The following is a 57,069-nucleotide window of genomic DNA, read 5'->3' as shown; positions in this document are numbered from 1 at the left end:
CCATCCGGCTGAACGCGCGCTTCACCCCGGCCCTCCAGTCGGTCCCCGCGCTCGGCCAGGTCGCGATGCTGGCGCTCGGCGGCTGGCTGGCCGTGCACGGGCACATCACGCTCGGCACCTTCGTCGCCTTCTCCACCTACCTCGCCCAGCTCGTCGGCCCGGTCCGGATGCTCGCCGTGGTCCTCACCGTCGGCCAGCAGGCCCGCGCCGGCACCGAACGCGTCCTGGAGCTGATCGACACCGAGCCCACGCTCACCGAGGGCACCCGGGAACTGCCCGCGGACGCGCCCGCGACCGTCGAGTTCGACGACGTGTCCTTCTCCTACACCGACGGCCGTCCCGTCCTGAAGGGCCTGTCCTTCGCGATCCGGCCCGGCGAGACCCTCGCCGTCGTCGGCTCCTCCGGCTCCGGCAAGTCCACCCTCTCCCTGCTGCTGCCGCGCTTCTACGACGTCACCCACGGCGCCGTCCTGATCGGCGGCCACGACGTGCGCGAGCTGACGCTCAGGTCGCTGCGGTCCGCCATCGGCCTGGTCCCCGAGGACTCCTTCCTCTTCTCCGACACCATCCGCGCCAACATCGCCTACGGCCGCCCCGACGCCACCGACGAGGAGATCAGCGCCGCCGCCCGCGCCGCCCAGGCCGACCGGTTCATCACCGAGCTGCCCGAGGGCTACGCCACCGAGGTCGGCGAGCAGGGCCTGACCCTCTCCGGCGGCCAGCGCCAGCGCGTCGCCCTGGCCCGCGCCATCCTGGCCGACCCGCGGCTGCTCGTCCTGGACGACGCCACCTCCGCCGTCGACGCCCGCGTCGAGCACGAGATCCACGAGGCGCTCGCCCGGGTCATGGCGGGCCGCACCACGCTGCTGATCGCGCACCGCCGCTCCACCCTGGCCCTGGCCGACCGCATCGCCGTCCTGGACGGCGGCCGGCTCGCCGACCTCGGCACCCACGACGAGCTCCAGGAGCGCTCCGCGCTCTACCGGCGGCTGCTCACCGACCCCGACGGACTCGGCGACGTCTCCCCGGGCCACACCCCGCCCGCCGCGCCCCCGGAGGACGCCTCCGTCCGCGCGGAACTGGACGCCGAGTTCGACGCCGAGCGGGGCATCACCCCGAAGCTGTGGACGGGCGAGCGCGAACCGCGCGACGCCGCCACCGCCGGCATGCCCGCCACCCCCGAACTGCTCGCCCAGGTCGAGGCCCTGCCACCGGCCACCGACACCCCCGACGTCGACGAGGCCCGCGCCGTACGCCCCGAGGACTCCTACGGCCTGCGCCATCTGCTGCGCGGCTTCGGACTGCCCCTGCTGGCCAGCCTCGGCCTGGTCGCCCTGGACGCCGGGATGGGCCTGCTGCTGCCGGTCCTGATCCGGCACGGCATCGACCAGGGCGTCACCAAGGCGGCCATCGGCGCCGTCTGGGCCGCCGCCCTGCTCGGGCTGCTCGCCGTGCTCGTGCAGTGGGCGGCGCAGACCGGCGAGACCCGGATGACCGGCCGCACCGGCGAACGCGTCCTGTACACGCTGCGCCTGAAGATCTTCGCCCAGCTCCAGCGGCTCGGCCTCGCCTACTACGAGCGCGAGCTGACCGGCCGGATCATGACCCGGATGACGACGGACGTGGACGCCCTGTCGACGTTCCTCCAGACCGGCCTGGTCACGGCGTTCGTCTCGGTGGTCACCTTCTTCGGCATCATGGTCGCCCTGCTGGTGATCGACGTACAGCTCGCGCTGGTCGTCTTCGCCACCCTGCCCCCGCTCGTCATCGCCACGTTCTTCTTCCGCCGGGCCAGTGTGAAGGCGTACGAACTGGCCCGTGAGCGGGTGTCGGCGGTCAACGCCGACCTCCAGGAGTCGGTGGCCGGGCTGCGGATCGTGCAGGCGTTCGGGCGCGAGCGCGACGGCGGGCGGCGGTTCGCCGAGCGCAGCGACAGCTACCGCCGGGCCCGGATACGCGGCCAGTGGCTGATCTCCGTGTACTTCCCGTTCGTGCAGTTCCTCTCCTCGGTCGCGGCGGCCTCCGTGCTGATCGCGGGCGCGGGCCGGGTCGAGGCGGCCACGCTGACCACCGGCGCCCTGGTGGCGTACCTGCTCTACATCGACCTGTTCTTCGCCCCCGTCCAGCAGCTCTCCCAGGTCTTCGACGGCTACCAGCAGGCCACCGTCTCGCTGGGCCGCATCCAGGAGCTGCTGCGCGAGCCCGCGTCCACGAAGCCCGCCGAGCGGCCCCGCGAGGTGTCCGCGCTGCGCGGCGACATCGCCTTCGAGGACGTGCGCTTCGCCTACGGCGCCGAGGGCGCCGAGGAACAGGCCCTCACCGGCATCGACCTGCGCATTCCCGCCGGGCAGACGGTGGCCTTCGTCGGCGAGACCGGCGCGGGCAAGTCGACCCTGGTCAAGCTGGTCGCCCGGTTCTACGACCCGACCGGCGGCCGGGTCACCGCGGACGGCACGGACCTGCGCGAGCTGGACCTGACGGCGTACCGCCACCGGCTCGGGGTGGTCCCGCAGGAGGCGTACCTCTTCCCGGGCACCGTCCGCGACGCCATCGCCTACGGCCGTCCCGGCGCCACCGACGCCGAGGTGGAGGCGGCGGCCCGCGCGGTCGGCGCGCACGAGATGATCGCCACCCTGGAGGGCGGCTATCTGCACGAGGTCGCCGAGCGCGGCCGCAATCTCTCCGCGGGCCAGCGCCAGCTGATCGCGCTGGCCCGCGCCGAACTGGTCGACCCGGACGTCCTGCTGCTCGACGAGGCGACCGCCGCCCTCGACCTGGCCACCGAGGCCCAGGTCAACCAGGCCACCGACCGGCTCGCGGGCCGCCGCACCACGCTGGTGGTCGCCCACCGGCTGACCACGGCGGCCCGCGCGGACCGGGTGGTGGTCCTGGACCACGGCCGGGTCGCCGAGGACGGCACGCACGAGGAGCTGCTGGCCCGCGACGGCCACTACGCCGCGCTGTGGCGCACCTTCACCGGCGCGGCCGAGCCGGAGGAGCCGGTCGGCGTCCCCCGGTGACCGGCCGGGGCAACCGTCCGAGGTGTGTACGGCGTCCGTACACGCGTACGCCGATGTGCCTGCCGTGAGGGGACGTGAGGGGAGAGGTGACCGTGGACAGGGCTGTGCTGCGCCGGCGGCTGGCGCTGGGCCTGGCCGTGCTGACCGGATCGGGGCTGCTCTCGCTCGCCCTGCCCGGCGCCGCCCAGGCGGCCTCCGCCGCCTGCTCGGGGCGCCAGGTCAAGACGCTGTCGTTCGCCGCCGGGTCGGTGCGCGTCTACAGGAGCAACGGCTATGTGTGCGCGGTCACGGTCCCCGCCCGCCCCGGCCGGCCGCAGGCGATGTCGGTGAGCGTGCAGGCGCGCGGCAACCGCCCGGTCACCGACCGGGGCCGCTACTCCCAGCACGCGGGGCCGGTCACCGTGCACGCCGGCCACCGCTGCGTACGGGTCACCGGCGCGGTCGGGAAACGGTCGGTCAGCAGCGGCTGGATCCTGTGCTGAGGCGCTGAGCGGGACGGCGGCCCGCCCGCCGCGAGATGATCGATTCTCCGACTCCCCTGGTGCGCACCCGAGTTGCTCCGATAGCTTCCGGCGCACATCTGTCTCACAGGGGAGTGTGCATGCGCAAGGCGCTCAGATGGCTGCTGGCACTGGTGGTGCTCGTCGGCACCGTCAGCACGGCCGGGGCGGCCACCGCCGCCCAGCAGGGAGCCACCGGCACCGACATCAAGGACCGGCTGCTGTCCATACCGGGCATGAGCCTGATCGAGGAGAAGCCCTACACCGGCTATCGCTACTTCGTCCTGAACTACACCCAGCCGGTCGACCACCGGCACCCGTCCAAGGGCACCTTCCAGCAGCGGTTCACCCTGCTGCACAAGGGAGTCGACCGCCCGACGGTGTTCTACACCAGCGGCTACAACGTCTCCACCAACCCCAGCCGCAGTGAGCCCACCCGGATCACCGACGGCAACCAGGTCTCCCTGGAGTACCGTTTCTTCACCCCGTCCCGCCCGGCCCCGGCCGACTGGTCCAAGCTCGACATCTGGCAGGCCGCCAGCGACCAGCACCGCCTCTTCACGGCGCTGAAGAAGGTCTACTCGCGCAACTGGATCGCCACCGGCGGCTCCAAGGGCGGGATGACGGCGACCTACTACGAGCGCTTCTACCCGCGCGACATGGACGGCGTCGTCGCCTACGTGGCACCCAACGACGTCGTCAACGACGAGGACTCCGCCTACGACCGCTTCTTCGAGAAGGTCGGCACCAAGGAGTGCCGCGACCGCCTCGGCGCCGTCCAGCGCGAGGCCCTGGTGCGCCGTGAGCCGCTGGAGAAGAAGTACGCCCAGTACGCCGCCGACCACCACAACACCTTCACCACCATCGGCGGCCTGGACCGCGCCTACGAGGCCGTCGTCCTCGACTACGTGTGGGGCTTCTGGCAGTACAGCCTGCTGTCGGACTGCGACACCGTCCCGGCCGACGCCCGCCACGCCACCGACCAGCAGATCTGGGACTCGATCGACACCATCTCCGGCTTCTCCGCCTACACCGACCAGGGCCTGGAGACCTACACGCCGTACTACTACCAGGCGGGCACCCAGATGGGCGCGCCCACCATCCACTTCCCGCACATCGAGAAGAAGCTCATCCGCTACGGCTACCAGCCGCCGCGCAACTTCGTGCCGCGCTCCATCCCGATGCGCTTCCAGCCCTGGGTGATGCGCGACGTGGACAGCTGGGTGCGGCACAACGCCCGGCACATGCTGTTCGTCTACGGGCAGAACGACCCGTGGGGCTCGGAGCGGTTCCGCCTCGGGCACGGCGCGCGTGACTCCTACGTGTTCACCGCGCCCGGCATGAACCACGGCGCCAACGTCGCGGGCCTGGTCCCCGACCAGCAGGCGCTGGCCACGGCCAGGATCCTGGACTGGGCGGGCGTGGCTCCCGCCGCGGTGAAGGACAACCCGTCGGCGGCGCGCCCGCTGGCCCGCCCGGACGCGAAGCTGGACGCCCGGGAGACGGAGCGCGAGCCCGCGCTCCGGCCGTGACCGGCATCCTGCCGCACAGCGCCCGCTGAGCGGCAGGCCGCGCCCGGAGCACCGGCTCCGGGCGCGGCCCACCGCCGCGCGGCCCGCGGATCAGTACGTCAGGCCGTACCCGACGGGGTACAGCACCCGCGCCGGGTCGTCCGCCCGCTGCACCGGCACCGGCAGCTTCCCGCGCGGCCGCACCCGCCCGGCGATCACCCGGGCCGCGGCGCGCACCTCCACGTCCGTCCAGGAGTACGCGGCCAGGAACGCCGGTACGGACGGGAACTGGGCGACGTCGTAGGGGTTGCGCACGGCCAGCGCGACCACCGGCCGGCCCGTCGCCATCAGCCGCTCCACCAGCGTGCGCTGGGAGCTGCCCGCCGTGACGTTGTACGTCGCCACCACCACCGCGTCCGCCTGCGCCGCCGCCGCGACCGCCTGGTCGATGACGGCCTGGGCCGGGGCGGTGCCGGTGGACAGGGCGGTGGCCGTGAAGCCCAGTTCGGTGAGGGCGGCGGCGAGCACCCCGGTCGGCGGGCCCGTGGTGCCCGACGGCGAGGCCGGATCGGCGCCCACCACGAGGATCCTGCGGTGGCCGCGGCGCGAGAGCGGCAGCAGCCGGCCCTCGTTGACCAGCAGCGTCGTCGTCCGCTCGGCGATGCGGTCGGCCGCCGCCAGATGCTCGCGGGTGCCGACCCGGTGCGGCACCTGGCGCTCGGAGACGTACGGGCCGTCGAAGAGGCCGAGGCGGTTCTTCATCCGCAGAATGCGCAGGATCGATGCGTCGAGCCGGGCCTCGGTCAGCTCGCCGCCGCGCACCGCGTCCAGCACCGCGTGCCAGGCGACGTCCAGGTCCGGCGGGTTGAGCAACTGGTCCACGCCCGCCTTCAGCGCGAGCACCGGCACCCGGTCGTCGCCGTACTTGGTGCGCACCCCCTCCATGCCGAGCGAGTCGGTGATCACCACCCCGTCGTAGCCCAGTTCGCCGCGCAGGATGCCGGTGAGGATCGGCTGCGACAGCGTGGCCGGGTCGCCGGAGTCGTCGAGCGCCGGGAACTGGATGTGCGCCGTCATCACCGAGTCGATCCCGGCCCTGATCGCGGCCCGGAACGGCACCGCGTCCAGCTTCTCCCACACCTCCCGGCTGTGCGTGATGACCGGGAAGCCGTAGTGGCTGTCCACGGCGGTGTCGCCGTGCCCGGGGAAGTGCTTGGCGGTCGCCGCGACCCGCGCGCCCTGATAGCCCTTCACCTCGGCGGACACCAGCCGCGCCACGGCGTCCGGGTCGGCGCCGAAGGACCGTACGCCGATGACCGGGTTGGCCGGGTTGACGTTCACGTCGGCGTCGGGGGAGTAGTCCTGGTTGATGCCCATGGCGCGCAGCTCGGTGCCGGAGAGCCGGCCCAGTGTGCGGGCGTCGGCGGTGGAGCCGGAGGCGCCGACGGCCATGGCGCCGGGGAAGAGCGTGGCGGGCCTGCCGACCCGGCAGACGATGCCGTGCTCCTGGTCGGTGGCGACCAGGACGGGCAGCCCGCGCGGCTGCCGGAGCGAGGCCCGCTGGATGCCGTTGGACAGGGCGGCGATCTGCCGCGGGTCGCGGGTGTTGTGGGCCCAGGTGAAGTAGATGATGCCGCCGACGCGGTACTTCGCGATCAGCTCGGCTGCGGTGCGGACGCCGATCTCGCCGAGGTTGGCGTCGATGTCGGCCTGGTCGGGGTCGGTGGCGGAGTGGCCGTAGACCCGCATCACGAAGAGCTGGCCGACCTTCTCCTCCAGGCTCATCCGCGCGACGAGGGCGCGCAGCCGGCGGTCGTCGTGCGGGGCGGCGGCCTGAGCGGTGCCGGTGCCGCCCACGGCGAGGCCGGCGGTGAGCGTGGCGGTGGCGGCGAGGACGGCGCGTCTGGAGGGGGAGGGACCGGAGGTGCCGGAGAGATCGGAGGTGCCGGAGCGATCGGAGGGGGAGGAGGGGCGTGTGGTGTCGTGCACGTGCGCTCCTTCCGGAGGGGTTCCACTGAAGGAAACTTCCGAGAGATCACCAATATCCGGGAAGTTTCTGCCAGTCAAGGGAACGCACGGACCCGGGCGGTGGTGCGGCCGGGCCCGGAGGACGGGCGGACGCGGGCCCGGACGGCGGGGCGCGCGGGTCCGGGGAGGACGGGGGACGCGAGCCCGGAGGGCGGGGCGCACGGCCCCGGACGGCGGGGCGCACGGGGCCGGAGGGCTCAGACGGCCCGTGGCGTGTGCGCCGACACCGCCGGCCAGTGCTCCCGCAGGGTGCGTACGGTCTCCGCGATGGCCGGACGCCGGGCCGCCCCCGCGCGCCACAGCGCGTACAGATGCCGTACGGGCACGGGGTCGAGCGCCACCTCGACGACCCCCTCCGGCAGCGGCCCCCGGCCCAGCCGCGGGATCAGCGCCACCCCGAGGCCCGCGGCGACCAACGCGACCAGCGTCGGGTTCTCGTCGGCCTGGTGGACGACGTCCGGCTCGTGCCCGGCGGCGCGCAGCGTGCGCAGCAGCCAGTCGTGGCAGACCCGGCCCGGCGGCTGGCAGATCCACCGCTCCCCGCCCAGCTCCGCGCGCCGCACCGCGCTCCGCCCCGCGAACGGATGCCCGGCCGGCACCAGCAGATCGCACACGTCGTCCCCGACGGCCGCCTGCTCCACCCCGGCAGGCGCGGGCAGCGGCGCGATGTCCCAGTCGTGCGCCACGGCCAGGTCCACGGCGCCCTTGGCGACCAGATCCACCGACAGATGCGGGTCGACCTCGCTGAGCCGGGCGTCCAGCGCGGGGTGCCGCCTCGCCAGGTCGGCGAGCACGCCCGGCAGCAGCCCGCGCGCCGCCGAGGCGAACGCCGCGATGGCCAGCCGCCCGGACGGCACCCCGCGCCGCTCCTCCAGCTCGGTCTCCGCCCGCTCCACGATCGCCAGCAACTCCCGCGCGGCCGCAACCAGTTGGTGCGCCTCGTCGGTGAGCCGCACCCCGCGCCCCTCGCGCTCCAGGAGGACGGTCCTGGTCTCCCGCTCCAGCTTGGCGATCTGCTGGGACACCGCCGAGGAGGTGTAGCCGAGCGCGGTGGCCGCCGCCCCCACCGTCCCGTGCACGGACACGGCGTGCAGGGCGCGCAGGCGCTGGAGATCGAGCACGGTTCCTCCCACAGGACGGCGCGGCCGGCCGCCGCCCCGCGGGCGACGCTCCGACCGGTTAGCGTTGCTGCATCCAACAGTGCAGCAATCATCGCTGGTGCTACCCGGTCCGGGCGAGTGATCCTCGACGCATGCGACCACCCCACGTCCTCCTCGCCGTCCTCGTCGCCGCCGTCTGGGGCGTCAACTTCACCGTCATCGAGGTCGGCCTCGGCCACTTCCCGCCGCTGCTGTTCTCGGCCCTGCGCTTCCTGGCCGCGGCGCTGCCCGCCGTCTTCCTGGTGGGCCGGCCCAAGGTGGCCTGGAAGTGGATCGTGGGCGTGGGGCTGGTGCTCGGCGTCGCCAAGTTCGGTCTGCTGTTCGTCGGCATGGACCACGGGATGCCCGCCGGGCTGTCCTCCCTGGTGCTCCAGATCCAGGCGGTGTTCACCGCCCTGTTCGCCTTCGCCGCCCTCGGCGAGCGCCCCACCCGGCTGCGGCTGGCCGGCATGGGCGTGGCGCTCGCCGGGATCGCCGTCGCCGCCGTGGACGAGGGCACCACGGGACCGCTGGGCGCCTTCGTCCTGGTCGTCGTCGCCGCGGCCTGCTGGGGCGTCTCCAACGTCCTCACCCGCAAGGCGGCCCCGCCGGACTCCCTGAACTTCATGGTCTGGGTGAGCACCGTCCCGGTCCTGCCGCTGCTCGGCCTCTCCCTGCTGACCGAGGGCCCCTCCCAGGACCTCGCCGCCCTGCGCGGCCTGGACTGGCAGGGCGCGGGCACGGTCCTCTACGTCGCCTGGGTCACCACCGTGTTCGGCTTCGGCGCCTGGGGCTGGCTGCTGCGCCGCCACCCCGCCTCCACCGTCGCCCCGTTCTCCCTGCTGGTCCCGGTCTTCGGCATGTCGGCGGCGGCCCTCTTCCTGGGCGAGTCCGTCACCCCCCTGCGCTGGTGCGCGGCGGCCCTGCTGGTGGGCGGCGTGGCACTGACGTCGCTCGCACCGGGGAGGAGGGGCGGCGGCGCGGAGGCGCGTACGGAGAGCGCGGGGGGCGCCCCTGCGGATGCCCCCGTGCCGGACGGGGTCACGGTCCCCGCGGTTCCGCCGAGGGCCTGACGCGCCAGATGTTGCCCGCCCGGTGTGTCGTGCAGCCTTTCAGACGACCGATGAGTCGCGGGCGGAGAGGCGGTCTGTCCTGTGTACCGAACGGACAGAGAGCGGGAGGCATCACATGCGTGTCGTCGTCACCGAGTTCATCAGCCTCGACGGGGTCGTGCAGGCGCCCGGAGGGCCGCAGGAGGACACCGACGGGGGGTTCGCGCACGGCGGATGGTCGCATCCGTTCTTCGATCCGGAGGTGCTGGGCGGGGCGTTCGCGGCCGGTCTCGACCGGGCGGAGGCGCTGCTGTACGGGCGCCGTACGTATCTCACGATGGCCGCGGCCTGGCCCGAGCGGGCCGGGGACCCCTTCGCCGACCGGCTCAACTCGCTGCCCAAGTACGTCGTGTCCGACACCCTCGACGACTCCGCGCTGACCTGGGAGAACACCGCACGCGTCCCGGGCGGCCAGGCACTGGGGAAGGTGCGCGGGCTGCGGGCGTCCGGCGGTGACGGGGAGCTGGCGATGATGGGCAGCCCCACACTGGTGCGGGCGCTCCTGGCCGCGGACCTGGTGGACGAACTGCGGCTCGCCGTGATGCCGGTGCTGCTGGGCGGCGGCAAGTCGGCCTTCCCCGTGGACGAGGTGCTGCGGACCTGGGAACTGGTGTCGTCGGCCACCGCCAGGACCGGCGCGCAGCTCAATGTGTTCCGGCCCGTGCGGCGGGCCGCCGGGTCGCCCGCCTGACCGGCGGAATCGGTACGGGCGGCCGCGGCGGCGCGTAGGGTCCGGGCCATGAAGCTCGCGTTCTCCACTCTCGGTGTCCCCGGCCTGCCCGTCCCGGAGGTCCTCGCGCTCGCGGCCGCGCACGGCTACGACGGCGTCGAACTCCGCGCCCACCCCGAGGAACCGGTGCACCCCGGCCTCTCCCCGGCCCGGCGGGCCGAGACGGCCGCCCAGTTCGCGGCGGCCGGGGTGGAGGTACTGGCCGTGGCCGGATACGCGCGGGTCGCCGCGCCCGGCGACGACGCTCCCGTGCTGGACGAGATCCGCGCCCTGCTGCGGCTGGCGCACGACCTGGGCGCGGGCGCGGTGCGGGTCTTCCCGGGCGCCGACACCGCGCTGCCGCCCGAGGAGTCCGACGCCGTCGCGGCCCGGCGGCTGGGTGCCGCCGCCGAGGACGCCGCCGCCCTCGGTGTCCGCATCCTGCTGGAGACCCACGACTCGCACCGCACCGGCGCCGACGCGATCCGCGTCCTCGGCCCGGTCGGGCACCGGCAGGTGGGCGCGCTGTGGGACGTGATGCACACCTGGCTCGGCGGTGAGCAGCCGTCGCAGACCTGTGCGGCGCTCGCCCCGCACCTCGGATACGTCCAGGTCAAGGACATCGCGTCGGCCGAGGACACCACCCCGCTGCCGCTGGGCGCGGGCGTACTGCCGCTCGCCGGATGCGTGGCGGCGCTGACCGGCGCCGGCTGGGACGGCTGGCTGTGCTGGGAGTACGAGAAGCGGTGGTACGAGGCGGCGGCGCCGCTGCCCGGACTGCTCGGGGCGGGACGGGAGTACCTGGACCGGCTGCTCAGCGCGTCGGCGTAGCGGGCTCGGGCCGGTTCACGCTCCCGTCCTGGTCCCGCTCCGGTCCTGGTCCCGGTCCGTGCGGGCCGTCCGTTCCGCCGCCCGCCGTACCCGGGCCTCCAGGGCCACGCGCCGCTCGGGCCATTCCTCGGCCGTGATCGAGAAGATCGCCGAGTCGCGCAGCCGGCCCTCCTCACCGGGCACCGAGGAGCGGGACCAGTTGCGCAGGACGCCCTCGAAGCGCGCCCCGACGCTCTCGATCGCGGCGCGGGAGCGGCTGTTGCGGGCGTCGGTCTTCAGGTCGACCCGGGCCACCCGCCACACCTCGAAGGCGTGCCGGAAGAGCAGGTACTTGGCCTCGGCGTTGATGCCGGTGCCCTGCGCGGAGCGGGCGAGCCAGGTGAAGCCGACCTCGACGGCGTCGAGGCGGTCCTCGTCCCGCCAGCAGCGCGGCTCCCAGAAGGAGGTGGCGCCGACCGCGCGCCCGGTGGCCAGGGAGATCTGCGCGTAGGGCGCGAGGCGGCCGGTGGCCGCGCGGGCGAGCTGCCCGTCGATGTAGGCCGCGGTCTCCTCCGCCCGGGGCACCCAGGTGTACGCGTAGGTGCCGCGGTCCTCCTCCGCCGCCACCGCGAGGTCGGCGGCGTGCCGCTGCCCCAGCGGTTCCAGGCGTACGAGGGTGCCCTCCAGGACCGGGCCGGTCAGAGTGATCGTCACGCCTGGAGTGTGGCGTACCGGTCCGGTGGCGTCGACCGTGTTTCAGCCGGGGCTTGTGTCATGGCGCGGCAGCTCCCGCAACGCGGAGCACGGTCCCCGCGCCGCTGGCTGACATCAGGTGGCGGCGTCGGAAACAAGTTCGAGGCTTACCTCGGTCGCGATTTCCCCAGACCCTCGAAGGGGTAGGTGCGTACACGGCTCTGTTCTGTCCGTGCACGCGCCTACCTGGGCCCTGCCATGACTTTCTCAGGCCCTGAATTCCTCGCCCTGGGTGCTGTTCACGAATGCGGACCACCCGGCAGGAGTGAAAGAGAGAACCGGGCTGTTCGGGTCCTTCGAGTCGCGAACCGCCCGACCTCCCTCGGGAAGGTTCGCAATCTCGACACAGTTACCGTTGTTACCGGAGTAGGAGGACTTCACCCAGACCGATTCTTTTGCGATGTCAGGGATTCTGTTCGTCACTTGGCTACCATTTCTTCTATGGCCTTGCGAATCAAGGACCTTGACCTGCTCACGTCGCAAGCCGCGACGTTCAAACGCCGGAACAGCGTTCGGTACTTCTCAGTGTCGGACTGCTCCTCATGGTACACGGTACCCGTGTTTGACTCCGCGTAAGCAATGTCCAACTCCGAAGCCGAAGGGAAATTCATGATGACAAAGGGGCCGAAGAGGGACGCATTCAACGGGCTTTCGATCGGCAGGGCTTGAAGCTCGATATTGGTCTCCTCGCTGGCCGACAGAAGGTACTCCAGTTGTTCGCGCATGATTTCTGAGCTGCCGACTCTGTGTCGCAGTATGGCCTCGGACAAGATCACCCACAGATGAACCGGGTTCCCTTCGCGGGTGAGAACCTTCCTGCGTTCTTCCCGGACCTTCACCTGAGTGTCGATGTTTTCCTGGGAGGCGTCAGGCACCTGAATCCTGATGACAGCTCTGGTGTAGGCAGGGGTCTGCAAGAGTCCGGGAACAAGGCTTGTCTCTACGTCGTAGACCTCGGATGCGTCCGACTCGATGGCGATGTATGCCGCGTAGGCTGAATCGATGGAGTTTGCGTACTGCACCCACCAGCTCTTCTGTCTGGCATCCTTCGCTAGTTTCTCGATCTCGGCTCGCTGAGCTGCGTCTGTGACACGATAGGCGTCAAGAAGTGCTCTCAGGTCGAGGAGTCGGATTCCCGATTGAGCATTCTCGATGCGAGTCATCTTGGATTCTGCACAACCCAGGATTTCCGCAGCGTCGGAATGCTTCAAACCCGCCGTGACGCGGAGATCTTTCAGTGTTCGCGCCAAACGACGCTGCCGGATTGTCGGGTTGTGAGTGATCGGCACTCGGCCACCTCCGCTCTGTCATGGCCCAGTCTGCCCGCTACTGACTGTCACAGGAACGCCCAATGGTGACCTCCAAAGTAGGGACTTGACAGTTTGGAGGTGTCAGGGTGCGCTCGTGCCAGTGTCGGTAAGGCGCGCGAGTTGGCGCGTTTGTTCGCCCGGGAAGCCAGCGTTGACAACTTGTCGGATGATCTGACTCTGGTTGTCTCCGAGCTGGTGACCAATGCCATCGTTCACGGGAAGACCACGCGCGGTCGGCAAGTCGCCCTGGTCATCGACCGGGACGCGCAACGCATCCGCGTGGAGGTGCGAGATGTCGGCGACGGAATGCCTCACAAGCCTCTCGGTGGTGAACCGTTGCCTGTCTCCGGCCGTGGCCTGGAAATCGTGGCCTCACTCTCCGAGGCGTGGGGAGTGATCGAACAGGTCATCGGTAAGACCGTATGGGCCGAGTTGACCATCAAGCCCTCGGACGCCGTCTAGCGGTGAGGTCGGTTCATGGGATTCGCCAACTACAGGATGCGCAGGGACTCCGAAGCCGAACAAGGGCGTTCTCATGCCTGGTGCATGACGTGTGGTGCGCGCTCGAAGGAGACCGTGGACAAGCGCGCCGTGCGCGACTGGTGTATCGGGCATGCCGCAGAAAGTCGGCATGCGAGGTTTCGAGGGGTGGAGTCTACCTACTTCGTGGTCGCCCCTGATCCTGAAAGGCCCACTGCTCAGGAAGATTCCTGAGCCGGAGTGAAATGCCGGAAAGTCGCGCGGGGTCGGAGTCGTGGGGCTATCCGGAGATCCTACGGTGCGGCCGAACGCCCCGGGGCGGCTCGCGGACGGCTTGCTGAGGCTCCGCCCCGAGGCTTGCGCCGGGCGGCCCGGCACGTCACCCCCGCTGTTCCCGGGGCACCCCCGTCGACCCCCGCACCATCAGTTCCCCGTGCACCGTGGCGATCCCGCCCGGCGGCGGCTCCTCGCGGGCCATGGCTATCCGGCCGGCGCGGGCGCCCGCCTCGGCGAGGGGGAGGCGGACGGTGGTGAGGGAGGGCACCGCGTCCATGCTGAAGGGCAGGTCGTCGAAGCCCGCGACGGAGACGTCCTGCGGGATGCGCAGCCCGGACTCGCGCAGGGCCGCGCAGGCGCCCAGGGCGACGGAGTCGTTGGCGGCGACGATCGCGGTGAGCGAGGGCTCGCGGCGCAGCAGTTCCAGCGCGGCCTCGTGGCCGGAGCGGCGGTCGAAGCGGCCGTGCACGGTGAGCGCGGGGTCGTCGTCGAGGCCGGCCGCCGCCAGGGCCTCGTGGTGGCCCTCCAGGCGGTGGCGGGTGGTGGTGCGCTCGCGCGGACCCGCGATGTAGCCGAGCCGCCGGTGGCCCAGACCGGTCAGATGCCCGGTCAGCCGCCGCGCGCTCCCGCGGTTGTCGAAGGCCAGCGTGACGGCCCCGGTGTCCGGCACGGGCGGCCGTCCGCACAGCACCACCCGGGTGCCGGCCTCCGCGAGCCGGCGCAGCTTCGCCGCGACCGCCGCCGCGTGCGGCGCGTCCTCCACGGCGCCGCCGGTGAGCACGACCGCGGCGGCCCGCTGCCGCTGGAGCAGCGTCAGGTAGGTGAGTTCGCGCTCGGGCGAGCCGCCGGTGTTGCAGACCACCGCCAGCCGTTCGCCGCCGGCCCGGCCGCCCGGACCGCCGATCTCCGACTGGATCGCGCTCGCCATGATCCCGAAGAACGGGTCGGCGATGTCGTTGACCAGGATGCCGACCAGGTCGGAGGTGGCGGCGGCGAGGGCGCTCGCGGGGCCGTTGAGCACGTAGTCCAGCTCGTCGACCGCCTTCAGGACCCGTTCCCGGGTGGCCGCGGCGACGGGGTAGTTGCCGTTCAGCACGCGCGACACCGTCGCGGGCGAGACCTGGGCGCGGGCCGCCACGTCCGCCAGGGTCACCGTCATCTCGTCGTCCTCCGGTCGCGCAGCTCGTCGTCGTGAGTGATCACACCACCGCCGTACGGCCGGTGCCGGCCGCGGTGTCGTGCCGACCTTACGGCCCCCGGGGACGTCCGCGTCCGCCCGCTCGGACAACAGGCGCTGCCCGCAGCGTACGAGGGCTCCTGCCCTTGGGGTGCGACGGGTCGTGCCCAGGGGGCACGGTGCCTCCTGCCCGCCCGGACCACCGCGCCCCACCCGACGGGACGACCACCTCGACCCCGTGCGCCCGGACCGTCCCGCCGAGCCGCCCCTGCCGCCGGATCCGCCCGCCCGGCCGACACGGTTCCGCCTCCGCCCTTGTCCGCGGCGCCGTCCAGAGGCTAGCTTCTCCTCGGATAGAAAGCGCTTGCTGTCCGGGAGGCCGCAGGCGCGGTACGCCGTACGAAGGGACGGGCACTGACGTGACACGCAAGACGGTGCGGATCGCCATGAACGGCGTGACCGGGCGCATGGGCCACCGCCAGCACCTGGTCCGCTCGATCCTCGCGCTGCGCGAACAGGGCGGCCTCGACCTCGGCGACGGCGCCGTGCTGTGGCCGGAGCCGGTCCTGGTCGGCCGCCGCGAGCACGCGCTGAAGGCGCTTGCCGAGCAGCACGGCCTGGAGCACTTCTCCACCGACCTGGACGCCGTCCTCGCCGACCCGGCCGTGGACATCTACTTCGACGCCCAGGTCACCTCCGCCCGCGAGGAGGCGCTGCGCAAGGCGATCGCCGCGGGCAAGCACATCTACACCGAGAAGCCCACCGCCACCGGTCTCGACGGCGCCCTGGAACTGGCCCGGCTCGCCGAGGCGGCGGGCATCCGGCACGGCGTCGTGCAGGACAAGATCTTCCTGCCGGGCCTGCTCAAGCTGAAGCGCCTGATCGACGGCGGCTTCTTCGGCCGCGTCCTGTCCGTGCGCGGCGAGTTCGGCTACTGGGTCTTCGAGGGCGACTGGCAGGAGGCCCAGCGCCCTTCCTGGAACTACCGCACCGAGGACGGCGGCGGCATCGTCACCGACATGTTCCCGCACTGGGAGTACGTGCTGCACGAGCTGTTCGGCCGGGTCGCCTCCGTCCAGGCGCTCACCTCCACCCACGTCCCGCGGCGCTGGGACGAGCAGGGCAAGCCCTACGACGCCACCGCCGACGACGCCGCCTACGGGATCTTCGAGCTGGAGGGCGGTGCCGTCGCCCAGATCAACTCCTCCTGGGCGGTGCGCGTGCACCGCGACGAACTCGTCGAGTTCCAGGTCGACGGCACCGAGGGCTCGGCCGTCGCGGGCCTGCGCCGCTGCCGCGTCCAGCACCGCTCCGCCACCCCCAAGCCGGTCTGGAACCCCGACATCCCCGCCACCGAGGACTTCCGCGGCCAGTGGCAGGAGGTGCCCGACAACACCGTGTTCGACAACGGCTTCAAGGCCCAGTGGGAGCTGTTCCTCCGGCACGTCTACGCCGACGCCCCCTACCACTGGGACCTGCTGGCCGGCGCCCGCGGCGTCCAGCTCGCCGAACTGGGCCTGCGCTCCGCCGCCGAGGGCCGCCGTGTCGACGTACCGGAGATCGGCCTGTGACCCTCCACCTGCCGGACGCGGGCGGCACCCTGCGGCCCTACGAGCCCCGTACCGAGCCCTTCACCGCCGCCCCGGGCGCCGCTCCGGGCGCCCCTCTGGCCTCCCGCACCGTCTTCTCCGCCGCGCACGTCGTCGCCGACCCGTTCGCCGACGTCTCGCCCGACGGGCCCGCCGCCGTCGACTGGGACGCCACCCTCGCCTTCCGCCGCCATCTGTGGTCCCACGGCCTGGGCGTGGCCGAGGCCATGGACACCGCGCAGCGCGGGATGGGCCTGGACTGGGCGGGCGCCGCCGAACTGATCCGCCGCTCCGCCGCGGAGGCCGGGGCCGTCGGCGGCCGGATCGCCTGCGGCGTGGGCACCGACCAGCTGACCGCCACGACCGCCACCCTCGCCGAGGTCCGGTCGGCCTACGAGGAACAGCTCGCCGTCGTCGAGGAGTCCGGCGCCCAGGCGATCCTGATGGCCTCCCGCGCCCTCGCCGCCACGGCCCAGGGCCCGGACGACTACCTGGAGGTCTACGGCCACCTGCTGCGCCAGGCCGCCGAACCGGTCGTCCTGCACTGGCTCGGCCCCATGTTCGACCCGGCGCTGGAGGGCTACTGGGGCTCGTCGGACCTGGACACGGCGACCGGCACCTTCCTGGAGGTCATCGCCGCCCACCCCGACAAGGTCGACGGCATCAAGGTCTCCCTGCTGGACGCGCAGCGGGAGATCGACCTGCGCCGTCGCCTCCCGCAGGGCGTGCGCTGCTACACCGGCGACGACTTCCACTACCCGGAGCTGATCGCGGGCGACGAACAGGGCTTCAGCCACGCCCTGCTGGGCATCTTCGACCCGCTGGGCCCGCTGGCCGCCGAGGCGGTACGCGTCCTGGACACCGGCGACACGGCGGGCTTCCGCGCCCTGCTGGACCCCACGGTGGCCCTCTCCCGGCACCTGTTCGAGACCCCCACCCGCTACTACAAGACCGGGGTCGTCCTGCTCGCCTGGCTGGCCGGGCACCAGAGCCACTTCACCATGGCCGGCGGCCTCCAGTCGGCCCGCTCCCTGCCGCACCTGGCCCGCGCCTACGAACTCGCCGACCGGCTCGGCCTGTTCCCCGACCCGAGGCTCGCCGAGGACCGGATGCGCACCCTGCTCTCCCTGTACGGAGTGACCTCATGAACCCCGCCCCCGGCCTGGACCGCTTCTCCGTCAACCAGATGACGGTCCGCGGGCTCTCCCTGCCCGAACTCACCGACGCCTGCGCCCGGCTGGGCGTGCCCGGCGTCGGGCTGTGGCGCGAACCGGTGCGCGAGTACGGCGTGGAGGCCGCCGCCAAACTGGTCCGGGACGCCGGGCTGACCGTCACCACCCTGTGCCGGGGCGGCTTCCTGACCGCGACCGACCCCGTCGAGCGGGCCGGGGCGCTGGCCGACAACCACGCCGCGATCGACGAGGCCGCCGCGCTCGGCACCGACACCCTGGTCCTGGTCTCCGGCGGCCTGCCCGCCGGAGACCAGGACCTGCACGGCGCCCGCGAGCGCGTCGCCGACGCCCTCGCCGTCCTCGGCCCCTACGCGGCCGAACGCGGCGTACGCCTCGCCGTCGAGCCGCTGCACCCCATGTTCGCCGCCGACCGCTGCGTGGTCTCCACCCTCGCCCAGGCCCTGGACCTCGCCGAACGCTTCCCCGCCGGGCAGGTCGGCGTCGCCGTGGACACGTACCACATCTGGTGGGACGACCGGGCGCCCGAGCAGATCGCGCGCGCGGGCGCGGGCGGCCGTATCCACACCTTCCAGCTCGCCGACTGGACCACCCCGCTGCCCGCGGGCGTCCTCAACGGGCGCGGGCAGCTCGGCGACGGCTCCGTCGACCTGCGCGCCTGGAAGCGGCGCGTCGAGGCGGCCGGCTACACCGGCTTCATCGAGGTCGAACTCTTCAACGAGGAGCTGTGGGCGCGCGACGGCCGCGAGGTACTGGCGGAGACGGCGGCGCGGTTCACGGAACACGTGATGCGCGGCAGCGCGTCCTGACGCCGGCCCCGGCCCCGGCCCCGTCCGGGCCGCGGAAAAAATAATCACGCGCGGATGCAACCCTTCCGGCCCGAGGCGTGTCGTATCTCTCGTCGGAACCCCCGGAGGGGGCCCGGGGCGACCCGGGGAGGCTCGGGGGGAGCCACGGGTTCCGGCGCAGGAGGGGAAGAGCCGAGGGGGCCGGGTCGACGGACCGGGCCCCCTCGAAGCTGTCCGGGGCGGGTACCGCTCCCGGACCGCCGCCTCACCTCAGAAGAACACCCCGCAGCGCAGCAGGACGTTGGCGTACGGCCGCGCCTCCCCGGTCCGTACGACCAGACGCGCGCCCGCCGACAGCTCCTTCAGCCGCTCGTGCGGGACCAGGACGAGCCCGGGGAGGCGGTCCTCCAGCAGCGCCGACACCGCCGGATTGGCGCCGCGTGACTCGGCCGCCGCCGTGGCGCCCTCCACCACCAGCTCCGCGAGCAGCCCGTCCAGCACCTCGGCGAAGGACGGCACCCCGGCGCGGAACGCCAGGTCGACCACGCGCGGCCCGTCCGGTATCGGCATGCCCGCGTCGCACACCAGCACCTCGTCCGTGTGCCCCAGCTCGGCCAGCGCACCGGCGAGATGCCGGTTGAGGATGCCCGCCTTCTTCACCGGGAGCCGCCCCGGGCGACGGCGGGGCCGAGCGCGTCGACCTCGGCGGCCGTCGGGTACGACTCCTGCGCGCCCCGCCGGGTCACGGCCGCCGCGCCCACCCGGGCCGCGTACGCCGCCGCCTCCGGCAGGGAGGCGCCCGCGCCGAGCCGCCAGGCCAGCGCCGCGGTGAAGGCGTCGCCCGCGCCCGTCGTGTCCACGGCCTCCACCCGCACCGACGGCACCCGGGACACCCCCCGCGCCGACGCCACCAGGGCGCCCTCGCCGCCGAGGGTGACCACCACCGAGCGCGGCCCGCGCGCGAGCAGCGCCCGCGCCCAGTCCTCCGGGGCGTCGCCCGCCCCGTCCCCGCCCAGGATCACCTTCGCCTCGTGCTCGTTGACGATCAGCGGGTCGCAGGCGTCCAGCAGTTCCTGCGGCAGCGGGCGCGGCGGCGACGGGTTCAGCACGAACCGGCTGTCCGGCGCGAGATGCCGTACGGCCTCCACGACCGACTCCAGCGGGATCTCCAGCTGCGCGGACACCACCCGGGCCGACCCGACGAGCGGGGCGGCGGCGCGGACGTCGTCCGGGGTCAGCCGGCCGTTGGCGCCCGGCGAGACCACGATGCTGTTGTCCCCGGAAGGGTCCACCGTGATCAGCGCGACCCCGGTCGGGGCGCCCCCGGCCAGCACGCCCGCCGGGTCGACACCGGCCGCCCGCAGCGAGTCCAGCAGCAGCCGGCCGTGCGCGTCGTCGCCGACCCGCGCCAGCAGGGCCGTACGGGCCCCGAGCCGGGCGGCGGCCACCGCCTGGTTGGCGCCCTTGCCGCCGGGGTGGACGGCCAGGTCGGAGCCGAGCACCGTCTCCCCGGCCGCGGGCCGCCGCTCGACGCCGATCACCAGGTCGGCGTTGGCCGACCCCACGACCAGCAGGTCGTAGTCGTACATGCGCTGTGTCTCCTTGAGGACCATGAGAGATCGGGGGACGGGCCGGTCACCGGTCAGCCGCTGAACCCGGCCACGTTCTCCTTCGTTACCACCTTCACCGGCACCTTCACCGTCGGCGCGACCTGCTTGCCCTGGACCGCCTTGAGCGCGTTGTCCACGGCGATCCGGCCGAGCTGGCTGGGCTGCTGCGCGACGGAGGCGTACAGCGTGCCGTTCTTCACGGCGGTCAGCCCGTCCGGGGTGCCGTCGAAGCCGACCACCTGCACCGACGTACCGGCCTTGGAGCCGAGCGCCTTGACCGCGCCGAGCGCCATCTCGTCGTTGGCGGCGATCACGCCCTGCACGTCCGGGTGGGCCTGGAGCAGGTTCGACATCACGTCGAGGCCCTTGGTGCGGTCGAAGTCCGCGGGCTGCTGGGCGAGCACCTGGATACCGGGGTACGCCTTGAGGCCCTGGGCGAAACCGGCGGCGCGCTCACGGGCGGCGGAGGTGCCCGCCTGCCCCTGGAGGATCACGATCTTCCCGTGGCCGCCCAGCTTCCCGGCGATGCTCCTGGCGGCCAGCTCGCCGCCGGCCACGTTGTCGGAGGCGACCAGCGCGGCCGTCTTCGCGTTGTTGACGCCGCGGTCCACGGCGATCACCGGGATGTCCGCCTTGCCCGCGGCCTTCACGGAGTTGCTGGCCGCGTCCGAGTCGACCGGGTTGACGATGATCGCGCCCAGGCTGGAACTGGTGAAGTTCTGGAGCTGGTTGGCCTGCTGCGAGGCGTCGTTCTGCGCGTCGGTGACCGTCAGGTCCAGGCCCAGCTTCTTCGCCTCGGCCTGGGCGCCCGACTTGATCTGCACGAAGAACGGGTTGTTCAGCGTGGACAGCGAAAGACCCAGCTTCGGCGTGGTCGAGGCGGACCCGGTGTGCAGCAGCGAGGTCGCCGCCACCAGCGCCACCGTCACCACGGCCGCCAGCCCGTACGTCGCCGCCTGCCGGCCCTTGCCGCCGCCGCTGCCCGTGCCCGCCGTCTGCGGGGTCGCCCCCGCCTTGCGGCGCACCGTGTCCAGCAGCACCGCCAGCGCGATCACCACACCGATGACGACCTGCTGCCAGAACGCGGACACCGACAGCAGGTTGAGGCCGTTCCTGAGCACCGCGAGGATCAGCGCGCCGATCAGCGTGCCGGACGCCTTGCCGGTGCCGCCCGCCAGCGAGGCGCCGCCGATGACGACCGCGGCGATCGCGTCCAGCTCGTAGCCGTTGGCGGCCTGCGGCTGTGCGGAGGACAGCCGGGCGGCGAGCACGATGCCCGCGGCGGCGGCGAACAGCCCGGACAGGGCGTAGATCGCGAGCTTCTGCCGCTTCACGCGCAGCCCCGAGAGCCGGGCCGCCTCCTCGTTGCCGCCGATCGCGTACATCGAACGCCCGATGTACGTACGTCCCAGCACGAACGCCGTGATCAGCCCCATCACGACCATGACCAGCACCGGCACCGGCAGCCAGCCGCCGAGCGTGTCGCCCAGGTGCGAGACCGAGTCCGGCAGGGCGATCGGGGAGCCCTGCGAGATGACCAGCGACAGACCGCGCGCCACCGACAGCATGGCCAGCGTCGCGATGAACGGCGGCAGCTTGCCGTAGGAGATCAGGAAACCGTTGACCAGGCCCGCCGCGATGCCCGTGGCGACGGCGAGGACCACCGCGAGGGCGACCGGCACGCCGTGCGAGGTGGCGCTCCAGGCCAGCACGGTCGCCGAGAGCGCCGCCACCGAACCCACCGACAGGTCGATGCCCGCCGCGACGATGACGAAGGTGACACCGAAGGCCAGGATGGCGGTCACCGCCGCCTGGACACCGATGTTGAGCAGGTTGTCCGTCGTCAGGAAGTCACCGGAGAGCGCGGACAGCGCGATGACGAGGACGATCAGCGCGGTCAGCGCGCCGTTGTCGAGGAGCAGCCGGCGCAGGCCGGAAGCGCCACCCGCGCCCGCCTTGCTCTTGAGCGTGTCAGTGGTCACGGGGGGCCTCCACTTCGGTCGTTCCGTTCACAGGGGTCGCGGGGTTCGAGGGGGCCGCGGGGGCGGACGAGGAGGGCGAGCCGACGGCGAGCGCCATCACGGCGTCCTGGGTGGCCCGGTCGGCCGGGAGTTCCCCGGCGATCCGGCCCTGGGCCATCACCAGCACCCGGTCGCTCATGCCGAGCACCTCGGGCAGATCGCTGGAGATCATCAGGACGGCGGCACCGGCCGCGGTCAGTTCGTTGATGAGCTGGTAGATCTCGACCTTGGCGCCGACGTCGATGCCCCGGGTCGGCTCGTCGAGGATGAGGACCCTGGTGTCCGCCAGCAGCCACTTGCCGATGACGACCTTCTGCTGGTTGCCGCCGGACAGCGTCCGCACATGCTGGCCGAGCCCGGCCATCCGCACACCGAGCTGCCCGGCGATCCGCTCCGCCGCCCGGTGCTGCCCCTTGAGGTCGACGAGCCCGCCGCGCGAGGTCGAGCGCAGGGTCACCAGACCGAGGTTCTCCGCCACGGAGGCGTCCAGGACCAGGCCCTGGCCCTTGCGGTCCTCGGGCACCAGACCGATCCCGGCGGCCATCGCCGCGTTCACGTCGTGCCGCCGCAGCCGCACGCCCGCGACCCGGACGTCCCCCTTGTCGTACGGGTCCGCGCCGAACACGGCCCGCACGACCTCCGTACGGCCCGCGCCGACCAGCCCCGCAATGCCGACCACCTCACCGGCGTGCACCTCGAAGCCCACGTCGTGGAAGACGCCGTCACGGGTGAGGCCGTCCACGGTGAGCAGCGGCTCGCCGCGCTCGGCCCGCTCCCGCGGGTACTGCTGCTCGATGGAGCGGCCCACCATGAGCCGGACCAGTTCGTCCTCGGGCGTCGAGGCGGGCACCTGGCCCACGCTGCGCCCGTCCCGGATGACCGTGACCCGGTCGCCCAGGGCGGCGATCTCCTCCAGGTGGTGCGTGATGAACACGATGCCCACGCCGTCCGCGCGCAGCGCCCGCACGATCGCGAACAGCTTCTCGACCTCCTCGGAGGTCAGCACGGCGGTCGGCTCGTCCATGATGAGCACGCGCGCGTCCAGGCTCAGCGCCTTGGCGATCTCGACCATCTGGAGCCGGGCGATGCCCAGGTCCCGCACCCGCGCGCGGGGCGACACCTTGACGCCCACCCGGTCGAGCAGGGCGGCGGCCTCCGTCTCCATCCGCTTGCGGTCGATGATCCCGAAGCGGCGCGGCTGGCGGCCCAGGAAGATGTTCTCCGCGACCGTCAGATCGGGGACCAGGTTGAACTCCTGGTAGATGGTAGCGATCCCGAGCCGCTCGGAGTCCTGCGCACCGTGGATGCGCACCTCCTCGCCGCCGGCCAGGATCCGCCCCGCGTCGGGGGTGTAGGCGCCGGAGAGCATCTTGATCAGCGTGCTCTTGCCCGCGCCGTTCTCACCGAGCAGTACGTGCACCTCGCCGCGGCGCAGGTCGAAGTCGACGCTGTCCAGCGCCACCACGCCCGGGAAGGTCTTCCGGATGCCCTCGATGCGCAGCAACTCGTCCGGGTCGCTCACGGCATGCTCCTGTTCGTTGCGAAGGACTCGTCCTCCGGTACGGCTCCGGCCCCGGCGGCGGGCTCCCGTACGCCGGGGACGACGGTCACGGCAGCGGACGGCTCGGCGGGGAAGCCGGGCAAGCCGGAGGAGCCGGAAGAGGGGGAGCCGGAGGAGGGGGAGGAGGGGGACTCGCCGCACGAGCGGCGCACCACGAGCCGGGCGGGCAGGGTCACCGACTCCGGACCGCGCCCCTCGACCCGGTCCACCAGCGCCCGTACGGCGGCCCGCCCCAGCGCGCCGGTGGGCTGGGCGATGGCGGTGATCGGCGGATCGGTGTGCACGAACCACGGGATGTCGTCGAACGCGGCCAGCGCGATGTCGTCCGGCACCCGCAGCCCGCGGGCGCGGATCGCGTCCAGCGCGCCGAGCGCCATCAGATTGTCGGCGGCGAAGATCACCTCGGGCGGCTCGGGCAGGTCGAGGAAGCCCTCGGTGACCCGCCGCCCGCTCTCCGCCTGGAAGTCGCCCTGCCCCGTGTAGGCGTCGGGCAGGTCGAGCCCGTACGCGGCCAGCGCGTCCCGGAAGGCCCGTACGCGCTCGCTGCCGGTGGTGGTGGCCGCCGGGCCCGCGATGATCGCGAGCCGCCGGTGGCCGAGCCCGCACAGGTGTGCGACGAGATCACGCACCGCCTGCTGCCCGTCCGCCCGGACCACCGGCACGTCCACGCCCTTGATCCACCGGTCCACGAACACCATGGGCGTGCCCGCCCGCGCGGCCTGGAGCATCAGCGGCGAACCGCCGTCGGTGGGGGAGACCAGCAGCCCGTCGATCCTGCGGTCCAGCAGCGTCCGTACGTGGTGGTCCTGGAGGTCGGGCCGCTCGTCGGCGTTCCCGATGATCACGCTGTAGCCGAGCGCGCGGGCCTCCTCCTCGACGGAGCGGGCCAGCTCGGTGAAGTAGGGGTTGAGCACGTCGCTGATGACCAGCCCGAGCGTGCGGGTCTGGTCCGTGCGCAGCGACCGGGCGACGGCGTTCGGCCGGTAGCCCAGCGCCTCGACGGCGGCCCGCACACGGGCCCGCGCCTCGGCGCTGACCGACGGGTGCTCGTTCAGGACGCGCGAGACCGTGGCCACGGAGACACCCGCTTCGGCAGCGACGTCCTTGATGCTCGCCATCGCCGTTCCACCTCCTCGTGGAATCGATTACATGAGGGATTGGAATCGATTACACGGCGCGGGGCAAGAGTCTGTGACCAGATCGTGATGTACGGGCCGGGGTGCCGTGACCAGCGGGCGGCGCGGCGCGAACGCCGGTGAACGGCCGCTTCCGCCGTGACGGTCACCGGTTGTGGCAGCCCTGTGACGCAACACGGTTGCGACGGCGATGGCCGGTTGTGAACATGGAGAGGCGAAGACGTTCACGGAGGGTTGTTCACCGAGGACGGTGCAACCCGCTTCAGGGGGAGGCGAGTTCGGCGTGAAGTTCGATATGGGTACGCAGACGTTGTCGACGTTGACGCGTGATTCGCGTGGGTCGAGTGATGATCTGGGGTCGTTGATCCGTCAGTTGGTGCAGGCGGTGGAGCCGTTGGAGGGGAAGTTCAACGGTACGGGGCGGCGGATGTTCGATGAGTTCAAGGGGCGGGCGGACGGGATCGCGCGTGAGTTGAATGCGTCGTTGTCGGCGATTGTGGGTGGTCAGTCGGGGATGGACGGTGCGTTCTCGTCGGGTGATCAGGAGCAGGGTGACAATGCGCGGCATCACATGGGTGCGGCGAATTTCGATGCGGCGCGGTTCCGCTGATCCGTCGGCCGTCGTCTGTGCCGGTGATGCCGGTGGTCCGGTGTCGTTGGTGTTGTCTGTTCTGTTGTTTTTCTGTTTCACGGGGAGTGGTGTGTGATGGCGGGTTCGGGTTCGGATCGTCGTTCGTATGACACGGGTGCGTCGTCGGATGTGCAGGGGAGTCTTCAGGCGGTGGTGGCGCGGTTGGAGGAGGTGATCGGGCAGCGTGATCGTCAGGTGAAGGCGGCGATGGCTGATTTCACGGCTGATGGTGTGGCGGATGAGTATCACGGCAAGGAGCAGCGGTGGAATCGTGCGTCGCAGGAGGTGCGGAACATCATCGGGCTGGTGAAGTCGACGTTGGAGAAGAATGATGCGACGGCGCAGTCGACGTTGGCGAAGGCGAAGTCGGCGGTGGACAACATCGGCTGAGGGGCCGGTGATGGTCGCTCCGGGGTGCCAAACCATTCGATGACGGGGGTTGTCGGTGTCGGGCTGGGATCTGAAGCCGCAGGGTATTTCGGGTGTGTTGAGGACGACGGGTGAGTCGGCGTCGCATCTGGAGACGTACGGGAAGGCGTTCGGGGAGCATTTGACGTCGGCGGCGACGTATGCGGGGACGATCTCGGCGGATGCGGGCGGGGGCGGTGGCTCCGGGGGTAAGGACGGTAAGGGGCAGGGGGGTCTGGTGGCGTTGGCTCTGTCGCAGTGGGCGGAGCATGCGTCGAAGGATCTGCAGTTCGTGGCGGCGCGGGCGGGTAAGTCGTTGCAGGGTGTGGTGGATGCGACGACGGCGTATCTGAATGGTGATGAGGAGATGGCGGCGCGTGCGCAGCGTGCTGCGTTGAAGGCGCCGAAGCTGGATGCTCCCGGGGTGGGTGCGGGGTGATCAAGCCTGAGGAGATTCCGCAGTTCACGGGTGATCTGGAACTGCTGGAGAAGGCGTACGGGAACCTGAAGACGGACGCGGGTCATATCCGTTCGACCGGTCAGGACGTCCATACCAGGTTCCAGGGGTTGTCGGCGTATTACAGGGCTCCGGAGGCGGAGCAGTTGTTCGCGTCGACGAAGCCGGTGAAGGATCGTGCGGACACGTTCGCGACCGGGCTGGAGTCGGTGTCGGGGGCGTTGTCGGGGTATGCGACGGAGATCCGTCCGCTGGTGAAGAAGCTGGAGGATCTGAAGGACGAGGCGACGACGTTCGTCGATTCGGTGAAGGACGATGACGACTGGCAGTACGACGGTGACAAGGTCGGCCGGCACAACCGGATCCGGGACGAGATCACGCGGACGGTGGCGGCGTTCTGGGCGGCGGAGCGTACCTGTCACAACAAGATCACCGCGTTGTTCCACGGTACGCAGATGGTCGCGGGGGACGGTTCGGACCGGAAGGACCAGTACGGGTTCGACGCGGATGATCTGAAGAACGCGAAGCTTCCCTGGGGTGACCCGGTGGAGGAGAAGCATCATGTGTGGGAGGTGGGTCACTGGGTCAAGTCGTTCGTGTGGGACGGCCTGATCGTGGACGGTGTGTGGGGCACGATCAAGGGCCTGGGGACGCTGGTCGGTTTCGGTGGCTGGGAGGCGATGGGCCAGGCGTGGAAGGGCCTCGCGCAGCTGGCGACGGGTCTGGTCCTGACCTCCATGCCGGGTCTGGGCACGCTGTTCTGGGCGCTGCCGGACGACAAGCTGCCGTCCTGGATCCGTGATTCGCGCACGGCGATGAAGGAGACGGGGAAGGCGCTGGTGGCGTGGGACGAGTGGGGCAAGAACCCCGCCCGCGCGGCCGGAGCGGTCACGTTCAACGTGCTGACCACGGTGTTCACGGGTGGTGCGGGGGGTGCGGCGTCGGGTGCGGGCAAGGCCGGCGCGGTCGCGAAGGCACTGTCGGTGGCGGGCAAGGCGGGCAGGGTCATCGACCCGATGACGTATGTGGCCAAGGGTGCGGGTGCGGGCCTGTCGAAGATCGGGGACATCACCAAGGCCCTGAAGGGCATCGGCAAGATCGACATCCCGGCCCTCCCCGAGAACGCGATCACCCTCCCCAAGGACGCCTTCCGGCTCCCCGACGGCAGCTTCCACCTCCTCGAGGGCACCCCGATCCCGGAGGGAGCGACGAAGCTGCCGAACGGCACCTTCAAGCTCCCCGACGACGTTCCCGTCGTCCACGACGGCGCCCACCCCCTGCCCACCCCCGAGGACACCGGTCCGCTCTACGGACACCCCGACGGCCACATCGTCGACGGCAACGGCAAGATCCTCATCCACGCCGACGAACTCCACAAACCCCCCGCCACAGAAACCAACCTCCCGCACACCCCCGACCCCACCCGCGAACCCGCCCTCGTCGGCACGGCTCCCCACACCGCCACCGAAACCGCCGCCCACACCGGCGCCGACGCTGGCGGGCACGAGGCAGCCAGAAGCGGCGGTCACGGCGACGTCTCGGACACGCCTCACAGCCTGGTTCGCGAGACGCAGGTCGGCCAAACTCACGAAGCTCCCCACGAAGCGGGCCGGGAGGCCACGCCTCACCACGAAACCGGCGGGTCCTCCCATGCCCACTCCGGTTCGGGCCGTGATGGCGCAGGCCACCATGCTGGTGGACATGACAACTCGGGGAGCCCCCGCGATCATGCCTCTGGCGAGCATGGGCACCATGAGACGCACACCGCGTCGGCTGACGGTGGACATCACCCGGCTGGCGACGGGCTGCCGAACGACGACATGGCCCATCACGTCGATGATCAGGATGTTCAACACGCCGACGCGTCGAACGACGGACCCGGACTCGAAAACAGGGGCACTCCCACGCCCACTCCGCAGACGCACCCGCTGGGGAAGAATCGCGATGGATTCTCCATCATGCGGTCGGACGACCCCTTTTACCGTGAGGCCCTCAAGTCGAAACCGCTCCCGGGGCATTACGACGTGGTGGCTCATGGAACGCCGCACAACACTTTGATGGACACCGCCGGCGGGCGGGAACTCACTCCACGGCAGATGGCGGACATCGTCCGGCGCCGGTCTGACTACACCCCTGGAACACCCGTTAGACTTCTGTCCTGCAACACGGGCCACGTGGACGGTTCGTTCGCAGCGCAGTTGGCGCGGAACTTGGATGCGCCTGTCATCGCTCCGGATGGATTCCTCTATGCGGATCAATGGGGGCGCTTCGGGGTGCACCGTGACCGCATGTTGTTCGTGAACAACGTGCCCGGACTGCCGAACACGTTCTACCGCTACCATCCCGGTGGCTATGTAGAAGAAATTCCCCGCTCCGAGTGGGCTGTGGACTGATGATAGAGGGCATCATGCGCATCCTCCCGGCTTTTGCTGAGATCGAGACGGCGGACGCGGACCGCTTCGAGCAGGTATCGCTGCGTGATAGTGCGGGGAAACTGGCCGAGTCTCTCCGTGATCCGCTGGCTCAGTACCTCGGTGGTTCCACGGTCCTGATGTCTGCGGGGAACGTCGCAGACCCCCTCGACGAGGAGAAGGGTCCGGTTGTCCCCTTCGGATTTTCAACCGACGGGGAGTGGGCCTGGCCGACGTACTGGGCTTACTTTGTTCGGGAATACGGCACCTCGGTCCCCTCGGATTTCCTGATGCATGCTCAGTCGCGTGGCTTCACTCCTGTGGAGCTTGACGACGACGAAGCGAGGAGCGCCGCGGACCGTATCCAGCAACTGCTCGAAAATTAGACAGGGAACGAAAACTTGAAGCCTCGTGGTCTCTGCGGCGGGGAGGCGACGTCATCGAATCTGTGACAAGCTCCTCGCCGGTGCGAAGACCCTGGGCTGGGTAAGACGGAGAAGCGGATTCCTCCAGGTTCCCGGACGACGAGGTCGCCGCGCGGCGGTTGAGAGAGTGGCTGGACGAGGAGGCTGGTCCCGATGCCACTGGACTCGCCCTCAGCGGTGCCGATCTGCCTCGCCCGTACGCGCTGGCGGCGGACTTCAGCCGAGCCGATCTGACGGGTGCCCCGCTGGTGCGGGTCGAACTTGACGATGCTGCCTTGAGAGAAGCGGTTCTCGACGGGGCGGATCTGGCGAAGGCTTCGTGGTGTGAAGTGGTGGCATCCAGGTTGTTGCTTCCCCCAGTAGAGCGGGTAAAGAAGGGGGACCCCATGGGCCTGCTGCTCCGAGCACCGGAGGAATGCGCGTCCTGGTTCTGGGATCTGGAGGACTATGGGCCGCCCGGCCTCCGATCAGCACTCAGGACGGCGGCTCGGATGGTCGCGGTACTGCGGAAGTACGGCCTCCTGGAGCCACGAGGTCTGGAATTCCCCTGGTTCATTCCCGGAGCAGGAGGCGCCCCGGCGAGTACCCGCTTGCATCTGTTGAGGTCTCTCGATGACGAGCAGGTATTTCAGCGGGTCCAGGACATGCGTCCCGTGGGCTTCCCGGAAGCCGAGATGGGTGACGTTCTCGTGGCGGGTGCCGGTGTCTGGGTCGATGAAAACGGTGCACAGCGCAGTGAGTACCGACATGTGGAGCTGACTGTCTCCCCGGAGCGCCTTGGGCTGTCTGCCGCGGTGTCCGTCCATCACGACATCTGGGGCTTGTGCGACTTCCGTGGCACGCCGCACCCTGAGGTCCAGCAGCAGAACGCCCCGCGCCTCGCGGCGGCTTTGAAGGAGTTGGACGACCTGTTGGGAACCGTTGCGGAGCCAGGAGAAGCGACATACTTCGGGGGCGCGGAAGGATATGGAGTAGCGGAGCCCATGATGGTTGACGGACGTGGTCCCGATCTGACCGACCGGTTGTGACAGGCAGGGCCATCGATCCTGACTTCGTTTCGATCTGGAAGCAGAGGGAGAGTTGGGTAAATTTGGCCCTGTATGCGCGTGTTGAGAAAATGCAGGAATGTGATCGACGGGCTCGTTATAAATACACGCATATTTCCGGTCGTGAGCGGTACATTCTGCTGGACAAGGACACGGGGGCGATCTCTGCCGAAGGTGGCGTGGAAGATATTCTCTACCGAGCGGTGGCCATGAAGGTCGCTTCAGCCTGGCTGCGGGACGGCGCGGCCCCGGGAAGGCTGCTGGTGCAGTCCTGAAGTACGGCGAAGGGTACCGGGGCCACGTGGAGCCCGGCAGGACGGACAAGTGGGTTCCGCCGAGGTTTCCTGACGACAGGTTCGCCGCGCGGCGGTTGCGAGAATGGCTGGACGAGGATGCCGGTCTCGACGCCATCGGTCTAGACCTCAGCGGTGCCGACCTTTCGCGTGGTGATTTCTCCGAGTCGATGTTCATCGACGCGAAGCTGATCGGTACGAGGCTCGTCGGGGCCGAGCTGTATCGCTCGTACGCGCTGGCGGCGGACTTCAGCCGAGCCGATCTGACGGGCTCCTCGCTGGTGCGGGTCGAACTCGACGATGCCGTCATGAGGGAAGCGGTTCTCGACGGAGCGGATCTGGCGAAGGCTTCGCTGTGTGACGTGGATGCCATGGGAGCCAGCTGCCGTGGCGCCCAGTTCATGGGCTCCGCCCTGCTGGCCGTGGACTTCCGGTCCGCGGACCTCAGCGGCGCGGTCCTCGGTTCGAGTTCCTTCCGCGTCACGGTGGACGCGAAGACAAAGATCGAGGCGATGACGGGAACCGTCACCGGTCCCGTGACTCTGGTGGACCGCGCGGGCAGACGCCAACTGGCCGGCACGGAACTCGAAGTGTGGTTTCGCGAACGAGGCGGCGATGTCCGGGTCGTCGCCTCCGCCGGGTAGGGGCAGGAGTTCCGGTCAACCGACGCACGCGCGCTCCAATACCCCGAGGCGGCACTCGCCTGCGCAGTGCCATACTCCGCCCATGAAAACCGAGGTGGCGGGGACCGCGACGGCCTGGAGTCTGCGTCCCGCCGTGGTGGCAGACATCGAGCCGATCGCCGAGCTGCGGGCCGAGGTCATGCGCGCCGATCTGGAACGCCTCGGACGCTACGACGAGCACCGGGTGCGGCAGCGGCTGCGTGACTCCTTCTCCTCGCGGTACACCTCGGTCATCGAGGCCGGTGGCGCGCTCGCGGGCTGTGTGACCTTCCGTCCGGCCGACGGCAGGCGATGGCTGGAGCACTTCTACCTCGCCCCGCACCACCAGGGCCGGGGCCTCGGCTCCGCCGTTCTCCGCACACTGCTCCGGCGAGCCGACGCCCAGGGCGAGACCGTCGCCCTGAACGTCCTCCAGGGCAGCCCCGCCCGCCGCCTCTACGAACGCCACGGCTTCACTCTGCAAGCAGAAGACCCGGTCGACGTCTTCTTGGTCCGTCCGCCGAGAACAGCAACCGCCACGACCGCCGGGCTCGTCCCCGGCGATCACACGGCGATGTGACCGAGCGGGCGCGGCCGACCGCGCGGCGGCCGACCGCGCCCGCTCGCCACGCTATGCGGTACAGAACGAGCGGTCCTCTCCCTCGACCGTCCGTGTGGACGGTCAGGAGGAGTCAGCACGGGGCTCCGACACTGCTGACCCAGACGTCGAAGGGCCCGATCCCCGGCTCGCCGGCGGCCAGGAAGCCTTCGACGACCGGACCGAGGCGGTCGCAAGCCGCGTACGCGCCGCCGAACGGCAGGGCATCCGGAGGAACGGAGCCGGTCGGACCGGAGGAACGGAGCCGGTCGAGCGGTGGAGCTGCCCGGTCTGCGCGTCGTGCCACACGTAGAACGTCGCGACGCCGGGAAAGCCCAGGCCGTGAACGCGTTCACGGAGGGCGGCCGCGGTCTGTCCGAACGCGGCCACCACCTCGGACACGGTCAACGATCACCAAGGGCTCGTCCGCCACCTGACACCATGCTGCGGATGGACGTCTTCCTGACCCTGGCCGCGGCCGGACCCGAGGAGATACGGCGGATCCTGGCCGAGGCGTTCCGCGTCCCCGTCTCCGGCGTCGACGTCTCGGAGCAGTCCGAGGTGCGGTCGCGGAACTGGGACGCCCTCGTCACCTGCGAGTACGAGCACCTCGCCCGAGCCGCTGCCGGGGACCTCTCATGGGTCCTCGGCGTGTACGCGGCGCGAGAGGTCGAGCGGCGGCCCGCGGGGGAGGAGCTGGCCGCCCACCTGGCCGGGCGGCTCCGCGTGCCCGTGTTCCACACCTGGGACGGTGGGCTGCCCTGGATCAACAGGGTCGCTCTGCCCGGCGGCGGGGTCACACTCGCGCGCGTGGCCGAACCCGGTGGCCCGGAGGCCGGATTCTCCGTGGAAGCGGCCGAGGCGCCGATCACCGGCATGCCCCATGTGCCTGCCCTCCACCTCCCGGAGGTGGTGCGCGCCTTTCCGGTGCCGACGCCGCTGACCGACGCGGTGCTGCCCATGGGCGCGGTGAGCGGGCCGGAACGGAGGGCTCGCGGAGCGTTGGCCGCCTGGGAGCGGCTGTGTGTGCGGCTGCAGAGCGGCTGGCCGCCTCGCGGCTGGTACTCCGCAGCCCTGTACGCCGAGGACCTGGCCTGGCGCGACACACTCGCGGCGCCCCTGGCGGAACTCCCCGACGGCCTACGGCGCGAAGCCACCGGGCTACTGCGGGAACTGGACGGCGAGTACCGTGCGTCGACGCTGAACGACGCCGGGCACGCCCTCGCCGCCGCCCTTCGCACCGAGGGATTCACGGCGGCCCCGGCACCCGGTCGTACCTGGTACTGGAACCGCCGCCCCCAGTACCTCCCATGGGTGGAACCGAAGTGACAGGGACCGCCGTCAGTCCTCCCCGGCGAACAACTCCTCCGCATCCGCCGCCCGCACCGCCCGCTGGGCCCAGGCTTCGAGCTGGTCCAGGTCGGTGCAGGTGCTCACCCGCTCGCGGATGGCGTCCGTCACGGGGATGCCACGCCACTCGATGATGCGGAGCGTCATCTCGCGCCGGGCCTGGAGCCTTCCCTGCTCCCGGCCTTCCTCGCGCACCTGCTCGGCCAGCGGGTGCCGCCAGAAGTACTGGATCGCCGTCATCATTTCCCTCCACATCTGTTGTGCCTGGGGGTCGGCCAGGCAGGAGTCGACGAATTGCACGAAGACCGCGGCGTTGTCGGGGTCGATGGTTCCCAGGGCGGAAGCCAGGGACTTCAGTATGGCCGGGACCTGCGGACCGCGTCCGTGAGTCATCGCGGAGAGCACCGCGAGGGGGACGTCCCGTTCGGCCTGACGCTCGTCCGCGATGACGGGGACGTTGTCCGGGCCCAGCACCAGGGGACGGACGGTCAGCGAGTGCCAGCCGGGGAAGCCGAGCCGGATCGGACGCGACGCCCAGCGTGCCGTGGCGCTGCTCTGCGTGGTCACGATGAGCACCGGCTCGCACCGGTACTTCTCGTACAGGTAGGACAGGTAGTACGGCCAGCTGCCCCGCTTGCGTTCGTCCTTCTTCCCCTGCGATTCGACGACGAGCAGATAGGTGCCCGCGTCCGTCTCCGCGCGCAGCAGGGTGTCGACGCGGCGCTCGACCGGTTCGATCTCGGTGAGGTCCACGTTCAGCGCGGCGATCTCCGTGGGCTCGGGGAACGGAACGTGCAGGACCTTCTGCAGCGCTCTCGTCAGCAGCGCCGGGTCCTTCTGGAAGATCCGGTGCAACGCCTCGTGCGACGAGCTGACCATCAGCTCTCCTTTCCGTACGAGACGATCAACGAGCCTGGCCGCCATAAGTCGCGCCTACGTCCGGAACTCGCGTCCGCGTCCGACCGGCCCCGGTCGCGTCGCACGGCGAGGCCGGCCGGAGGACGGCGGCGTACGAGGGCGTACGAGTTCGAGTGCAACGCCGACAGCGGTAACCCGACCAAGGGCCGCCCCGCCCCCGCCCCGCCCCCGCCCCGCGTCCCCGGAGCCGCCGGGCCCGCCCCCGCTCCCGCCGCCCCCGTTATCTTCTTCGCGGTCCTGCAAGAGGGCCGCTGGCCTCCGGGCCCGGCATGACTGTTGCCCCCTGTCGATCGGATGACCTGGGGGGTGGTGTCACCGGGCCCGGGGGGTGCCGTCGGAGACGCTGATCAGAGGTCCGGCCACCGCCTGGCCGGGCGAAATGCCCGGCTGCTCGCGGGCGGCAGGTCTGCATAACGTGGCTGCGCGAGAACGGCTCCCGACCTCGGGGCCGGCACACGTCGACACATGTGGGGGCACGGTGATCAGCATCGACGGGGTGGGCGTCTTCCTGGGCCTGGACGTCGGCAAGCAGACCCATCACGGACACGGACTGACCCCGGCCGGGAAGACGGTCTTCGACAAGCCGCTGCCGAACAGCGAACCGAAGCTGCGGGCGGTCTTCGACAAGCTGAAGGCCAAGTTCGGCACCGTCCTGGTGGTCGTGGACCAGCCCGCCTCCATCGGCGCCCTGCCGCTGACCGTCGCCCGGGACGCCGACTGTCAGGTCGCCTACCTGCCCGGCCTGGCGATGCGCAGGATTGCCGACCTCTACCCCGGCGAAGCCAAGACCGACGCGAAGGACGCCGCCGTCATCGCGGACGCCGCCCGCACCATGCCCCACACCCTGCGCACCCTCGACCTGACCGACGAGGTCACCGCCGAGCTGACCATGCTCGCCGGCTTCGACCAGGACCTCGCCGGCGAGGCCAACCGCACCTCCAACCGCATCCGCGGCCTGCTCACCCAGTTCCACCCCAGCCTCGAACGCGTCCTGGGCCCGCGCCTGGACCATCCGGCAGTGACCTGGCTCCTCGAGCGCTACGGATCCCCACAAGCACTCCGCAAAGCGGGCCGCCGCAAACTGGTCGAGGTCGTCCGGCCCCGGGCGCCGCGCATGGCCGAGCGGCTGGTCGACGACATCTTCACCGCGCTCGACGAGCAGACCGTCGTCGTCCCGGGCACCGGCACCCTCGACGTGATCGTGCCGTCGCTGGCGAAGTCGCTGGCCGCCGTCCACGAACAACGCCGGGCCCTGGAAACGCGGATCGAGGCACTGCTGGAGGCCCACCCTCTTTCCCAGGTCCTGACCTCGATGCCCGGCATCGGCGTCAGGACCGCCGCAGTCCTCCTGGCCACCATCGGCGACGGCAGCAGCTTTCCCACCGCCGCCCACCTGGCCTCCTACGCCGGCCTTGCCCCGGCAACCCGCCAGTCCGGCACGTCGCTCCACGGCGAGCACGCCCCCAGAGGCGGCAACCGGCAGCTGAAACGAGCGATGTTCCTCTCCGCGTTCGCAGCCCTCCACGATCCCGCCTCCCGCACCTACTACGACCGCTGCCGAGCCCGCGGCAAAACCCACACCCAGGCCCTCCTCCGACTCGCCCGCCACCGCATCAGCGTCCTGTTCGCCATGCTCCGCGACGGAACCTTCTACGAACCCCGCAGCCCTCGCCTCGCTTGACGAAGGACATAGAGGCACCCCCCGCCGGCGCCCTCTCCCTACCCCACTCCCTACCCCCACTGTCACCCCCCACCGGTACCGTCGGATCATGGCTCGACAGGCGGGGACCCAGGCGGCCCAGGGTGACGGTGAGCGGCGGTTCGCCGTGGTCGAAGGGGTGCTGGAGCGGATCACGTACGCGAACGAGGAGAACGGGTACACGGTCGCGCGCGTGGACACCGGCAGAGGAGCCGGTGATCTGCTGACCGTCGTCGGGGCGCTGCTCGGTGCGCAGGTGGGGGAGTCGCTGCGGCTGGAGGGCCGCTGGGGGTCCCATCCGCAGTACGGGAAGCAGTTCCACGTCGAGAACTACACGACGGTCCTGCCGGCCACCGTCCAGGGCATCCGCCGCTACCTCGGCTCCGGTCTGGTCAAGGGGATCGGGCCGGTCTTCGCGGACCGGATCACCCAGCACTTCGGCACCGACACCCTGCGGATCATCGAGGAGGAGCCCAAGCGGCTCATCGAGGTCCCCGGCCTCGGGCCCAAGCGGACCAGGAAGATCGCCGACGCCTGGGAGGAGCAGAAGGCGATCAAGGAGGTCATGCTCTTCCTCCAGACGGTCGAGGTGTCCACCTCCGTCGCCGTGCGCATCTACAAGAAGTACGGCGACGCGTCGATCTCCGTGGTGAAGAACCAGCCGTACCGGCTCGCCGCCGACGTCTGGGGCATCGGCTTCCTGACCGCCGACAAGATCGCCCGGTCCGTCGGCATCCCGCACGACAGCCCGGAGCGGGTCAAGGCGGGGCTCCAGTACGCGCTGTCGCAGTCCGCCGACCAGGGGAACTGCTTCCTGCCCGAGGAGCGGCTGATCGCCGACGCGGTGAAGCTGCTCCAGGTGGACACCGGGCTGGTCATCGAGTGCCTGGCCGCCCTCGCGGAGCCGGACGAGGACGGCGGCGATCCCGGGGTCGTACGGGAGAAGGTGCCCGCGGCCGAGGGGGAGGCGGCGGAGTCCGTCAGCGCCGTGTACCTGGTGCCGTTCCACCGCGCCGAGCTCTCCCTGTCCGCGCAGGTGCTGCGCCTGCTGCGGACCGAGCAGGACCGGATGCCGCACTTCCGGGACGTGGCCTGGGACAAGGCGCTGGGCTGGCTGCGCGGACGGACGGGGGCCGATCTCGCGCCCGAGCAGGAGACGGCCGTCCGGCTCGCGCTGACCGAGAAGGTGGCGGTGCTGACCGGCGGGCCCGGCTGCGGCAAGTCCTTCACCGTGCGCTCGATCGTGGAGCTGGCCCGCGCCAGGAAGGCGAAGGTGGTGCTGGCCGCGCCGACCGGCCGGGCCGCCAAGCGGCTGTCCGAGCTGACCGGCGCCGAGGCGTCCACCGTGCACCGGCTGCTGGAGCTGAGGCCCGGCGGCGACGCGGCGTACGACCGGGACCGGCCGCTGGACGCCGACCTCGTCGTGGTCGACGAGGCGTCCATGCTGGACCTCCTGCTCGCCAACAAGCTGGTCAAGGCCGTACCGCCGGGCGCGCACCTGCTGTTCGTGGGGGACGTGGACCAGTTGCCCAGCGTGGGCGCGGGCGAGGTGCTGCGGGATCTGCTGGCCGAGCGGAGCCCGGTCCCGGCGGTGCGCCTCACCCGGGTCTTCCGCCAGGCCCAGCAGTCCGGCGTCGTCACCAACGCGCACCGCATCAACTCCGGGCAGCAGCCGCTCACCGACGGTCTGAAGGACTTCTTCCTCTTCGTCGAGGACGACACGGAGGAGGCGGGCCGGCTCACCGTGGACGTGGCGGCGCGGCGGATCCCGGCCAGGTTCGGGCTCGACCCGCGCCGGGACGTGCAGGTGCTGGCGCCCATGCACCGGGGCCCGGCGGGCGCCGGCACGCTCAACGGGCTGCTCCAGCAGGCCATCACGCCGGGCCGCCCCGATCTCGCGGAGAAGCGGTTCGGCGGGCGGGTCTTCCGGGTCGGCGACAAAGTCACCCAGATCCGCAACAATTACGAGAAAGGGGCGAACGGCGTCTTCAACGGCACCGTGGGCGTGGTCACTTCGCTCGACCCGGTCGACCAGCGGCTGACGGTGCTGACCGACGAGGACGAGGAAGTGCCCTACGAGTTCGACGAACTGGACGAGCTGGCGCACGCGTACGCGGTCACCATCCACCGCTCCCAGGGCAGCGAGTACCCGGCCGTGGTGATCCCGGTGACCACCGGCGCCTGGATGATGCTCCAGCGCAACCTGCTCTACACGGCGGTGACCCGGGCCAAGCGGCTGGTGGTGCTCGTCGGCTCGCGCCGGGCCATCGGCCAGGCGGTGCGCACGGTCTCGGCGGGACGCCGCTGCACGGCGCTGGATTTCCGGCTCCGGGGCGCCTGAAGCCGTAAAACAGCAACAGAAGGACCGGAAGGGCGACAAAATCTGACGAACAGGCCGCTCCTGGCCCGGAAAATCCCGCCGCCGCCCCCGGTGCGGGCCCGTCGCGCAAAAAATGATCGATCAAACGAGTCGCAAAGGTCACAGAACACTTCCCGACGCTGCTCCGAGGGGGCAGGATGAGCAGGTTGGCGGCACTGAGTGCCGCCAATAGGCCCAATGGTCGACCCCGAGTGCACTCTCCTGAGCCAAATGGGGGATGGTAGAGACAGTCAGGGCACCTCGAAGATGAGGCACTACGTCGGTGAGGGAAGACGTGAGCGACAACTCTGTAGTACTGCGGTACGACGGCGACGAGTACACCTACCCGGTGATCGACAGCACCGTCGGCGACAAGGGCTTCGACATCGGGAAGCTCCGCGCCCAGACCGGTCTGGTGACTCTGGACAGCGGCTACGGCAACACGGCCGCGTACAAATCCGCCGTCACCTATCTCGATGGCGAGCAGGGCATTCTCCGGTACCGCGGCTACCCCATCGAGCAGCTCGCCGAGCGCTCCACCTTCCTTGAGGTGGCCTACCTGCTCATCAACGGTGAGCTGCCGACCGTCGACGAGCTCTCCACCTTCAAGAACGAGATCACGCGGCACACCCTGCTGCACGAGGACGTCAAGAACTTCTACAAGGGGTTCCCGCGCGACGCCCACCCGATGGCGATGCTGTCCTCGGTCGTCTCGGCGCTGTCCACCTTCTACCAGGACAGCCACAACCCGTTCGACGAGAAGCAGCGCGACCTGTCCACGGTCCGGCTGCTCGCCAAGCTCCCGACGATCGCGGCGTACGCGTACAAGAAGTCGATCGGCCACCCGTTCGTCTACCCGCGCAACGACCTCTCCTACGTCGAGAACTTCCTGCGGATGACCTTCTCGGTCCCCGCCGACGACTACGAGCCCGACCCGGTCGTCGTCTCCGCGCTGGACAAGCTGCTGATCCTGCACGCGGACCACGAGCAGAACTGTTCGACCTCCACGGTCCGCCTCGTCGGCTCCTCGCAGGCCAACATGTTCGCCTCCATCTCGGCCGGCATCAACGCGCTGTGGGGCCCGCTGCACGGCGGCGCCAACCAGTCCGTGCTGGAGATGCTGGAGGGCATCCGCGACTCCGGCTCCGACGTCGACACCTTCATCCGCAAGGTGAAGAACAAGGAGGACGGCGTCCGCCTGATGGGCTTCGGCCACCGGGTCTACAAGAACTTCGACCCGCGCGCCAAGATCATCAAGGCCGCCGCGCACGACGTGCTCTCCGCGCTGGGCAAGGACGACGAGCTGCTCGACATCGCCCTGAAGCTGGAGGAGCACGCGCTCTCCGACGACTACTTCGTCGAGCGCAAGCTCTACCCGAACGTCGACTTCTACACTGGTCTGATCTACCGGGCCATGGGCTTCCCGACCGAGATGTTCACGGTCCTGTTCGCCCTGGGCCGGCTGCCGGGCTGGATCGCCCAGTGGCAGGAAATGATCAAGGAGCCGGGTTCCCGCATCGGCCGCCCGCGCCAGATCTACACGGGCGTCGTCGAGCGCGACTTCGTCCCGGTCGAGGGGCGCTGAGGCGCTGCTCCGCCGCACGGGCCTCGCGGCCCCGGGCCTCGTTTCCGCCGGTCAGACGGTGGGCGCGGGGCCTTCGTGTGTCCGGAGCCGTCCGGAGCCGTCCGGAGCCGTCCGGAGCCGTCCGGAAAGTGGCAAGGGGCCGAGCGGAGGGGAGGGCGAGTGAGGGCGAGGGAGGCGGCGGGAAGCGGAAGGCGCCCCGGTGTGCCAGTCCCCCCACGGGCCGGCGACCAGGGCGCCTTCCCATGTCCCGGTATCGGATTCCCCCCACGGGATCCGGCCGGGCGTCTGTGAGAAAACCAGCGCCTGAACCGCTGTTCTTCGTACTGCCGTACCGCTGCCTCAGTTGCCTCGGTGCGCGCGCCGACCGGCGCCCGCACTGTTACCGCTCCGCGCTGTGCCGGGACAGCGCACACCCGGGAGGGCCGCTCAAAGCTTCCCGAAGTACGTGTCCCGGCAACGCAGTTCCAGGGAAGTCCCCCAAGACATCCCCAGACGTCAGTCGGCGCCCCCCAAGACGCTTCCTGACATCGCCAAACTTAGACCTTCGAACCCCTTCGATGGTTACGTTCACATCACTGTGACATGCGTCTCTTGCATATGTCCCATAGGTGCGCAAGGGCCCTGATATGGCGATCGAGACCCAAGCGTAAGGATGATGCGCGAGCCTTGTGAAGAGCTTATGTGAGGCGCGCGCCGGACTCCAGGGGGTCCGGCACTTCCGTCTCCCAACCGGTACGTCCGCCGCGGAACCGGCACTTCCGCGGCGGGACCGGTACGTCCGGCGGGCCGGTCCGGCTCAGCGGAACCTGCGCAGCCGCAGGCTGTTGGTCACCACGAAGACCGAGGAGAACGCCATCGCCGCGCCCGCGATCATCGGGTTGAGCAGTCCGGCGGCGGCCAGCGGCAGCGCGGCCACGTTGTAGCCGAAGGCCCACACGAGGTTGCCCTTGATGGTGGCCAGCGTCCGCCGGGAGAGCCGGATGGCGTCCCCGGCCACCCGCAGGTCCCCGCGGACCAGTGTCAGGTCGCCCGCCTCGATGGCGGCGTCGGTGCCGGTGCCCATCGCCAGGCCGAGATCGGCGGTGGCGAGCGCGGCGGCGTCGTTCACGCCGTCGCCGACCATGGCCACCGTCCGGCCCTCCGCCTGAAGGCGCCGTACCGCCGCGACCTTGTCCTCGGGCAGCACCTCGGCGATCACGTCACCGGCGTCGATGCCGACCGCCCGCGCCACCGACTCGGCCACCGTCCGGTTGTCACCGGTCAGCAGCACCGGCCGCAGTCCGAGGGCGCGCAACCGCGCCACGGCCTCCGCGCTGGTCTCCTTGACCGCGTCCGCCACGGCCAGCACACCGCGGGCCGCTCCGTCCCAGCCGACCACGACGGCCGTACGGCCGTTCTTCTCGGCCGCGCGCCGGGCGCGGGCCAGCTCCTCGGGCAGCTCCTCGAACAGGCGCCCGACGACGACCTCATGGCCGTCCACGCGCCCGCGTACGCCCCGCCCGGGGACGTTCTCGAAGTGCTCGGCGGCGGGCAGCGGCCCGACGCGCTCCTCGGCGCCGGCCGCCACGGCGCGGGCGAGGGGGTGCTCGGAGGCGTGCTCCAGGGCGCCCGCGAGCCGCAGCAGCTGCTTCTCGTCGGTGCCCTCGGCCGCGTGCACCTCCTGGAGGGTCATCCGGCCGGTGGTGACGGTGCCGGTCTTGTCCAGGACGACGGTGTCGACGCGCCGGGTGGACTCCAGCACCTCGGGGCCCTTGATGAGGATGCCGAGCTGGGCGCCGCGCCCGGTGCCGACCATCAGCGCGGTCGGGGTGGCCAGGCCCAGGGCGCACGGGCAGGCGATGATCAGCACCGCGACGGCCGCGGTGAAGGAGGCGGTGACGTCGCCGGTGGCCAGCAGCCAGGTCAGCAGGGTGCCGACGGCGATGACCAGGACCACGGGCACGAAGACCGCCGAGATCCGGTCGGCCAGCCGCTGCACCTGGGCCTTGCCGTTCTGCGCGTCCTCGACCAGCTTCGCCATCCGGGAGAGCTGGGTGTCGGCGCCGACCCGGGTGGCCTCCACGACCAGCCGGCCGCCCGCGTTGACGGTGGCGCCGGTGACGGTGTCCCCGGTGGTCACGTCGGCCGGTACGGACTCGCCGGTGAGCATGGAGGCGTCCACCGCCGAGGTGCCCTCGACGACGGTGCCGTCGGTGGCGATCTTCTCGCCGGGCCGGACGACGAAGCGGTCGCCCACGGTCAGCGCGGACACCGGCAGCCGGACCTCGCGGCCCTCGCGCAGCACGGAGACGTCCTTGGCGCCCAGCTCCAGCAGGGCGCGCAGCGCGGCGCCCGCCCGCCGCTTGGAGCGGGCCTCCAGATAGCGGCCGAGCAGCAGGAAGGCGACGACCCCGGAGGCGACCTCCAGATAGATCGTCGAGGCAGCGTCCATCCGGGAGACGGTGAGCCGGAACTCGTCGTGCATGCCGGGCATGCCCGCGTCACCGAGGAACAGCGCCCACAGCGACCAGCCGAACGCGGCGAGCGTGCCGACCGAGACCAGGGTGTCCATGGTGGCCGCGCCGTGCCGGGCGTTGGTGAGCGCCGCCCGATGGAAGGGCAGTCCGCCCCAGACGACGACCGGCGCGGCCAGGGTCAGCGCCAGCCACTGCCAGTTGTCGAACTGGAGGGCCGGGACCATGGAGAGCAGGACGACCGGGACGGCGAGCAGCGCGGAGACGGTCAGGCGCTGGCGCAGCGTCGTCAGCTCCGGGTCGCCGTCGGGCGCCACGGCCTCCCGCCGCGCGGGCTCCGGCTCCGGGGGCGGCGGTTCCTCGGCGGTGTACCCCGTCTTCACCACCGTCGCGACGAGATCGGAGACCGCTACCCCCCGGGGGTAGCTGACCTTGGCCTTCTCGGTGGCGAAGTTGACGGTCGCGTGCACGCCCTCCATGCGGTTGAGCTTCTTCTCCACGCGGGCCGCGCAGGAGGCGCAGGTCATCCCGCCGATGAGCAGCTCGACCTCGGAGTGCTGCCCGGTGGTGTCGGGCGGTGTCGCTGTGCTGGTGGTGGTGCTGGTCATGTCCGTACTCCAGTGAGCGGACCGGGCCGCACAGAACCAGTATCAGCTGGTCGATACGGCCCGGTGTCGAGAGATACGTGTCGAGAGGGAGAGCCGGGGGACGCGCGAGGAGCGCCCCGCGCGTTCAGGCGCGGCCGACGAGCTCGAAGCCGGCCTCGTCCACCGCGGCGCGCACGGCGGCCTCCTCCAGCGGGGCGGCGGAGACCACGGTGACCTCGCCGGTGGAGGCGACGGCCTTCACCGAGCTGACCCCGGGCAGCTCGGAGATCTCGGCGGAGACGGAGCCCTCGCAGTGTCCGCAGCTCATGCCGCTCACCTTGTAGACGGCGGTGACGGTGTCCGGGGTCTCGGTCTGGGCGGTCATGTCGCTCTCCTCGTCGTGGTGTGCGGGATGGGAGTGGCCCAGAGGGGCTCACTGCATTCGACACTATACCCCTAGGGGGTATTTATCAAAGGAATGGGGCGGTGCGGCCGCCGGTGGTTTCCGGGGGTATCGCCCTGACCGGTTCCCTCCGGTGAGGGCGAGGGCGAGGGCGGACGACGCGGGCGGCGCTGTTCGAACGGTTCGGGGGGCGGCCGAAGTACGCGGCGGCGGCCCCGCGACCGCCCCCCTCGTCTGCGCCTGCGGCGCCTGCCCCGTCCGCGCGGCGGGCGACCGGCAGGGCCGGCCGGGGCCGCCACGTCCAGGTCGGCCTGCCCGCTCTCGGTGACCGGCACCGCGCCCGCCGGTCCTCATGGCCCGCGCCGTCGCTCTGGTGCTGGAACTCCTCGGCAGCCACGGCATGGCCGCGCGCGCCTGCCCGGTACCGCTGCGGGCCCAGTCGCCTCCGGCGCGTACGCCCCGGCTCCTGGACACCTCCACCGTCGGCCTGGCGGCCGCACCTGCCGCACCCGCCGCACCCGCCGCGCCCGGCGCCGTCATGGGAACCGCGCCGGGCGCCGGGGTCACGGTCATCGACCCGTGGAGCTGAGGAGAGCCCCCGACCGCGCCGGGGCGGCGGGGCCTCAGCCGGACCTGCGGCCCCGGTTGCCCGGCCGGGCGGCCGCCCAGGCGCGCACCGTGTCGGCGTACCAGAAGGGGCGCCCGCCCTCGACCCGGTCGGGCGGCGGCAGCAGGCCGTGTTTGCGGTAGGACCGCACGGTGTCGGGCTGCACCCGGATGTGGGCCGCGATCTCCTTGTACGACCAGAGTGTTCGGTCGGTCATGGTGTGCACCTCCCCGCGCGCGCCACGGAGGCGGTCCGGAAGGCCGCCGGGGGGCCGGGCGCGGCGCCGGCGATCAAGAGAGCCTGTGCCGCGTGAACGAGGCGTGCGCGGCAGCGGCAAGGGCCTGTCGTACGGCTGTGACCGCCGTGTCACGGAATCGGGACATGTGTGACGGGAAGGTTGCCTACGGGGCAGATGTGCGCCGGGTGTCCCTCGGGCTTCTCCCGGGCTTCCCCCACACGTTCCCTTCTCGTCCGAATGTCCGGACAAAGCATTGACAGGCTTCCGCCTCCGGCACTAGAACCGGGGGAGCCGACGCGAAGGGGAGCCGATGGTGTACGACGTGATCACCATGGGGCGGATCGGGGTCGACCTCTATCCGCTCCAGACGGGCGTGCCGCTCTCCCGCGTCTCCGCCTTCGGCAAGTTCCTGGGCGGCTCGGCGGCCAACGTCGCGGTCGCCGCGGCCCGCCTCGGCCGCCGTACGGCGGTGATCACCCGGACCGGGGAGGACCCGTTCGGCGACTATCTGCACGAGGCGCTGCGCGGCTTCGGCGTCGACGACCGCTATGTCACGGCGGTGCCCGCACTGCCGACGCCGGTCACCTTCTGCGAGGTGTTCCCGCCGGACGACTTCCCGCTCTACTTCTACCGCCGTCCCAAGGCGCCCGACCTGGAGATCGACGCCCATGACCTCGATCTGCCGGCCGTCGCGGGCGCCCGGGTCTTCTGGGTCACCGGCACCGGACTGAGCGAGGAGCCGAGCCGCACGGCGACGCTGGCCGCGCTCGCCCACCGGGCGCGGTCCGGGCACACTGTCTTCGACCTCGACTGGCGCCCGGTGTTCTGGACCGACCCGCCCGCCGCCCGCCCCTTCTACGCCGAGGCCCTGCGGCACGCCACCGTCGCCGTCGGCAACCTGGACGAGGTGGAGGTGGCCACCGGAGTGCGCGAGCCGCGGGCCGCCGCCCGTGCCCTGCTGGACGCCGGGGCCGAGCTGGCGGTCGTCAAGCAGGGCCCCGCGGGCGTGCTCGCCCTCGACCGCGCGGGCCGTACCGCCGAGGTGCCGCCGCTGCCGGTCGAGGTGCTCAACGGCCTCGGCGCCGGGGACGCCTTCGGCGGCTCCCTCTGCCACGGGCTGCTCGCCGGCTGGGACCTGGCGCACGTCATGCGGTACGCCAACGCCGCCGGCGCCATCGTCGCCTCCCGGCTGGAGTGCTCCTCCGCGATGCCCACCGCGGCCGAGGTGGAATCGGCCCTCGCGGCGGGCGCGGTGCGGTGAGGCCGGACGCCCGGCCCGGACCTCCGGCCCGGGGGCGCGGCCCCGGGCGCGGCGGGCCCTCGGCGTACCGCGCACGCCGGTTGTACGGTGCAGGTACCCGTCGGTCCGGCCGGGGGAGAGTGCCAAACCCCGGGCGGCGGGCGCGTGTTGGGTGACACCATCCGGACAGCGCGCGCCGGCCGGCCATCGATCGCCTCCGGCGCGGGAGACCGCTTCGCCCTGGCAGGAGCGAAGTGCGAGCGACGACTCCCCGCCCGCTACGGCTCCCGCGCCGGAGGTCCCCGCCGCTGCTGCGGCTTGCCGCCGCCCCCGCGCCCCGCGGCGGTGCCGGGGACACTCCCACATGTGTCTACGCCGGCCGGTGAACCGCAGACACAGTGTCGGGCGCGCTCCGGGCGCGTTGCTGGTGGGATGGTCATGTGACGGCGGCCGCGCCCCGCACCGGCGGTCCCGGCCCCCTTCCGGGGCCGCCCCCGGCCTCGGCGGGCCCCGGCACGCGAGCCCCACGAACGGCACGTCTCGACCCGACGCCGCCATCTGCGAAGGAGTGACCCGGCATGACCAAGACCGTCAACCACTGGATCGGCGGGAAGGCCGTAGAAGGCGCCTCCGGGTCGTACGGTCCGGTCACGGACCCGGCGACCGGCGCGGTCACCACCCGGGTGGCGTTCGCCTCCGTGGCCGAGGTGGACGCGGCCGTGGCCGCCGCCCGGGACGCCTACCGCTCCTGGGGGCAGTCCTCGCTGGCGCAGCGCACCTCGGTCATGTTCCGCTTCCGGGCGCTGCTGGACGCGCACCGCGACGAGATCGCCGCGCTGATCACCGCCGAGCACGGCAAGGTGCACTCCGACGCGCTCGGCGAGGTCGCGCGCGGCCTGGAGATCGTCGACCTGGCCTGCGGCATCAACGTGCAGCTGAAGGGCGAGCTGTCGACGCAGGTCGCCACGCGCGTGGACGTGTCCTCGATCCGGCAGCCGCTGGGCGTGGTCGCGGGCATCACGCCGTTCAACTTCCCGGCGATGGTCCCGCTGTGGATGTTCCCGATCGCCATCGCCTGCGGCAACACCTTCGTGCTCAAGCCCAGCGAGAAGGACCCCTCGGCGGCGCTGCGGATCGCCGAGCTGCTGGCCGAGGCCGGGCTGCCCGACGGCGTGTTCAACGTCGTCCAGGGCGACAAGGTGGCCGTCGACCGCCTCCTGGAGCACCCGGACGTCAAGGCGGTCTCCTTCGTCGGCTCCACCCCGATCGCCCGCTACATCCACACCACGGCCTCGGCGCACGGCAAGCGCGTCCAGGCCCTCGGCGGTGCCAAGAACCACATGCTGGTGCTGCCCGACGCCGACCTGGACGCGGCGGCGGACGCGGCGGTCTCGGCGGCGTACGGCTCGGCCGGTGAGCGCTGCATGGCCATCTCCGCCGTCGTCGCGGTCGGGTCGGTCGCCGACGAGCTGGTGGAGAAGATCCGCGAGCGCGCCGAGAAGATCAGGATCGGTCCCGGCACCGACCCGGACTCCGAGATGGGCCCGCTGATCACCGCCGCCCACCGCGACAAGGTCGCCTCCTATGTGAAGGTCGCCGCCGAGGAGGGCTGCGAGGTCGTCCTGGACGGCACCGGCTACACCGTGGAGGGCTACGAGGACGGCCACTGGATCGGCCTGTCGCTGCTCGACCGGGTGCCGACGACCGCGAAGGCGTACCAGGACGAGATCTTCGGCCCGGTGCTGTGCGTGCTGCGCGTGGACACCTACGAGGACGGCGTGGCCCTGATCAACGCCTCGCCGTTCGGCAACGGCACCGCGATCTTCACCCGGGACGGCGGCGCCGCCCGCCGCTTCCAGCTGGAGATCGAGGCCGGCATGGTCGGCGTGAACGTGCCGATCCCGGTGCCGGTGGGCTACCACTCCTTCGGCGGCTGGAAGGACTCGCTCTTCGGCGACCACCACATCTACGGCAACGACGGCACGCACTTCTACACCCGCGGCAAGGTCGTCACCACCCGCTGGCCCGACCCGTCCGAGGCCCCGGCCGGTGTCGACCTCGGGTTCCCGCGCAACCACTGAGCGTGACGCGAACCCCCTTCGCGGCCGTCCGGATACCGGACGGCCGCGACTTTTTTTGCGCCCGGCTCTGCGATTCCCGTTTCCGGGGGAGGAAACGGGTGGCACAGGTTCACCCGTGATGACTCCTTCGAAAGCAAGGTCACCATTCGCTCAGGCTTGATGAATATGGTGTCGCGGCAATGTTGCCTGTGAAACTGATACGTGAACGGCCCTGTCCCAGGTGCGGATTCCGAAGGTGAACAGCCATTGACGGGACGGTTTTCGTCGGGATTCCATGCTCGCGCCGGGAGCGGACGACATGACGAGAACGTACGACCGAAGCCGCCGGAGGCGATAGCGCTCCCGAGCCCCCATCACTGACGCACGAGTCGATCGGAACCGCCGCATGACCGACACGCTCCGCCCTGTCGACGACGCCGTCGCACCGGCGACCGGCAGCCCCGACGGAACGACGGGCAGCCCCCAGCAGCTCAAGCGCTCCATCGGCGTCGTCGGCGGCACCCTGCTGACCCTCTCGTGCGTCACCCCCGCCTCCACCCTCTTCGTGGTCGTGCCCGACCTGTTCGGCTCGCTCGGCACCGCCACCGCCCTCACCATCGCCATCGGCTCGCTGCTCTGCGTCGCCGTCGCGTTCTGCTACTCCGAGCTGGGCACCCTCATCCCCAGCGCGGGCGGCGAGTACGCGATGGTCTCCACGATGGCCGGACGGCTCGCGGGCTGGCTGGTCTTCGTGCTGTCGCTGCTGGTCGTCATGATCGTGCCGCCCGTGATCGCCATGGGCACCGCGGACTACCTGGCGCCGATCGTGCACCTCGACCCGGCGATGACCGGCGCCGGTGTGATGCTGCTCGCCACCCTCGCCGGACTGCTCGACCTGCGCGCCAACGCCTGGATCACCGGCATCTTCCTGGTCCTGGAGGTCATCGCCGCCGGTGTGGTCGCCGTCCTCGGCTTCGCCCACAGCCACCGCGGCGCGGGCAGCCTGGTCTCCATGCGGGTCGCCGGCGGCGACGGCCACACGGACACCGTGACGGCCATGCTGGTGGTCTCCGGACTCGCCATCGCCCTGTTCATCACCCAGGGCTTCTCCACCGCCGTCTACCTCTCCGAGGAACTGGAGCACCCGCGCCGCAACGTCGCCCGCACCGTCCTCGCCACCCTCGCCATCTCCACCGTGATCATCCTGGTGCCGGTCGTCGCCATCACCATGGGCGCCTCCGACATCAAGGAGCTCACCGGCGGCGACCTCAGCTCGATGGTGACCGCCTGGTCCAACTCCGCCGTCGGCACCTTCGTCAGCCTCTGCGTGGCCCTCGCCATCATCAACGCGGGCATCGTCATGGTCATCCAGAACTCCCGCGTGCTGTTCGCCTCCGCCCGCGACAAGGCGTGGCCCGGACCGGTCAACACCGTCTTCGCCAAGCTCGGCCGCTTCGGCTCCCCCTGGGTCGCCACGCTCGCGGTCGGCATCCCCGGCGCGGTCCTCTGCTTCGTCAACCTGGACACCCTCTACGGCGTCACCGGTGTCTCCGTGACCGCCATGTACCTGCTCGTCGCGGTCGCCGCCCTGCTGGCCCGCCGCGGCGCCCACCGGCACACGCCCGCCTGGCGCATGCCGCTGTGGCCCGCCGTCCCCGTCCTGCTGATCGCGGTCCTCGCCTACATCCTCAGCATGCAGGAGGTCACCTACCTGCTGTGGACCGGCGGCATCATGGCCGTCGCCACCCTCTACTGGGCCTTCTACCTCCGCCCGCGCCGCGACACCCGCTGGCTGGTGTCCATCCCGGAGGACGCACAGCCCTGACCCCGGCGGCCCCCGCCCCGGACGCCACGGCCCGGCGCCCGCGTACCGCAGTCGTGGTACGCGGGCGCCGCACCGTACTCCCGGGGGAGGGGCGGAGGTTCGGTCCGGCGGTGGCATCCGCTGTCGGTGGCGGACCGTACGGTGGTGGCATGGATCTGCGACTGCCCGGACCGCGGGCACTGCTGCGCGGGCCCCGGCGGTGGCTGGCCGCCGGGGCCGCCGTCGCGGTGCTCGCCGGGGCCGGCACCTGGACCGCGACCGCCACCGCCGACGCCCGCCCCGCCGCCCACCGGAGCGACCGGATCATGGACCTGGGCACCGGCGTGCGCATCGACACGTCCTGGTTCACCCCGGCCGGCTCCGGCCGCCACCCCGCCGTCCTCCTCGGACACGGCTTCGGCGGCACCAAGGACGACGTACGGCAGCAGGCCGAGGACCTCGCCGCCGACGGGTACGCGGTGCTGACCTGGTCGGCCCGCGGCTTCGGCCGGTCCACCGGCAGGATCGGGCTGAACGACCCCAAGGGCGAGGTCGCCGACGTCAGCCGGCTCATCGACTGGCTGGCCCGGCAGCCGCAGGTCCGCCTCGACGGACCCGGCGACCCGCGCGTCGGCCTGGCCGGTGCCTCCTACGGCGGCGCCATCTCCCTGCTCGCCGCCGGGTACGACCACCGGGTGGACGCCATCGCCCCGGCGATCACCTACTGGAACCTGGCGGACGCCCTCTTCCCGAACGGCGTCTTCAAGAAGCTCTGGGCCGGGATCTTCTTCGACTCCGGCGGCGGCTGCGCCCGCTTCCAGCCCGAGCTGTGCGCGATGTACCAGCGGGTCGCCGAGTCCGGCCGGCCCGACGCCGAGGCGACCCGGCTGCTCCAGGAGCGCTCCCCGGCCGCCGTCGCCGCCCGGATCAAGGTGCCCACCCTGCTGGTGCAGGGCCAGACCGACTCGCTCTTCCCGCTCGGCCAGGCCGACGCCGCCCAGCGGGCCATCAGGGCGGGCGGCGCGCCCGTCGACGTCGACTGGATCGCGGGCGGCCACGACGGCGGCGACCTGGAGAGCGCCCGCGTCCAGAACCGCGTCGAAAGCTGGTTCGACCGCTATCTCAAGGGCGACGAGGACGCGGCCACCGGCCCCGCCTTCCGCGTCACCCGCACCGGCGGCGTCGACTCCACCGACGGCGCCGCCCTGCTGCGCGGCGCGAGCGCGGCCGCCTACCCCGGCCTGAGCAGCGGCGAGCACACCGTCGCCCTGGCCGGAGGCACCCAGCGCTTCCAGAACCCGGCCGGCGGCAGCCCGCCCGCCGTCTCCGCCCTGCCCGGCCTCGCCGGGGCGGCCGGCGGCTCACTGACCCAGCTCTCCGCGCTCGGCCTCGGCGTCTCCCTTGACTTCCCCGGCCAGAACGCGAGCTTCCAGTCGGCCCCCGTCGACCACGACCTGCGCATCACCGGCTCCCCGACCGCCACCGTCCACATCACCTCCACCAGCGACGACGCGGTCCTGTTCGCCAAGGTGTACGACGTCGGCCCCGGCTCGGCCCGCCCGGTGCTGCCCGCCCAACTGGTCACCCCGGTCCGCGTCGAGGGCGCCAAGGCCGGCAAGGACGTCCGGCTCACCCTCCCGGCCATCGACCACGAGGTGCAGAAGGGCCACCGGCTCCGCCTGGTCCTCGCCTCCACCGACCTCGGCTACGCCTCCCCGGCCGCCCCCGCCACGTACACCGCGGCCCTGCGCGGCCCGCTGACGGTGCCCACCGCGCCCGGTGTGACCACGGCGGCGGCCCCGCTGCCCTCCTGGGTGTGGTGGCTGCCCGCCGCGGGCGCCGCACTCGCCCTCGCCCTGCTGCTCACCGCCCGCCGCCGCACCGCGGCCCCCGCGCCCGACCCGGCCCTCGCCGGCGTCCCGCTCCAGATCACCGGCCTCAGCAAGCGCTACGCGAAGTCCGCCGACCGGTACGCCGTGCGCGAGCTGTCCTTCCGCGTGGAGCGCGGCCAGGTGCTCGGCCTGCTCGGACCCAACGGCGCGGGCAAGACGACCACCCTGCGCATGCTGATGGGCCTGATCCGGCCGGACGAGGGCGAGATCCGCGTCTTCGGCCACGCGATCCGGCCCGGCGCGCCCGTCCTGTCCAGAGTCGGCGCCTTCGTCGAGGGCGCGGGCTTCCTGCCGCACCTGTCCGGCCGGGAGAACCTGGAGCTGTACTGGCGGGCCACCGGCCGCCCGGCGGAGGACGCCCACCTGGACGAGGCCCTGGAGATCGCCGGCCTCGGCGACGCCCTGGCCCGCGCGGTGCGCACCTACTCGCAGGGCATGCGCCAGCGCCTGGCCATCGCCCAGGCCATGCTGGGCCTGCCCGACCTGCTGATCCTGGACGAGCCGACCAACGGACTCGACCCGCCGCAGATCCGCGAGATGCGCGAGGTGATGATCCGGTACGCGGCCGGCGGGCGCACCGTCATCGTCTCCAGCCATCTGCTCGCCGAGGTCGAGCAGTCCTGCACGCACCTGGTCGTCATGGACCGGGGACGGCTGGTCCAGGCGGGTCCGGTCCGCGACATCATCGGCTCCGGCGACACCCTGCTGATCGGCACCGCGACCCCGGTGGACGAGCCCGTGGCCGAGAAGGTCGCCGCGCTGGCGGGCGTGGCCTCGGCGGTCCGCACCGACGACGGCCTGCTGGTCCGCCTCGAACCCGGCGGCACGGCCGAGCGCCTGGTCGTGGAGCTGGTGCGGCTGGACGTGCCCGTCGCCTCCGTGGGCCCGCACCGCCGCCTGGAGGACGCCTTCCTCACCCTGATCGGAGGTTCCGCATGAGCACGCTCACCGAGGGAGCGGCGGCCGGGGCGACCGCCTCCGGCTACCGCGCCGGACGCACCCTGCCGCTGCGCGTGGAGCTGGCCCGGCAGCTGAAGCGGCGCCGCACCCTGATCATGGGCGGCATCCTGGCCGCCCTGCCGTTCGTGCTCGCCGTGGCCTTCGCGATCGGCGGCGACCCGGGCGGCCGCAACAACCAGGTGACCCTGATGGACACGGCCACCGCGTCGGGCGCCAACTTCGCCGCGGTCAACCTGTTCGTCTCGGCCGGCTTCCTGCTGGTGATCCCGGTGGCGCTGTTCTGCGGGGACACCGTCGCCTCGGAGGCGAGCTGGTCCTCGCTGCGCTATCTGCTGGCCGCGCCCGTGCCCAGGGCCCGGCTGCTGTGGTCCAAGCTCGTCGTCGGGCTCGGCCTGAGCCTGGCCGCCATGGTGCTGCTGCCCGTGGTCGCGCTCGCCGTCGGCACCGCCGCCTACGGCTGGGGCCCGCTCCAGATCCCCACTGGCGGCGCGCTCGGCGCGGGCACCGCCGCCCAGCGCCTCGTGGTGGTCGTGGCGTACGTCTTCGTCTCCCAGCTGGTCACCGCCGGGCTCGCGTTCTGGCTGTCCACGCGGACCGACGCGCCGCTGGGCGCGGTCGGCGGCGCGGTCGGGCTGACCATCGTGGGCAACGTCCTGGACGCCGTCACGGCGCTGGGCCACTGGCGCGACTTCCTGCCCGCGCACTGGCAGTTCGCCTGGGCCGACGCCGTGCAGCCACACCCCGAGTGGGCCGGGATGGTCCAGGGCACGGCGGTCTCCGTCGCCTACGCGCTGGTGCTCTTCGCCCTCGCCTTCCGCGGCTTCGCCCGCAAGGACGTGGTGTCGTAGGCGGGCAGCCCCGCCGTCCGGACACACGGGAGCGGGCCGCCGAGCACACTCGGCGGCCCGCTCCTCGTGGCGGCCCGGGACGCTCAGCGCTCGCTGTTCGCCGACAGGATCGAGACGTCCTCCAGCAGGTGCGCCAGCGCGCCGTCGCGCTTGGCCTGCGTGGAGTTCTCCGCGCACTGCTGGTTCTGCCGGTCCGACAGGATCGGGATGTCCTGGACGTTCACGGCCTGGAGCACGCCGACCGGCAGCTCGCCCACCGCGATGCACGGCCGGTTGAACGACCCCTGGATGAGCGCCATCTGCGGGCTCATGTTCCCGTACGTCGTCGCGTTGCCGTAGCTCTGCCACGCGCCGTTGCCGTTCGTGGCGGTGGGGCCGCTGTCGTTGCCGATCGCGAGGGCCTGCGGGGCCGCGGCGGCGGTGGCACCCATCGCGGAGGCGGCGATGGCGGCGGTGGCGACAAACTTCTTGATCACTGGCCGGTCCTTTCTGAGGAAACCCCGTCTCCGGAGCGTTCTGGTCAACTCCCCTCAGGCGCACGGGTTTCTCCCGTTCACTCCCACGGCGGATGCGGCGAAGTGTTTGTGTGTTTTCCGGACTCCGTGATTTTCAGGCGTTCGGGAACGCCATGCGGGCCAACCGGGTGAACCCCCGCAACCAAACATCTCCCCTCGTGTTGAGGAGGCAGTAGGACCTGCGTCGCTACGAGGAAAGGAACGCGCAGTGCTCAAGAAGGCAATGGTCGCCGCTGCGGCCGCCGCAACTGTCGTCGGTGGATCGGTGGCGGCTGCTCCCGCGGCGCTTGCCATCGGGAACGACAACGGCCCGTCCGTCGCCAACGGCGTCGGCGCCACGTCGTCGTTCGGCAACTCGGCGACGAGGGGCGACATGAGCCCCCAGCTCTCGCTGATCGAGGGCACGCTCAACAAGCCGTGCCTGGGTCTGAACGAGACCAACGTCGGCGTGCTCCAGCTGGTCAACGTCCAGGACGTGCCGATCCTGTCGGACCGGCAGAACCAGCAGTGCTCGGACAACTCCACCCAGGCCAAGCGGGACGGCGCGCTGTCGCACATCCTGGAGGACCTGTCGGTCCTCTCGGCCAACGGCGAGAGCTGAGCCGACTCCGGCCGGCCCAGGGCCGTCCGCTGCTGCGCCGGCGGTCGCCCTGGGCTTTTCCGCAGGACTCTTTCGCCCGAGCAGCCGAGGGCGAGGCGTACGGTGCGCGGGGCAATCGAGTGAATTGTCGGGCGATCTACGTTCCGCAGTTTTCCAATACGTCTATTCCTCGTTCAGTGCCGCGACTTTCGAGGTCGTGCTCACTGGGTTTCTCGCCGTCATTGGGGCGCATCGCCCCGAGAAGGGAACTTCCATGAAGAAGAGCGTCGCTGTCGTGACCGGCGCCATCCTGGCTCTGGGCATGGCCGCCCCCGCCTTCGCCGACGCGGGCGCGGAGGGCGCCGCCGTCGGTTCGCCGGGTGTCATCTCCGGCAACACCATCCAGGTCCCCGTGCACGTCCCGATCAACGTGTGCGGCAACACCATCGACATCATCGCGCTGCTGAACCCCACGTTCGGCAACACCTGCGTCAACGGCTGATCGCGCGGGCACACCGGCCTTCCCGGCCGTGTCAGGGCCGGCCTTGGACGTCGAACTCGCGACCCAGGGCCGGCCCTCCCTCATCTGAACGTTCCTCAAGCCGCCCCGGCGGCTTCGAGCAGGAAGACCACTAGATTGCGACAGACCCTGAGCAGGGGAGTGTTCGCGGCGGCAGCCGCGACGAGCGTGCTGTCCCTGTACGGCAGCGCCGCTTTCGCCGACTCGACGGCGGACGGAGTCAGCGCGGGTTCGCCCGGCGTGCTGTCCGGCAACACCATCCAGGCGCCGGTCGAGGTACCGGTGAACGCCTGCGGCAACACCGTCGACGCGGCGGCCGCGCTCAACCCCGCGTTCGGCAACAAGTGCGCCAACGTCTCGGACCACACCGAGAAGCCCACCCCGCCGCCGTCGCACACCCCCGACTGCGACGACCAGGGCGCCTACGGGGAGCAGCCCTCCTCCGGCGCGTACGGCGAGGAGCCCTCTCCGGGCCCGTGCTCGACCCCGCCGCCGAGCACCCCGCCCGCCACTCCGCCCGCCACCCCGCCGAGCACTCCGCCGGCCACGCACCACACCACCCCGCCGCCCGTCGAGCACACCCCGCCGCAGATGGCGGAGACCGGCAGCGGCAACACCGGCGCGCTCATCGGTGCCTCGGCCGTCAGCGCGGTGCTGATCGCCGGCGGCACCGTCCTCTACCGCCGCGGCCGGTCCGCCGGTTCCCACCGGTAGTCCGCCCGCGGGGCCGACGCAAGGCCGCCGCGACCGAGCCGCCCCGGCGGCCGGTCGCGGCGGCGGCCGTTTCCGGGCGATGTCACCCGGCCGGCGGCGCGGCGCACCCGAAGGCCGTACCGGCGGTGGCGCCGCCGCTCCTCCCGTGCCTGACTTCATAGGACACGCTGACGACCCGTCAGGGCCCTTTGTGGCGGCGTGAGGGAAGGAGCGGGCATGGCTGCACGGCGACGCGGGAACCGGAGGCTGGCCGCCGTCACGGCGGCGGCCGTCGTATCGGCCGCCCTGGCCTGCGGGGCCGCGACAGGGGCGGCGGACCCGGGCCCGGCAGCGCCGCCGAATCCGCCCGCGCCGCAGACGAGTCCGTCCCCGGCGCCGCCCGGCTCACCGGTGGCGGACACCGCCTCACCGGTGGCGGACCCTTCCTCGCCGGTGCTGCTCCCGCCCGGCACGCCCCTGGTCCCACCGGATCCGCCCGCCGACGTGCCCGACCCGCCCGCCACGGAGCCGAGTCCGGCCGTACCGCCCGGGGAGACGCCCGGTTCATCCGTAGCGCCACCGGGTCCGTCCGGTGCGGCCGAGAGCCCGCCCGCGTCCGCCGCCACGCCTTCTCCTCCCGCTCCGCCCGCTCCTCCCACCGCCTCCCCGGTCCCGGTGCCGCTCCCGGCGCAGGTGCCCGGTATGCGGCGGCCCGCCTTCGGGGCCTTCCTGGAGTCGGACGCGCGGGGCGTGGCCCGGATGGCACAGCTCAGCAGCTGGCTGGGCGGCGCCGAACTGCGCGTCGGCCACACCTATCTGCCCGGCGACCGCTGGCGCGACATCGAGGGCGCCCCCGGCTTCCTCGACGTCTGGGCGCAGTGGCGGCAGCAGCGGCCCGACCGGCTGCTCGTCCTCAACGTCCCGCTGCTGGAGCGCAACGAGGACCACCTCTCCGACGGCCAGGTGCGTTACCTGCTGCGGCAGGGCGCCGCCGGGCTGTTCGACGCGCACTTCCGCGCCCTCGCCCAGCGGCTGGTCGCGCTGCGGGCGCCGGACACGGTGCTCGTGCTCGGCTGGGAGATGAACGGCACCACCTACACCCACCGCTGCGGCCCCGACCCGGAGGCGTGGAAGACCTATTGGCGGCACATCGTCACCGCGATGCGCTCCGTGCCGGGCCAGCGGTTCCGCTTCGACTTCGCGCCGAACCGCGGCCGGGACGCGGTGCCCTGGACCGAGTGCTACCCGGGCGACGACGTCGTCGACATCGTCGGCATGGACTCCTACGACCAGCCGACCGGCCTGACCTTCGACCAGCAGGTGCGCGAGCCGTACGGGCTCCAGGCGCACGTGGACTTCGCCAAGGCGCACCGCAAGCCCGTCTCCTACCCGGAGTGGGGGCTGTTCCGCAACGGCGACAACGCCGCGTACATGCGGTCCATGCTCGCCTGGTTCGACGCGCACCGGCCGCTCTACAACACCCTGACCGACTACTGCCCGCACGGTGTCTGGCAGTGCGCGGCCAACCCGGCCTCCTCGCGCGTCTACCGCGCGGTCCTCTTCGGCCGTACGGACCTCATCGCCCCGACGCCCACACCCCCGGCCATCCCGCTCCTGCCCCAGGCCGCCCCGACCCCGACCCTGCGACCGGCGCCCGCCCCGACCCCGCCTCAGCCGTCGGCCCTGACGCCACCTCAGGCCCTGCCCGAGGCACCGCCTTCGGCCCCGACACCGTCTTCGGCCCCGGCGCCGCCCTCGGAACCGGCCCCCGTACCGCTCGCGGCGCCCGTGGCCGACGGCCGGTCACGTGTCCGCTAGGCCACCGCGCACGCGGCTCCTCCCGCGCCGGAACAGTTCCCGCAGGTCCCTGGCGCGGGCGCGGCCGGCCGCCGCGCAGAGCGCGGCGGACAGCAGGGGCGCCGTGCGCCGCCGGGCCAGCAGCAGCCGCTCGTTGGCGACCGGGCGGGGGCGCCAGCGGTGCTTGTAGGGTTCGTCGCCGCGCAGCAGGCTCAGCGTGTCCGGGGCGCCGTCGCCGCTGTGCGCGGCGCACGCCTCCAGCAGCATCACCGCGACATCGGCCTTGCGTTCGCGCAGCAGCGGATGGGCG

The 57,069-nt window shown here is 71.8% G+C and carries 51 protein-coding genes and 2 pseudogenes (2 of these 53 only partly in view); 36 read left to right on the top strand and 17 right to left on the bottom strand.

Annotation, left to right across the window (positions count from 1 at the left end; all coding sequences use genetic code 11):
• The 3 genes from R4Z62_RS11370 to R4Z62_RS11360 all read left to right on the top strand — a co-directional run.
• Positions 1-3,020, top strand: the 3' portion of a protein-coding gene (locus tag R4Z62_RS11370) for an ABC transporter ATP-binding protein (protein ID WP_355483195.1). It extends 721 nt beyond the left edge of the window; the window shows 3,020 of its 3,741 coding nt (coding positions 722-3,741); its start codon lies beyond the left edge, outside the window; it ends in the stop codon at positions 3,018-3,020.
• Between the two features lie 92 nt (positions 3,021-3,112).
• Positions 3,113-3,502 carry a hypothetical protein gene (locus tag R4Z62_RS11365; RefSeq protein WP_064537429.1) on the top strand — a complete coding sequence of 130 codons (390 nt, stop codon included), beginning with the start codon at positions 3,113-3,115 and terminating at the stop codon, positions 3,500-3,502.
• Between the two features lie 119 nt (positions 3,503-3,621).
• The gene (locus R4Z62_RS11360) at positions 3,622-5,052 is read left to right on the top strand and encodes a S28 family serine protease (protein WP_064533262.1); all 1,431 of its coding nucleotides are present in this window, start codon (positions 3,622-3,624) and stop codon (positions 5,050-5,052) included.
• Between the two features lie 90 nt (positions 5,053-5,142).
• Here R4Z62_RS11360 and R4Z62_RS11355 read toward each other — a convergent pair whose 3' ends face one another.
• A complete protein-coding gene (locus R4Z62_RS11355; protein WP_491519736.1) occupies positions 5,143-7,020 on the bottom strand; it encodes a glycoside hydrolase family 3 protein in 1,878 nt (625 codons plus the stop codon).
• Between the two features lie 236 nt (positions 7,021-7,256).
• A complete protein-coding gene (locus R4Z62_RS11350; protein WP_355485158.1) occupies positions 7,257-8,180 on the bottom strand; it encodes a LysR family transcriptional regulator in 924 nt (307 codons plus the stop codon).
• A 131-nt stretch (positions 8,181-8,311) separates the two neighbouring features.
• Between R4Z62_RS11350 and R4Z62_RS11345 the strand changes: the two genes are divergently transcribed.
• From R4Z62_RS11345 to R4Z62_RS11335, 3 genes are all read left to right on the top strand, one after another.
• Positions 8,312-9,271: an EamA family transporter gene (locus R4Z62_RS11345; protein ID WP_491519735.1), complete on the top strand. Its 960-nt coding sequence runs from the start codon at positions 8,312-8,314 to the stop codon at positions 9,269-9,271.
• A gap of 115 nt (positions 9,272-9,386) precedes the next feature.
• Complete coding sequence (locus tag R4Z62_RS11340) at positions 9,387-10,001, top strand: dihydrofolate reductase family protein (protein WP_491519734.1); 615 nt, start codon at positions 9,387-9,389, stop codon at positions 9,999-10,001.
• Between the two features lie 48 nt (positions 10,002-10,049).
• The gene (locus tag R4Z62_RS11335; protein ID WP_491519733.1) at positions 10,050-10,850 is read left to right on the top strand and encodes a sugar phosphate isomerase/epimerase family protein; all 801 of its coding nucleotides are present in this window, start codon (positions 10,050-10,052) and stop codon (positions 10,848-10,850) included.
• 15 nt (positions 10,851-10,865) lie between these two features.
• On the opposite strand, the gene R4Z62_RS11330 is transcribed toward R4Z62_RS11335, so the two are convergent.
• The 3 genes from R4Z62_RS11330 to R4Z62_RS11320 form a co-directional block, all read right to left on the bottom strand.
• Positions 10,866-11,543, bottom strand: coding sequence for a GNAT family N-acetyltransferase (locus R4Z62_RS11330; RefSeq protein ID WP_491519732.1), 678 nt, complete (start codon positions 11,541-11,543; stop codon positions 10,866-10,868).
• A 246-nt stretch (positions 11,544-11,789) separates the two neighbouring features.
• Entirely contained in the window at positions 11,790-11,963 is a 174-nt protein-coding gene (locus R4Z62_RS11325) for a DUF397 domain-containing protein (RefSeq protein ID WP_491521859.1), read from the bottom strand.
• A 38-nt stretch (positions 11,964-12,001) separates the two neighbouring features.
• Positions 12,002-12,871 carry a helix-turn-helix domain-containing protein gene (locus R4Z62_RS11320; protein WP_491519731.1) on the bottom strand — a complete coding sequence of 290 codons (870 nt, stop codon included), beginning with the start codon at positions 12,869-12,871 and terminating at the stop codon, positions 12,002-12,004.
• Positions 12,872-12,970: 99 nt separating this feature from the next.
• On the opposite strand from R4Z62_RS11320, the gene R4Z62_RS11315 reads away from it, so the two are divergent.
• Both R4Z62_RS11315 and R4Z62_RS11310 read left to right on the top strand, forming a co-directional pair.
• Complete coding sequence (locus tag R4Z62_RS11315) at positions 12,971-13,354, top strand: ATP-binding protein (RefSeq protein WP_491519730.1); 384 nt, start codon at positions 12,971-12,973, stop codon at positions 13,352-13,354.
• Positions 13,355-13,369: 15 nt separating this feature from the next.
• Positions 13,370-13,606 carry a DUF7848 domain-containing protein gene (locus tag R4Z62_RS11310; protein WP_491519729.1) on the top strand — a complete coding sequence of 79 codons (237 nt, stop codon included), beginning with the start codon at positions 13,370-13,372 and terminating at the stop codon, positions 13,604-13,606.
• A gap of 145 nt (positions 13,607-13,751) precedes the next feature.
• Here R4Z62_RS11310 and R4Z62_RS11305 read toward each other — a convergent pair whose 3' ends face one another.
• On the bottom strand, positions 13,752-14,807 hold the full coding sequence (locus tag R4Z62_RS11305; protein WP_491519728.1) for a LacI family DNA-binding transcriptional regulator: 1,056 nt from the start codon (positions 14,805-14,807) through the stop codon (positions 13,752-13,754).
• A gap of 437 nt (positions 14,808-15,244) precedes the next feature.
• On the opposite strand from R4Z62_RS11305, the gene R4Z62_RS11300 reads away from it, so the two are divergent.
• Genes R4Z62_RS11300 through R4Z62_RS11290 form a run of 3 tightly spaced genes read left to right on the top strand, consistent with a single transcriptional unit; the run spans position 15,245 to position 18,413 of the window.
• Positions 15,245-16,396, top strand: a complete 1,152-nt coding sequence (locus tag R4Z62_RS11300; protein ID WP_491519727.1) for a Gfo/Idh/MocA family protein — start codon at positions 15,245-15,247, stop codon at positions 16,394-16,396.
• The gene (locus R4Z62_RS11295) at positions 16,393-17,562 is read left to right on the top strand and encodes a dihydrodipicolinate synthase family protein (protein ID WP_491519726.1); all 1,170 of its coding nucleotides are present in this window, start codon (positions 16,393-16,395) and stop codon (positions 17,560-17,562) included. Before R4Z62_RS11300 ends, R4Z62_RS11295 begins: the two co-directional genes overlap by 4 nt.
• Positions 17,559-18,413, top strand: a complete 855-nt coding sequence (locus R4Z62_RS11290) for a sugar phosphate isomerase/epimerase family protein (RefSeq protein WP_491519725.1) — start codon at positions 17,559-17,561, stop codon at positions 18,411-18,413. Before R4Z62_RS11295 ends, R4Z62_RS11290 begins: the two co-directional genes overlap by 4 nt.
• Positions 18,414-18,662: 249 nt before the next feature.
• On the opposite strand, the gene rbsD is transcribed toward R4Z62_RS11290, so the two are convergent.
• Genes rbsD through R4Z62_RS11265 form a run of 5 tightly spaced genes read right to left on the bottom strand, consistent with a single transcriptional unit; the run spans position 18,663 to position 24,702 of the window.
• Positions 18,663-19,052, bottom strand: a complete 390-nt coding sequence (rbsD, locus tag R4Z62_RS11285; protein WP_389598299.1) for a D-ribose pyranase — start codon at positions 19,050-19,052, stop codon at positions 18,663-18,665.
• Positions 19,049-19,981: a ribokinase gene (locus R4Z62_RS11280; RefSeq protein ID WP_491519724.1), complete on the bottom strand. Its 933-nt coding sequence runs from the start codon at positions 19,979-19,981 to the stop codon at positions 19,049-19,051. The genes rbsD and R4Z62_RS11280 overlap by 4 nt, the downstream gene beginning before the upstream one ends.
• Before the next feature lie 53 nt (positions 19,982-20,034).
• A complete protein-coding gene (locus tag R4Z62_RS11275; RefSeq protein WP_491519723.1) occupies positions 20,035-21,984 on the bottom strand; it encodes an ABC transporter permease/substrate-binding protein in 1,950 nt (649 codons plus the stop codon).
• Positions 21,974-23,545: a sugar ABC transporter ATP-binding protein gene (locus tag R4Z62_RS11270; RefSeq protein WP_491519722.1), complete on the bottom strand. Its 1,572-nt coding sequence runs from the start codon at positions 23,543-23,545 to the stop codon at positions 21,974-21,976. Before R4Z62_RS11270 ends, R4Z62_RS11275 begins: the two co-directional genes overlap by 11 nt.
• On the bottom strand, positions 23,542-24,702 hold the full coding sequence (locus tag R4Z62_RS11265) for a LacI family DNA-binding transcriptional regulator (protein ID WP_382851109.1): 1,161 nt from the start codon (positions 24,700-24,702) through the stop codon (positions 23,542-23,544). Before R4Z62_RS11265 ends, R4Z62_RS11270 begins: the two co-directional genes overlap by 4 nt.
• 301 nt (positions 24,703-25,003) lie before the next feature.
• On the opposite strand from R4Z62_RS11265, the gene R4Z62_RS11260 reads away from it, so the two are divergent.
• The 11 genes and pseudogenes from R4Z62_RS11260 (at position 25,004) to R4Z62_RS11210 (ending at position 32,980) form a co-directional block, all read left to right on the top strand.
• Positions 25,004-25,330, top strand: a complete 327-nt coding sequence (locus R4Z62_RS11260; RefSeq protein ID WP_064533153.1) for a hypothetical protein — start codon at positions 25,004-25,006, stop codon at positions 25,328-25,330.
• 96 nt (positions 25,331-25,426) lie between these two features.
• Positions 25,427-25,741: a pore-forming ESAT-6 family protein gene (locus R4Z62_RS11255; RefSeq protein WP_389598429.1), complete on the top strand. Its 315-nt coding sequence runs from the start codon at positions 25,427-25,429 to the stop codon at positions 25,739-25,741.
• A gap of 55 nt (positions 25,742-25,796) precedes the next feature.
• Positions 25,797-26,198 (top strand): DUF6507 family protein, encoded by a 402-nt coding sequence (locus R4Z62_RS11250; RefSeq protein WP_491519663.1) that lies wholly within the window; start codon positions 25,797-25,799, stop codon positions 26,196-26,198.
• Positions 26,195-28,609 (top strand): DUF8616 domain-containing protein, encoded by a 2,415-nt coding sequence (locus R4Z62_RS11245; RefSeq protein ID WP_491519721.1) that lies wholly within the window; start codon positions 26,195-26,197, stop codon positions 28,607-28,609. The genes R4Z62_RS11250 and R4Z62_RS11245 overlap by 4 nt, the downstream gene beginning before the upstream one ends.
• Complete coding sequence (locus R4Z62_RS11240) at positions 28,609-29,013, top strand: hypothetical protein (RefSeq protein ID WP_382850653.1); 405 nt, start codon at positions 28,609-28,611, stop codon at positions 29,011-29,013. The genes R4Z62_RS11245 and R4Z62_RS11240 overlap by 1 nt, the downstream gene beginning before the upstream one ends.
• Positions 29,014-29,171: 158 nt before the next feature.
• Positions 29,172-29,357, top strand: a pseudogene (locus tag R4Z62_RS11235) (pentapeptide repeat-containing protein); the annotation flags it as partial.
• An 81-nt stretch (positions 29,358-29,438) separates the two neighbouring features.
• Positions 29,439-30,080: a hypothetical protein gene (locus tag R4Z62_RS11230; protein WP_491521858.1), complete on the top strand. Its 642-nt coding sequence runs from the start codon at positions 29,439-29,441 to the stop codon at positions 30,078-30,080.
• Positions 30,077-30,373, top strand: coding sequence for a hypothetical protein (locus R4Z62_RS11225; RefSeq protein ID WP_491519720.1), 297 nt, complete (start codon positions 30,077-30,079; stop codon positions 30,371-30,373). Before R4Z62_RS11230 ends, R4Z62_RS11225 begins: the two co-directional genes overlap by 4 nt.
• Before the next feature lie 26 nt (positions 30,374-30,399).
• Positions 30,400-31,035, top strand: coding sequence for a pentapeptide repeat-containing protein (locus R4Z62_RS11220; RefSeq protein WP_491519719.1), 636 nt, complete (start codon positions 30,400-30,402; stop codon positions 31,033-31,035).
• A gap of 82 nt (positions 31,036-31,117) precedes the next feature.
• Positions 31,118-31,633 carry a GNAT family N-acetyltransferase gene (locus R4Z62_RS11215; RefSeq protein ID WP_389599247.1) on the top strand — a complete coding sequence of 172 codons (516 nt, stop codon included), beginning with the start codon at positions 31,118-31,120 and terminating at the stop codon, positions 31,631-31,633.
• Positions 31,634-32,101: 468 nt separating this feature from the next.
• The gene (locus R4Z62_RS11210; RefSeq protein ID WP_491519718.1) at positions 32,102-32,980 is read left to right on the top strand and encodes a hypothetical protein; all 879 of its coding nucleotides are present in this window, start codon (positions 32,102-32,104) and stop codon (positions 32,978-32,980) included.
• Between the two features lie 12 nt (positions 32,981-32,992).
• On the opposite strand, the gene R4Z62_RS11205 is transcribed toward R4Z62_RS11210, so the two are convergent.
• Positions 32,993-33,880, bottom strand: coding sequence for an RpnC/YadD family protein (locus R4Z62_RS11205; protein WP_385504672.1), 888 nt, complete (start codon positions 33,878-33,880; stop codon positions 32,993-32,995).
• Between the two features lie 517 nt (positions 33,881-34,397).
• Between R4Z62_RS11205 and R4Z62_RS11200 the strand changes: the two genes are divergently transcribed.
• The 3 genes from R4Z62_RS11200 to R4Z62_RS11190 all read left to right on the top strand — a co-directional run bounded on the left by R4Z62_RS11200 (position 34,398) and on the right by R4Z62_RS11190 (position 39,562).
• On the top strand, positions 34,398-35,600 hold the full coding sequence (locus tag R4Z62_RS11200; protein ID WP_491518842.1) for an IS110 family RNA-guided transposase: 1,203 nt from the start codon (positions 34,398-34,400) through the stop codon (positions 35,598-35,600).
• 88 nt (positions 35,601-35,688) lie between these two features.
• The gene (gene recD2, locus R4Z62_RS11195) at positions 35,689-37,959 is read left to right on the top strand and encodes an SF1B family DNA helicase RecD2 (RefSeq protein WP_491519717.1); all 2,271 of its coding nucleotides are present in this window, start codon (positions 35,689-35,691) and stop codon (positions 37,957-37,959) included.
• 313 nt (positions 37,960-38,272) lie between these two features.
• On the top strand, positions 38,273-39,562 hold the full coding sequence (locus tag R4Z62_RS11190; protein WP_064533241.1) for a citrate synthase: 1,290 nt from the start codon (positions 38,273-38,275) through the stop codon (positions 39,560-39,562).
• Between the two features lie 796 nt (positions 39,563-40,358).
• On the opposite strand, the gene R4Z62_RS11185 is transcribed toward R4Z62_RS11190, so the two are convergent.
• Positions 40,359-42,623: a heavy metal translocating P-type ATPase gene (locus R4Z62_RS11185; protein ID WP_491519716.1), complete on the bottom strand. Its 2,265-nt coding sequence runs from the start codon at positions 42,621-42,623 to the stop codon at positions 40,359-40,361.
• 124 nt (positions 42,624-42,747) lie between these two features.
• The gene (locus R4Z62_RS11180; RefSeq protein WP_491519715.1) at positions 42,748-42,987 is read right to left on the bottom strand and encodes a heavy-metal-associated domain-containing protein; all 240 of its coding nucleotides are present in this window, start codon (positions 42,985-42,987) and stop codon (positions 42,748-42,750) included.
• A 370-nt stretch (positions 42,988-43,357) separates the two neighbouring features.
• Between R4Z62_RS11180 and R4Z62_RS11175 the strand changes: the two genes are divergently transcribed.
• Positions 43,358-43,594 carry a hypothetical protein gene (locus R4Z62_RS11175; RefSeq protein ID WP_491519714.1) on the top strand — a complete coding sequence of 79 codons (237 nt, stop codon included), beginning with the start codon at positions 43,358-43,360 and terminating at the stop codon, positions 43,592-43,594.
• A 34-nt stretch (positions 43,595-43,628) separates the two neighbouring features.
• Here R4Z62_RS11175 and R4Z62_RS11170 read toward each other — a convergent pair whose 3' ends face one another.
• Positions 43,629-43,829, bottom strand: a complete 201-nt coding sequence (locus tag R4Z62_RS11170) for a helix-turn-helix transcriptional regulator (protein WP_018568391.1) — start codon at positions 43,827-43,829, stop codon at positions 43,629-43,631.
• A 331-nt stretch (positions 43,830-44,160) separates the two neighbouring features.
• Here R4Z62_RS11170 and iolC point away from each other — a divergent pair, with 331 nt between their 5' ends.
• From iolC to R4Z62_RS11140, 6 genes and pseudogenes are all read left to right on the top strand, one after another.
• The gene (iolC, locus tag R4Z62_RS11165; RefSeq protein WP_491519713.1) at positions 44,161-45,111 is read left to right on the top strand and encodes a 5-dehydro-2-deoxygluconokinase; all 951 of its coding nucleotides are present in this window, start codon (positions 44,161-44,163) and stop codon (positions 45,109-45,111) included.
• A gap of 180 nt (positions 45,112-45,291) precedes the next feature.
• Positions 45,292-45,394 (top strand): annotated as a pseudogene (locus R4Z62_RS11160) (5-deoxy-glucuronate isomerase); the annotation flags it as partial.
• A 274-nt stretch (positions 45,395-45,668) separates the two neighbouring features.
• Complete coding sequence (gene mmsA, locus R4Z62_RS11155) at positions 45,669-47,171, top strand: CoA-acylating methylmalonate-semialdehyde dehydrogenase (protein ID WP_491519712.1); 1,503 nt, start codon at positions 45,669-45,671, stop codon at positions 47,169-47,171.
• 385 nt (positions 47,172-47,556) lie between these two features.
• The gene (locus tag R4Z62_RS11150) at positions 47,557-48,975 is read left to right on the top strand and encodes an APC family permease (RefSeq protein ID WP_491519711.1); all 1,419 of its coding nucleotides are present in this window, start codon (positions 47,557-47,559) and stop codon (positions 48,973-48,975) included.
• Between the two features lie 149 nt (positions 48,976-49,124).
• Positions 49,125-51,785: a CocE/NonD family hydrolase gene (locus tag R4Z62_RS11145; RefSeq protein WP_385504684.1), complete on the top strand. Its 2,661-nt coding sequence runs from the start codon at positions 49,125-49,127 to the stop codon at positions 51,783-51,785.
• Positions 51,782-52,654 (top strand): ABC transporter permease, encoded by an 873-nt coding sequence (locus R4Z62_RS11140; protein ID WP_355480275.1) that lies wholly within the window; start codon positions 51,782-51,784, stop codon positions 52,652-52,654. Before R4Z62_RS11145 ends, R4Z62_RS11140 begins: the two co-directional genes overlap by 4 nt.
• Before the next feature lie 83 nt (positions 52,655-52,737).
• On the opposite strand, the gene R4Z62_RS11135 is transcribed toward R4Z62_RS11140, so the two are convergent.
• Entirely contained in the window at positions 52,738-53,130 is a 393-nt protein-coding gene (locus R4Z62_RS11135) for a rodlin (RefSeq protein ID WP_064533232.1), read from the bottom strand.
• Between the two features lie 247 nt (positions 53,131-53,377).
• Between R4Z62_RS11135 and R4Z62_RS11130 the strand changes: the two genes are divergently transcribed.
• The 4 genes from R4Z62_RS11130 to R4Z62_RS11115 all read left to right on the top strand — a co-directional run bounded on the left by R4Z62_RS11130 (position 53,378) and on the right by R4Z62_RS11115 (position 56,780).
• A complete protein-coding gene (locus tag R4Z62_RS11130; protein WP_064533231.1) occupies positions 53,378-53,770 on the top strand; it encodes a rodlin in 393 nt (130 codons plus the stop codon).
• 253 nt (positions 53,771-54,023) lie between these two features.
• Positions 54,024-54,251 (top strand): chaplin, encoded by a 228-nt coding sequence (locus tag R4Z62_RS11125; protein WP_064533230.1) that lies wholly within the window; start codon positions 54,024-54,026, stop codon positions 54,249-54,251.
• Positions 54,252-54,386: 135 nt separating this feature from the next.
• Positions 54,387-54,983: a chaplin gene (locus R4Z62_RS11120; RefSeq protein WP_079158908.1), complete on the top strand. Its 597-nt coding sequence runs from the start codon at positions 54,387-54,389 to the stop codon at positions 54,981-54,983.
• A gap of 216 nt (positions 54,984-55,199) precedes the next feature.
• Positions 55,200-56,780, top strand: a complete 1,581-nt coding sequence (locus R4Z62_RS11115) for a glycoside hydrolase family 26 protein (protein ID WP_491519710.1) — start codon at positions 55,200-55,202, stop codon at positions 56,778-56,780.
• On the opposite strand, the gene R4Z62_RS11110 is transcribed toward R4Z62_RS11115, so the two are convergent.
• Positions 56,766-57,069, bottom strand: the 3' portion of a protein-coding gene (locus R4Z62_RS11110; protein ID WP_491519709.1) for a GNAT family N-acetyltransferase. Its footprint extends 854 nt past the window's final position; only the last 304 of its 1,158 coding nucleotides appear in the window; its start codon lies off the right edge, out of view; it ends in the stop codon at positions 56,766-56,768. The genes R4Z62_RS11115 and R4Z62_RS11110 overlap by 15 nt on opposite strands.

It is taken from the genome of Streptomyces sp. PL-25, assembly GCF_058344915.1.
Note: the sequence above shows the minus strand (reverse complement) of the source record. Positions and strands in the feature narration are given on the sequence as shown.

Excerpts from the sequence above, each read along its gene's own strand:
- R4Z62_RS11175 (WP_491519714.1), top strand. The coding sequence starts at position 43,358 with ATGGCCCGCGCCGTCGCTCTGGTGCTGGAACTCCTCGGCAGCCACGGC.
- R4Z62_RS11280 (WP_491519724.1), bottom strand. The coding sequence starts at position 19,981 with ATGTACGACTACGACCTGCTGGTCGTGGGGTCGGCCAACGCCGACCTG.
- R4Z62_RS11185 (WP_491519716.1), bottom strand. The coding sequence starts at position 42,623 with ATGACCAGCACCACCACCAGCACAGCGACACCGCCCGACACCACCGGG.
- iolC (WP_491519713.1), top strand. The coding sequence starts at position 44,161 with ATGGTGTACGACGTGATCACCATGGGGCGGATCGGGGTCGACCTCTAT.
- R4Z62_RS11310 (WP_491519729.1), top strand. The coding sequence starts at position 13,370 with ATGGGATTCGCCAACTACAGGATGCGCAGGGACTCCGAAGCCGAACAA.
- mmsA (WP_491519712.1), top strand. The coding sequence starts at position 45,669 with ATGACCAAGACCGTCAACCACTGGATCGGCGGGAAGGCCGTAGAAGGC.
- R4Z62_RS11205 (WP_385504672.1), bottom strand. The coding sequence starts at position 33,880 with ATGGTCAGCTCGTCGCACGAGGCGTTGCACCGGATCTTCCAGAAGGAC.
- R4Z62_RS11210 (WP_491519718.1), top strand. The coding sequence starts at position 32,102 with ATGGACGTCTTCCTGACCCTGGCCGCGGCCGGACCCGAGGAGATACGG.
- R4Z62_RS11340 (WP_491519734.1), top strand. The coding sequence starts at position 9,387 with ATGCGTGTCGTCGTCACCGAGTTCATCAGCCTCGACGGGGTCGTGCAG.
- R4Z62_RS11150 (WP_491519711.1), top strand. The coding sequence starts at position 47,557 with ATGACCGACACGCTCCGCCCTGTCGACGACGCCGTCGCACCGGCGACC.
- R4Z62_RS11290 (WP_491519725.1), top strand. The coding sequence starts at position 17,559 with ATGAACCCCGCCCCCGGCCTGGACCGCTTCTCCGTCAACCAGATGACG.
- R4Z62_RS11305 (WP_491519728.1), bottom strand. The coding sequence starts at position 14,807 with ATGACGGTGACCCTGGCGGACGTGGCGGCCCGCGCCCAGGTCTCGCCC.
- R4Z62_RS11140 (WP_355480275.1), top strand. The coding sequence starts at position 51,782 with ATGAGCACGCTCACCGAGGGAGCGGCGGCCGGGGCGACCGCCTCCGGC.
- R4Z62_RS11255 (WP_389598429.1), top strand. The coding sequence starts at position 25,427 with ATGGCGGGTTCGGGTTCGGATCGTCGTTCGTATGACACGGGTGCGTCG.
- R4Z62_RS11115 (WP_491519710.1), top strand. The coding sequence starts at position 55,200 with ATGGCTGCACGGCGACGCGGGAACCGGAGGCTGGCCGCCGTCACGGCG.
- R4Z62_RS11335 (WP_491519733.1), top strand. The coding sequence starts at position 10,050 with ATGAAGCTCGCGTTCTCCACTCTCGGTGTCCCCGGCCTGCCCGTCCCG.
- R4Z62_RS11145 (WP_385504684.1), top strand. The coding sequence starts at position 49,125 with ATGGATCTGCGACTGCCCGGACCGCGGGCACTGCTGCGCGGGCCCCGG.
- R4Z62_RS11240 (WP_382850653.1), top strand. The coding sequence starts at position 28,609 with ATGATAGAGGGCATCATGCGCATCCTCCCGGCTTTTGCTGAGATCGAG.
- R4Z62_RS11125 (WP_064533230.1), top strand. The coding sequence starts at position 54,024 with ATGAAGAAGAGCGTCGCTGTCGTGACCGGCGCCATCCTGGCTCTGGGC.
- R4Z62_RS11345 (WP_491519735.1), top strand. The coding sequence starts at position 8,312 with ATGCGACCACCCCACGTCCTCCTCGCCGTCCTCGTCGCCGCCGTCTGG.
- recD2 (WP_491519717.1), top strand. The coding sequence starts at position 35,689 with ATGGCTCGACAGGCGGGGACCCAGGCGGCCCAGGGTGACGGTGAGCGG.
- R4Z62_RS11230 (WP_491521858.1), top strand. The coding sequence starts at position 29,439 with ATGGGCCTGCTGCTCCGAGCACCGGAGGAATGCGCGTCCTGGTTCTGG.
- R4Z62_RS11360 (WP_064533262.1), top strand. The coding sequence starts at position 3,622 with ATGCGCAAGGCGCTCAGATGGCTGCTGGCACTGGTGGTGCTCGTCGGC.
- R4Z62_RS11215 (WP_389599247.1), top strand. The coding sequence starts at position 31,118 with ATGAAAACCGAGGTGGCGGGGACCGCGACGGCCTGGAGTCTGCGTCCC.
- R4Z62_RS11170 (WP_018568391.1), bottom strand. The coding sequence starts at position 43,829 with ATGACCGACCGAACACTCTGGTCGTACAAGGAGATCGCGGCCCACATC.
- R4Z62_RS11180 (WP_491519715.1), bottom strand. The coding sequence starts at position 42,987 with ATGACCGCCCAGACCGAGACCCCGGACACCGTCACCGCCGTCTACAAG.
- R4Z62_RS11265 (WP_382851109.1), bottom strand. The coding sequence starts at position 24,702 with ATGGCGAGCATCAAGGACGTCGCTGCCGAAGCGGGTGTCTCCGTGGCC.